Annotated in this window: 41 protein-coding genes and 1 pseudogene (2 of these 42 running past the window's edge); 26 read left to right on the forward strand and 16 right to left on the reverse strand. The window is 71.4% G+C overall.

What is annotated here, in order from left to right; genetic code table 11:
• From ACZ6QQ_RS10270 to ACZ6QQ_RS10300, 7 genes are all read left to right on the forward strand, one after another.
• Positions 1 to 379, forward strand: partial view of a 4Fe-4S dicluster domain-containing protein gene (locus ACZ6QQ_RS10270; protein ID WP_465875640.1) — the 3' end only. Its footprint begins 611 nt before the window's first position; only the last 379 of its 990 coding nucleotides appear in the window; its start codon lies off the left edge, out of view; it ends in the stop codon at positions 377 to 379.
• A gap of 31 nt (positions 380 to 410) precedes the next feature.
• Positions 411 to 1,466: an NrfD/PsrC family molybdoenzyme membrane anchor subunit gene (gene nrfD / locus ACZ6QQ_RS10275; protein ID WP_465875641.1), complete on the forward strand. Its 1,056-nt coding sequence runs from the start codon at positions 411 to 413 to the stop codon at positions 1,464 to 1,466.
• Positions 1,463 to 1,645, forward strand: coding sequence for a hypothetical protein (locus ACZ6QQ_RS10280; RefSeq protein ID WP_465875642.1), 183 nt, complete (start codon positions 1,463 to 1,465; stop codon positions 1,643 to 1,645). The genes nrfD and ACZ6QQ_RS10280 overlap by 4 nt, the downstream gene beginning before the upstream one ends.
• 182 nt (positions 1,646 to 1,827) lie before the next feature.
• Positions 1,828 to 3,039, forward strand: coding sequence for an acyltransferase family protein (locus tag ACZ6QQ_RS10285; protein WP_465875644.1), 1,212 nt, complete (start codon positions 1,828 to 1,830; stop codon positions 3,037 to 3,039).
• A gap of 149 nt (positions 3,040 to 3,188) precedes the next feature.
• A complete protein-coding gene (locus ACZ6QQ_RS10290; protein ID WP_465875645.1) occupies positions 3,189 to 4,628 on the forward strand; it encodes a M28 family peptidase in 1,440 nt (479 codons plus the stop codon).
• A 193-nt stretch (positions 4,629 to 4,821) separates the two neighbouring features.
• The gene (locus ACZ6QQ_RS10295; RefSeq protein WP_465875646.1) at positions 4,822 to 5,130 is read left to right on the forward strand and encodes a type IV toxin-antitoxin system AbiEi family antitoxin domain-containing protein; all 309 of its coding nucleotides are present in this window, start codon (positions 4,822 to 4,824) and stop codon (positions 5,128 to 5,130) included.
• A gap of 52 nt (positions 5,131 to 5,182) precedes the next feature.
• Entirely contained in the window at positions 5,183 to 5,776 is a 594-nt protein-coding gene (locus ACZ6QQ_RS10300; protein WP_465875647.1) for an endonuclease domain-containing protein, read from the forward strand.
• 2 nt (positions 5,777 to 5,778) lie between these two features.
• Here ACZ6QQ_RS10300 and ACZ6QQ_RS10305 read toward each other — a convergent pair whose 3' ends face one another.
• Both ACZ6QQ_RS10305 and ACZ6QQ_RS10310 read right to left on the reverse strand, forming a co-directional pair.
• The gene (locus ACZ6QQ_RS10305) at positions 5,779 to 6,099 is read right to left on the reverse strand and encodes a hypothetical protein (RefSeq protein WP_465875648.1); all 321 of its coding nucleotides are present in this window, start codon (positions 6,097 to 6,099) and stop codon (positions 5,779 to 5,781) included.
• A gap of 199 nt (positions 6,100 to 6,298) precedes the next feature.
• A complete protein-coding gene (locus ACZ6QQ_RS10310) occupies positions 6,299 to 7,240 on the reverse strand; it encodes an NmrA/HSCARG family protein (protein ID WP_465875649.1) in 942 nt (313 codons plus the stop codon).
• A gap of 296 nt (positions 7,241 to 7,536) precedes the next feature.
• Here ACZ6QQ_RS10310 and ACZ6QQ_RS10315 point away from each other — a divergent pair, with 296 nt between their 5' ends.
• From ACZ6QQ_RS10315 to ACZ6QQ_RS10325, 3 genes are all read left to right on the forward strand, one after another.
• Positions 7,537 to 11,280 (forward strand): reprolysin-like metallopeptidase, encoded by a 3,744-nt coding sequence (locus tag ACZ6QQ_RS10315; RefSeq protein WP_465875650.1) that lies wholly within the window; start codon positions 7,537 to 7,539, stop codon positions 11,278 to 11,280.
• 260 nt (positions 11,281 to 11,540) lie between these two features.
• Complete coding sequence (locus ACZ6QQ_RS10320) at positions 11,541 to 12,323, forward strand: hypothetical protein (RefSeq protein ID WP_465875651.1); 783 nt, start codon at positions 11,541 to 11,543, stop codon at positions 12,321 to 12,323.
• An 8-nt stretch (positions 12,324 to 12,331) separates the two neighbouring features.
• A complete protein-coding gene (locus ACZ6QQ_RS10325; protein ID WP_465875652.1) occupies positions 12,332 to 12,811 on the forward strand; it encodes a rhodanese-like domain-containing protein in 480 nt (159 codons plus the stop codon).
• Positions 12,812 to 12,831: 20 nt separating this feature from the next.
• Here the strand turns inward: ACZ6QQ_RS10325 and ACZ6QQ_RS10330 are convergent, their stop codons facing one another.
• Positions 12,832 to 13,893, reverse strand: a complete 1,062-nt coding sequence (locus tag ACZ6QQ_RS10330; protein ID WP_465875653.1) for a winged helix DNA-binding domain-containing protein — start codon at positions 13,891 to 13,893, stop codon at positions 12,832 to 12,834.
• 615 nt (positions 13,894 to 14,508) lie between these two features.
• Between ACZ6QQ_RS10330 and ACZ6QQ_RS10335 the strand changes: the two genes are divergently transcribed.
• The gene (locus ACZ6QQ_RS10335) at positions 14,509 to 14,892 is read left to right on the forward strand and encodes a hypothetical protein (protein WP_465875654.1); all 384 of its coding nucleotides are present in this window, start codon (positions 14,509 to 14,511) and stop codon (positions 14,890 to 14,892) included.
• Here the strand turns inward: ACZ6QQ_RS10335 and ACZ6QQ_RS10340 are convergent.
• Positions 14,819 to 15,211, reverse strand: a complete 393-nt coding sequence (locus ACZ6QQ_RS10340; RefSeq protein ID WP_465875655.1) for a hypothetical protein — start codon at positions 15,209 to 15,211, stop codon at positions 14,819 to 14,821. The genes ACZ6QQ_RS10335 and ACZ6QQ_RS10340 overlap by 74 nt on opposite strands.
• 268 nt (positions 15,212 to 15,479) lie before the next feature.
• Between ACZ6QQ_RS10340 and ACZ6QQ_RS10345 the strand changes: the two genes are divergently transcribed.
• On the forward strand, positions 15,480 to 17,438 hold the full coding sequence (locus ACZ6QQ_RS10345; protein WP_465875656.1) for an APC family permease: 1,959 nt from the start codon (positions 15,480 to 15,482) through the stop codon (positions 17,436 to 17,438).
• A 134-nt stretch (positions 17,439 to 17,572) separates the two neighbouring features.
• Positions 17,573 to 17,911 carry a YkvA family protein gene (locus ACZ6QQ_RS10350; protein WP_465875657.1) on the forward strand — a complete coding sequence of 113 codons (339 nt, stop codon included), beginning with the start codon at positions 17,573 to 17,575 and terminating at the stop codon, positions 17,909 to 17,911.
• Here ACZ6QQ_RS10350 and ACZ6QQ_RS10355 read toward each other — a convergent pair.
• The gene (locus ACZ6QQ_RS10355) at positions 17,908 to 18,081 is read right to left on the reverse strand and encodes a hypothetical protein (protein ID WP_465875658.1); all 174 of its coding nucleotides are present in this window, start codon (positions 18,079 to 18,081) and stop codon (positions 17,908 to 17,910) included. The genes ACZ6QQ_RS10350 and ACZ6QQ_RS10355 overlap by 4 nt on opposite strands.
• A gap of 336 nt (positions 18,082 to 18,417) precedes the next feature.
• On the opposite strand from ACZ6QQ_RS10355, the gene ACZ6QQ_RS10360 reads away from it, so the two are divergent.
• Positions 18,418 to 19,953 (forward strand): DEAD/DEAH box helicase, encoded by a 1,536-nt coding sequence (locus tag ACZ6QQ_RS10360; RefSeq protein WP_465875659.1) that lies wholly within the window; start codon positions 18,418 to 18,420, stop codon positions 19,951 to 19,953.
• 646 nt (positions 19,954 to 20,599) lie between these two features.
• Here ACZ6QQ_RS10360 and ACZ6QQ_RS10365 read toward each other — a convergent pair.
• The 4 genes from ACZ6QQ_RS10365 to ACZ6QQ_RS10380 all read right to left on the reverse strand — a co-directional run bounded on the left by ACZ6QQ_RS10365 (position 20,600) and on the right by ACZ6QQ_RS10380 (position 30,494).
• The gene (locus ACZ6QQ_RS10365) at positions 20,600 to 22,102 is read right to left on the reverse strand and encodes a glycoside hydrolase family 99 protein (protein WP_465875660.1); all 1,503 of its coding nucleotides are present in this window, start codon (positions 22,100 to 22,102) and stop codon (positions 20,600 to 20,602) included.
• An 88-nt stretch (positions 22,103 to 22,190) separates the two neighbouring features.
• Positions 22,191 to 25,034, reverse strand: coding sequence for a PQQ-dependent sugar dehydrogenase (locus ACZ6QQ_RS10370; RefSeq protein WP_465875661.1), 2,844 nt, complete (start codon positions 25,032 to 25,034; stop codon positions 22,191 to 22,193).
• Positions 25,035 to 25,080: 46 nt separating this feature from the next.
• Positions 25,081 to 27,210, reverse strand: a complete 2,130-nt coding sequence (locus ACZ6QQ_RS10375) for a ThuA domain-containing protein (protein WP_465875662.1) — start codon at positions 27,208 to 27,210, stop codon at positions 25,081 to 25,083.
• 155 nt (positions 27,211 to 27,365) lie between these two features.
• The gene (locus ACZ6QQ_RS10380; protein WP_465875663.1) at positions 27,366 to 30,494 is read right to left on the reverse strand and encodes a glycosyl hydrolase family 95 catalytic domain-containing protein; all 3,129 of its coding nucleotides are present in this window, start codon (positions 30,492 to 30,494) and stop codon (positions 27,366 to 27,368) included.
• 595 nt (positions 30,495 to 31,089) lie between these two features.
• On the opposite strand from ACZ6QQ_RS10380, the gene ACZ6QQ_RS10385 reads away from it, so the two are divergent.
• From ACZ6QQ_RS10385 to ACZ6QQ_RS10410, 6 genes and pseudogenes are all read left to right on the forward strand, one after another.
• Positions 31,090 to 31,905: a TetR/AcrR family transcriptional regulator gene (locus tag ACZ6QQ_RS10385; RefSeq protein WP_465875664.1), complete on the forward strand. Its 816-nt coding sequence runs from the start codon at positions 31,090 to 31,092 to the stop codon at positions 31,903 to 31,905.
• A 61-nt stretch (positions 31,906 to 31,966) separates the two neighbouring features.
• Positions 31,967 to 32,476: a GNAT family N-acetyltransferase gene (locus tag ACZ6QQ_RS10390; protein WP_465875665.1), complete on the forward strand. Its 510-nt coding sequence runs from the start codon at positions 31,967 to 31,969 to the stop codon at positions 32,474 to 32,476.
• A gap of 238 nt (positions 32,477 to 32,714) precedes the next feature.
• Positions 32,715 to 34,772, forward strand: a complete 2,058-nt coding sequence (locus tag ACZ6QQ_RS10395) for a DNA gyrase/topoisomerase IV subunit B (RefSeq protein ID WP_465875666.1) — start codon at positions 32,715 to 32,717, stop codon at positions 34,770 to 34,772.
• Between the two features lie 107 nt (positions 34,773 to 34,879).
• Positions 34,880 to 37,405, forward strand: coding sequence for a DNA gyrase/topoisomerase IV subunit A (locus ACZ6QQ_RS10400; protein WP_465875667.1), 2,526 nt, complete (start codon positions 34,880 to 34,882; stop codon positions 37,403 to 37,405).
• 689 nt (positions 37,406 to 38,094) lie between these two features.
• Positions 38,095 to 39,399 (forward strand): sugar transferase, encoded by a 1,305-nt coding sequence (locus ACZ6QQ_RS10405; protein ID WP_465875668.1) that lies wholly within the window; start codon positions 38,095 to 38,097, stop codon positions 39,397 to 39,399.
• 95 nt (positions 39,400 to 39,494) lie between these two features.
• Positions 39,495 to 39,575: pseudogene (locus ACZ6QQ_RS10410) on the forward strand (hypothetical protein); the annotation flags it as partial.
• Positions 39,576 to 39,822: 247 nt separating this feature from the next.
• On the opposite strand, the gene ACZ6QQ_RS10415 reads toward ACZ6QQ_RS10410, so the two are convergent.
• Positions 39,823 to 41,199, reverse strand: coding sequence for an asparaginase (locus tag ACZ6QQ_RS10415; RefSeq protein WP_465875669.1), 1,377 nt, complete (start codon positions 41,197 to 41,199; stop codon positions 39,823 to 39,825).
• A gap of 239 nt (positions 41,200 to 41,438) precedes the next feature.
• Between ACZ6QQ_RS10415 and ACZ6QQ_RS10420 the strand changes: the two genes are divergently transcribed.
• The 3 genes from ACZ6QQ_RS10420 to ACZ6QQ_RS10430 all read left to right on the forward strand — a co-directional run bounded on the left by ACZ6QQ_RS10420 (position 41,439) and on the right by ACZ6QQ_RS10430 (position 44,397).
• Positions 41,439 to 42,647 carry a hypothetical protein gene (locus ACZ6QQ_RS10420; protein ID WP_465875670.1) on the forward strand — a complete coding sequence of 403 codons (1,209 nt, stop codon included), beginning with the start codon at positions 41,439 to 41,441 and terminating at the stop codon, positions 42,645 to 42,647.
• A 135-nt stretch (positions 42,648 to 42,782) separates the two neighbouring features.
• On the forward strand, positions 42,783 to 43,847 hold the full coding sequence (locus ACZ6QQ_RS10425) for a cobalamin-independent methionine synthase II family protein (protein WP_465875671.1): 1,065 nt from the start codon (positions 42,783 to 42,785) through the stop codon (positions 43,845 to 43,847).
• 4 nt (positions 43,848 to 43,851) lie between these two features.
• The gene (locus ACZ6QQ_RS10430; RefSeq protein ID WP_465875672.1) at positions 43,852 to 44,397 is read left to right on the forward strand and encodes a carboxymuconolactone decarboxylase family protein; all 546 of its coding nucleotides are present in this window, start codon (positions 43,852 to 43,854) and stop codon (positions 44,395 to 44,397) included.
• Here ACZ6QQ_RS10430 and ACZ6QQ_RS10435 read toward each other — a convergent pair.
• The 6 genes from ACZ6QQ_RS10435 to ACZ6QQ_RS10460 form a co-directional block, all read right to left on the reverse strand.
• Positions 44,385 to 46,772 (reverse strand): NACHT domain-containing protein, encoded by a 2,388-nt coding sequence (locus ACZ6QQ_RS10435; RefSeq protein WP_465875674.1) that lies wholly within the window; start codon positions 46,770 to 46,772, stop codon positions 44,385 to 44,387. The two genes, ACZ6QQ_RS10430 and ACZ6QQ_RS10435, sit on opposite strands and share 13 nt — an antisense overlap.
• A gap of 69 nt (positions 46,773 to 46,841) precedes the next feature.
• A complete protein-coding gene (locus ACZ6QQ_RS10440) occupies positions 46,842 to 48,596 on the reverse strand; it encodes an ABC transporter ATP-binding protein (protein ID WP_465875870.1) in 1,755 nt (584 codons plus the stop codon).
• 107 nt (positions 48,597 to 48,703) lie between these two features.
• A complete protein-coding gene (locus ACZ6QQ_RS10445; RefSeq protein WP_465875675.1) occupies positions 48,704 to 49,177 on the reverse strand; it encodes a MarR family winged helix-turn-helix transcriptional regulator in 474 nt (157 codons plus the stop codon).
• 116 nt (positions 49,178 to 49,293) lie between these two features.
• Positions 49,294 to 50,703 carry a hypothetical protein gene (locus tag ACZ6QQ_RS10450; RefSeq protein ID WP_465875676.1) on the reverse strand — a complete coding sequence of 470 codons (1,410 nt, stop codon included), beginning with the start codon at positions 50,701 to 50,703 and terminating at the stop codon, positions 49,294 to 49,296.
• Complete coding sequence (locus ACZ6QQ_RS10455) at positions 50,700 to 54,041, reverse strand: CHAT domain-containing protein (protein ID WP_465875677.1); 3,342 nt, start codon at positions 54,039 to 54,041, stop codon at positions 50,700 to 50,702. The genes ACZ6QQ_RS10450 and ACZ6QQ_RS10455 overlap by 4 nt, the downstream gene beginning before the upstream one ends.
• Positions 54,038 to 54,982, reverse strand: coding sequence for a hypothetical protein (locus ACZ6QQ_RS10460; protein WP_465875678.1), 945 nt, complete (start codon positions 54,980 to 54,982; stop codon positions 54,038 to 54,040). Before ACZ6QQ_RS10460 ends, ACZ6QQ_RS10455 begins: the two co-directional genes overlap by 4 nt.
• Before the next feature lie 116 nt (positions 54,983 to 55,098).
• Here ACZ6QQ_RS10460 and ACZ6QQ_RS10465 point away from each other — a divergent pair, with 116 nt between their 5' ends.
• The 3 genes from ACZ6QQ_RS10465 to ACZ6QQ_RS10475 form a co-directional block, all read left to right on the forward strand.
• The gene (locus tag ACZ6QQ_RS10465; protein ID WP_465875871.1) at positions 55,099 to 55,659 is read left to right on the forward strand and encodes a Pycsar system effector family protein; all 561 of its coding nucleotides are present in this window, start codon (positions 55,099 to 55,101) and stop codon (positions 55,657 to 55,659) included.
• A gap of 122 nt (positions 55,660 to 55,781) precedes the next feature.
• A complete protein-coding gene (locus tag ACZ6QQ_RS10470) occupies positions 55,782 to 56,297 on the forward strand; it encodes a SigE family RNA polymerase sigma factor (RefSeq protein WP_465875679.1) in 516 nt (171 codons plus the stop codon).
• Positions 56,294 to 57,671, forward strand: partial view of a hypothetical protein gene (locus ACZ6QQ_RS10475; RefSeq protein ID WP_465875680.1) — the 5' portion only. Its footprint extends 35 nt past the window's final position; only the first 1,378 of its 1,413 coding nucleotides appear in the window; the start codon lies at positions 56,294 to 56,296; the stop codon falls past the right edge of the window. The genes ACZ6QQ_RS10470 and ACZ6QQ_RS10475 overlap by 4 nt, the downstream gene beginning before the upstream one ends.

Below are 57,671 nucleotides of genomic sequence, written 5' to 3' on the forward strand. Positions count from 1 at the left end.
CACCATGTGTTACGACCGGCTCTCCGTCGGCCAGGAGCCGGCGTGCGCGAAGAGCTGCCCGACCGACTCGATCCAGTTCGGCGAACTCGACGAACTGCGGGAACGGGCCGCCCGACGGGTCCAGGCCCTGCACGACGACGGGGTGAGCAGCGCCCGGCTCTACGGCGCCGACCCGGACGACGGGGTCGGTGGCGCGGGCGCGTTCTTCCTGCTGCTCGACGAACCCGAGGTGTACGGCCTGCCACCGGATCCGGTGGTGACCACGCGGGACCTGCCCGCCATGTGGCGGCGGGTCGGCCTGGCCGCGGCGGGCCTGCTCGTCGGCCTGGTCGCGGTGACCGTCTCCGGCGCGAACACGCCGACCGGAGCACGACGATGAACGCAACCGACGGGTCGACGGGAGCGCCGAGATGAACCGTACGGACGTGCCGGCGGGCGCCGCGACGATGACCGACGTACGCCTCGACCGGGCACCGGACCTGCCGGCCGAGCGGGACGCGGTGGTCGGCTCGGCGGGGCGGTCCGGCCGGCGCCAGCGCGGCGAGCGGCTGATGGTGCCGAAGGCCGACTTCCGCTCGTACTACGGGCGGCCGGTGCTCAACGCCCCGACCTGGCAGGCGCCCGACATCGCCGGTTACCTCTTCCTCGGCGGGCTGGCCGGTGCGTCCTCCACGCTGGCCGCAGCGGCCGAACTCACCGGCCGGCCGGCGCTCGCCCGGGGGCTCAAGGCCGGTGCGGCAGCCGCGATCGCCGGATCGCTCTACACGCTGGTGCACGACCTCGGCCGCCCGGAACGGTTCGTCAACATGCTCCGGGTGGTCAAGGTGACCTCGCCGATGAGCATCGGCTCGTGGCTGCTCGCCGGCTACGCGCCGATGGCGATGGCGGCAGCCGCGAGCGCGGTCAGCGGGCGGTTGCCCGTACCCGGTCGGGTGGCCACCGTCGGCGCGGCGCTGCTCGGGCCGGCTGTCGCCGCGTACACCGGGGCTTTGATCTCGAACACGGCGGTGCCGGCCTGGCACGAGGGTCACCGGGAGATGCCGCTGCTCTTCGTCGGCTCGGCCGCCGCGTCGGCCGGCGGACTCGGCCTGCTCGTCGGGCCCGGTGCCGAGTCGGCCCCGGCCCGGCGCGCGGCGCTGCTCGGCGCCGTTACCGAACTGACCATGACCCGGCGGCTGGAGCAGCGGCTCGGACCGCTGGCCGAACCGCTGCAACAGGACACCGGCGGGGCGCTGATCCGGGCCGGCAAGGTGCTCAGCGCCACGGCCGCGTTGACCCTGGTGCTGGCCGGTCGCAACCGCAGGGTCGGCATCGCGGCGGGCGCGGCCCTGCTCGCCGGCTCCCTCTGCACCCGGTTCGGCATCTTCCACGCCGGTCTCGCCTCGGCGAAGGATCCGAAATACACGGTCGGACCGCAGCGGGAGCGGCTGGCGGCACGCGCCCGGAAAACGAAGGAGCCGACATGAGTACGCTGGCCAAGCACCTTCCGCTGGCCGGGATCGTGGTCACCACCTGCGTCGCGGCCTACCTCGCCGCCCGCCGGGACCCGGCCGGACCGGGTACGTCCGGACGCGTCGCGGGCGCACTCCGTCCCGTCGGCGGCGTCGCTGCGATGGTCGCCGCCCGCCTCAACCGCGCCGCCTGAGCGGGCCGCCCGAGCCGGTCTCCACCGCTGATCGTCGGGTCGGGAGCCTGCACGATCCGGCAATGGTCCGCCGCACCCATGGCGCATCCGGCCGCCCGGATCGGACACTGTTCACGTCACGGCGTGCCGGCCCGGCCCGGGAAGCGGACGTCGATGGCCGGCGGGGCGGTGGCGGAGGCGCGATGACGGCGGCACGGATCGATCCGTCGACGGCTACCCGCCCGCGGCGCCGGCCGGAACTCGACGCGATCCGCGCCCTGGTCGTGGTCGGACTGGTCTTCTTCCACGCCGCGCTGGTCTTCGACAGCCGGGACGACTTCTACGTCAAGAACGCCGAGACCACCGACGTCACCATGATCTTCGCCAGTCTCGGCGTGGTCTGGGCGATGCCGATGCTCTTCCTCGTCGCCGGCCTCGGCTCGTGGCACTCGCTGCGCCGCCGGGGCCCGGCCGGCTTCGCCCTCGAACGGGTACGCCGGCTCGGGGTGCCGCTGCTCTTCGCCACCGCCACCCTCGTCCCGCTGCCACAGTGGTTGCGCCTGCGCGCCGATCCCGACTACCACGAGTCCTACCTGCGGTTCCTGCCCCGGTTCTTCGACGTACGTTTCGCTCCGCGCGACTTCCCCTTCGTACTCCGGGGGGAACACTTCGAGACCGGCCACCTCTGGTTCGTGGTGCTGCTGCTGGCGTTCTCGCTGCTGCTCGCGCCGGTGGCCCGATGGCTGCCCGCCGACCGGGCGCACCGGATCCGCGACCGGGCGGCCGGGGCGGTGCGGCACCGGGGCGTGGTGCTGCTGCCCGCCGTCACGGTCGGCCTGGTCAGCGCGGCACTCGGGCTGGAGGAGGGCTTCGCCGCCTGGCACCGCTGGGCGTACCTGCTGTTCTTCCTGTTCGGGTTCGTGCTCGCCGCCGACGAGCGGTTCCGGGTGGCGATGCGGCGCGACGCCGTACCGGCGGCCGTGGTCGGCCTGCTGCTGTTCGCCGTCGGGCTGCCCGGCTTCCTCGTCGCGGGGGAGAGCGGCGACCCGTTCACCGACCACACCCCGCTCGCGATCACCGCCCGCGCCCTCTACGGGGCCACCGGCTGGTGCTGGGTCGTCGCCATCCTCGGGCTGCTCGACCGCCGCCGCCCCGCACCGACCACCACAGTGGACGGGACGCGGAGCCGGGGCCGGCGGGCGTACGGCTACCTCGCCGCCGCCGTACTGCCGCTGTACGTCCTGCACCAGCCGATCGTCGTCGCGGTCGCGTACGGTGTGGTCCGCTGGCGGGCACCGATCGCGGTCGAGTACGCCGTCATCGTCGCCGCCTCGCTCGTGCTCACCGTGCTCGCGTACGAGCTGCTGGTCCGGCGTACCAGGGTGACCCGGTTCCTGTTTGGTATGCGGGGGTAGCCGCGGCGCAGATCCGCAGCGTCACGATCTTGAATGAGTGCGTTGCCGGAGGCTACATTCATCGAAGTGATCACCGTGCTCGATGTGATCGCGCCTGCCGTCCGTACCTACGTCGCCGGGCCCCATCCCGGCAGCACCGGAGGTCTCCCATGGACACCAGCGCCGACTCCTCCCCGTCGCCGGAACGCTCGTCGTCCGGCTCGGCCCTGTCCCGGCGCCGCGCCCTGGCCATCGGCCTCGGCGGTGCCGCCAGCCTCGCGATCGCCTCGCCCGCCTGGGCCGTGACCGACCAGCGGCCGGGTGCACACCGCCCACCCACCCTCGACCCGGCCGACCGCCTGGTCGCGGGGCGGGTCTCGGCCCGCCGGGGAATCGACCACCTGCGCGTCCTCTCCGAACGGATCGGCCCCCGCATCGGCGGCACCCCCTCGGAACGCGCCGCCGCCGACTATCTGGCCGACGTGCTGGACGACCTCGGGTACCGGACCACGCTCCAGCCGTTCCCGGTCGCGGACAAGTTCCTGGCCCAGCTCAGCTCCCGCCCGGGGCTGCCCGACGACCTGAACTGGCAGGTCGGCGCGTCACCGCACGCCGCCCTGAACACGCGGGTCAGCGGCCGGGTGGTCGACGTGGCGGCCGGCGCCCCGGCCAACTATCCCGAGGACGTCACCGGCAAGGTGGTACTCGTCGACTACGTCGCCGCACAGCGCGAGGCGCTCGTCGCGACCGCCGTGGCGCGGGGTGCGGCGGCCGTGGTCTTCCTCCCGGCCGACCTGGTGGAGCCGCGCCGGGCCTCGGCCTTCGCACCGACCCTGCCCGGATCGGCCGCCAACCCGGTGCCGATCCCGGTGGTCGGGGTCGCCCAGGCGCAGAAACACCGGCTCCGGGAGCGTCTCGCCGGCCGCCCGTTCACCCTGACCGTCGCCACCGCCGCACACCGGGGACTCACCTCGCACAACGTGCTCGCCGAGCGGGCACCGCGACGGCACGACGGCACCGGACCGGTGGTGATGGTGAGCGCCCACTACGACACGGTGATCGGCGCACCGGGTGCCAACGACGACGGCTCGGGGACCGTACTCTGCCTCGAACTGGCTCGGGTGCTGCGGTCGTTGCCGACCGACGCGACCCTCCGGTTCGGGCTCTGGGGTTCGGAGGAGCAGGGCCTGATCGGCTCCCGGTACTACGTGGCTCAGCTGCCCCAGGCCGAACGGGACCGGATCGTCGCGGTCTACCAGAACGACATGGTGGCGACGAGCTGGGATCCGGCAACCCGCTACTGGCTGCTCTCCTTCGACGGGCTGGCGAACCGGGCCACCACCGAGGTGGCCGCCGCCGCCACCCGGCTCGGCTACGAGCCGCGCATCTCCCCGGTCACCCTGCGCGGCTCCAGTGACCACCAGTCGTTCCAGGAGGTCGGCATCGCCAGCGCCAACTTCTCCTGGCGGGGTGAGGAGTCCCCGGCACTGCTCGAACCGCCGTACCACAGCCCCGAGGACACGATCGCCAAGAACGTCAGCGCCGCACGTCTCCAGGTCTCCATGGAACTGATCGGCTGCGCCACGTACGCCACCGCCCGCAACCCGTAGCCGCCGCTTTTCCCATGATCATTGGTTGCTCAGGCACGTGACACGCCGATCAAAGCGTGCCTGAGTGCCAACTGATCGTGAAGCCCATAGCAGTTTGCGGTGCGAGTTGGTGGGTTTCCACAGGTGGCGCCGTTGTCCACAGTTGGCTGGGTGGTGGTTGCCACGAGGTCGACCGGAGGCCAGCCTCCAGGACGTGGACGAGGCTCTTCGGCTCTTGGTCGAGCGTGGTGGCGGGCTGGTGACGTGGGGCCTGGCCCGCCAGGTGGTGTCGAGGCGGGCACTGGGCTGGGCGGTCCGGTCGGGCCGGCTGCGCCGGGTGCTACCCGAGGTCTACGCGGACGCGCGACTCGTCGCCGACGGTTCGGCGGGCGCCGACGCCAACCTGCTCGGCTGCCTCGATCCGGTACGGCGTCGCCGGGCGGCGCTGATGTACGCCGACGGGCGCGGCGCGTTGAGTCACGCCACCGCGCTCGACGTGTGTGTGGCGCCAGCAGCCCGTTGACGAGCCGCTGCATCTGAGCGTTCCGCGGCGGGACGCGACGCGGAGCAGGGCCATGCTGGTGGTTCACCGCCGGATCGGTTTCGAGGTCGGGCCGCCGCAGGTGGTGGTCCGCCAGGATCTGCCGGTGGTTCGGATCGAGCGGGCGCTGGTCGAGGCGTGGCCGACCCTGCCGCCGGTCGAGCGGCCCGAGTCGCTGATCCAGGCGGTCAACCGCAGACTGACCACACCTGAACGGGTCGGCCTGGCTCTGCGGGACCTGCCCAGGTTGTCGGGTCGGGCGGAGCTGCGGGTGTTGCTCGATCGGCTCGCCGACGGGTGCCGCAGCGCGTTGGAGATCTGGGGGTACGACCAGGTCTTCACCGGTCCGGGCATGCCACCCTTCCGACGGCAGGTACGCATCCGGGTGGCCGACCGCACGATGTACCTGGACGTGTACGCCGAACGGCAACGGGTCGCCTTCGAACTCGACGGAGCGGCCTCGCACGGCGACCCCCGTCAGCGGGAGATCGATCTGCGGCGGGACGCCCTGCTCGCCACGCTCGGCATCCTCGTCGTCCGGTTCACTCACCGCCGCCTGGTGCACGAGACGGCCGACGTACGGCGCGAGATCCTCGCCATCCTGGCCCGGCGCTCTCGGCGCCACTGAGGTCAGCCGTGCTGCCGGCCGGGGAGAGGTGCTCCGCGGAGGAACGCCTCGTACGGCTCACGGACGTCTTCGTCGACCTGTGGGCGGATGTTGCTGTAGCGGACGTCGGCCCGGTCGCGATGCGGCCCCGACAACCAGTACTCCTCGTCCGTCTCGACGTCGTAGAAATTGGCGTCGGTCATGCCCTGCCCACGGCGCAGGGTCTTCCCGTGCCAGTACGCCGTCTGCCAGCTCTTGGAGAAGCGCACCCGGCTGATCCACGCCGGGCCGCGATCGGTGCCGTGTCCGGTCTTCAACTGCACGAACATCACCCGCTCCGACATTCGGCCAGTGTGGCAGGCGCTCATCCGCACCGGCACCGATATTTCCCGGCCCCGACCGGACCGAACCAGACCCACTCGTGGCGCTGGGAAAAGGGTTCCGTCGGAATCGGGGGCAGACGACGGCGCGCCTTCCGGTGGTGGTGCCAGCGGAAGGCGCGCCAGTGTCGCGTTCGAACCGGTTACTCGGCGGTCAGCTCGTTCATCCGGCGGTCAGCTCGTCGCGGTGGGCGGTCAGGAACTGCTCCAGCGTCTGGACCGACGGGTTGACCGAGCGGGTGAACCCGAGGTCACGCCGGCCCAGGAAGGCCTCCGGGAACTCGGCGTAGTACTGGAACATGTTGCCGTACTCGACCGCGGCGGGGAAGCCGAGGGCGCGGTACGCGTCGTGCGACAGCGGCCGGTACACGACCTCCTCGCCGAGGACCCGGCTGTACGTCTCGGCGATCTCGGCACCGGTCAGGAACTCACCGGCGATGCCGACCGTACGGTTGACCAGGTCGCCCCCGCCCTTGAGGATCCCGAGTACGGACTTGCCGATGTCCTCGGCGGTGATCCCGGCGATGCGGCTGTCCAGCATCGGCAGTCCGAGCACGAGTCGGCCGCTCTCGTCCCGCTGCGGCCCGACGCCGGCCAGCAGGTTGTCCCAGTAGAACGTGGTACGCAGGTAGGTGGTCGGCACCCCGGCGGTGGCGAAGAAGTTGTCCGCCTCCGCCTTGGCGTCGAAGTGCGGCACCTTGAACCGGCCGTCGAGGGTGGGCATCCGGTCGTCGGTCAGCGGAACGGACTCGCGGGTGTCCTCCAGGGTCGACCAGACCACGTGCTTAAGGCCGGCGAACTTCGCCGCGTGGGCGAGGTTGCGCGCCTCGGTCAGCTCCTGTTCGGCCGACATGTGCGCCCAGAAGAAGGTGACGGCGAAGGCGCCGTACGCCCCGTCGAACGCCTTCTCCAGGCTCGGCCGGTCGTAGAGGTCGGCCTCGACCACCTCGGCACCGAGTTCGGCCAGCTCGCGGGCCTTTTCCGAGTCCACGTTCCGGGTGATCGACCGGACCGCGAACTCACCGTCGGCGAGGATCGCCCGTGCCGCCGCGCCGCCCTGTGCGCCGGTCGCGCCGACCACGGCGATTACCTTCTTCTCGGTCATTTCCGGGTCCCCATTCAATCGATGCTTGGCGATTTTCTGTTACAGCCGGCACAACGCGGGGACCGGTGCTCTTCGTCCCGTTCGGAGGGTGGCGTGCGTCATACCCCCCATGGGTATCGGGCGGTGGTGGCGGAGGTCGTACGGGAGCGCCGGAGACGTGCCGTACTTGGATCTATCCATGGCCGGTTCCGGCGCCTATCGTCTGATCATCCGCTCGGGTGATCACCGGGCGGAGCCGGGTGTGAAGACGGCGCCGATCTCCATCGGGCCGGCGCCCGAGTCCCAAGGAGACAGAGTTGACAATCCCCCTGTTGTCCGCGACCCGGGGCCGGGCCGCGCCCCGGCTCACCGCGTTGGTGGTGGCCACCCTGGCCGCCGCCCTGCTACCGGTGCTGACCAGCGCCACCCCCGCCAACGCCACCCCCGTCGGTGCCACCCCCGACGACGTCGCCGCGGCCCAACCCCGGACCCCGTGGGCGAAGCTCGGCGGAAACCTCGCCGCCGCCCGGTCCGCCAGATCGGTCGACATCTCGGCGAAGCGACTCGCCGGATTCACCCTCGACCGGGCGCTGCTGGAGTCCGAACTGGACCGGGCGCCAGAGGAGCGGGCCGCGAGGACCGCCCGGGTGGCGCCGCTGGTGGTCTCGTTGCCCACCCCGGAGGGTGCCCTCCAGCGGTTCGAACTGGTCGACTCGCCGGTGATGGAAGCCGGGCTCGCGGCCAAGCACCCCGAGATCAAGACGTACGCCGGTCGTGGCCTGGACGACCCGACCGCGACCGTACGGGCGGATCTCACGCCGTTGGGCTTCCACGCCTCGGTCCGCTCCGAGCGGGGTGTCTGGTTCGTCGACCCGTACTACCACCTTGACCAGAGCGTGTACGCCAGCTACTACGGCCACGACCTGGTCAACCCGGACGAGGCAGCGGCCGAGTTGGAGGACGTCGAGTCGGCGGCGGTGACCGAGGAGGTCGAGCCGGCCGTGGCCGGGCCGACGGTGACCCTGCGGACCTACCGGCTCGCGCTGGTGACCGACCCGTCGTACGCGACCTTCTTCGGCGCGGAGAACGTCACCGCGGCGAAGGTGACCCTGGTCAACCGGGTCACCCAGGTCTACGAGGACGAGACCGCGATCCGGCTGGTGCTGGTCAACGAGACCGACCGGACGAACCTCAACACCGCCGCGCTGGCCACCGAGCCCAACGGCCCGTGCGGTGCGGCCGCCTGCTTCACTCCGGCCCAGATCGCCTCCTGCGGCAGCGGGACGCTGAGCCGTAACCAGATCGTGCTCGGTCAGCTGATCGGCGCCGGCAACTACGACGTCGGCCACATCGGCCTCGGGGTCAACGGTGGCGGCGTGGCCGGTCTCGGTGTGGTCGGCGGCGCCACCAAGGCGCGCGGCTGCACCGGGCTGCCGACCCCGGTCGGTGACTTCTACGCCGTCGACTACGTCGCGCACGAGATCGGTCACCAGTTCGCCGGCAACCACACCTTCAACGGCACCCAGTACAACTGCTCCGGCGGCAACCGCAGCGCCGCGAACTCGTACGAGCCGGGCAGCGGGTCGTCGATCATGGCGTACGCCGGCATCTGCCAGCAGGACAACCTCCAGCCGCACAGCGACCCGTACTGGTCGCAGCGGAGCTACACCGAGATCACCACGTTCGTCGGCTCCACTCGTCCGGCGATCAACGAGGTGCAGACCGCCGCCCTGCGCGGCTTCGACACCGACGGCGAATCGTTCACGATCGGCTACGCGGGCCGAGAGTCGGCGCCGATCGTCCGGGGTGCCAACTACACCACCGCAGGCATCAAGGCCGCGATCGAGGCGATCCCGGACTGGCCGGCCGGTGCGACGGTCACCGTGGCGGCGTTCGGCGGCACCGGCAACCTGGACGACACCGGATTCCAGGTCACCTTCACCGCCGGCCCGCTCACCGCCGTCAACGTCGAGGCGCTCACCATCACCGCGGCCACCGGCGCGTCCGGCTCGGTCGGGGAGACGGTCAAGGGCGGTGCGGTGGACAACGGCGGCTGGCTGGTCGAGCAGACCACCAACCGGGCGCCCGTGGTCACCGTGCCGACCTCGTACACCATTCCGGCCCGTACGCCGTTCGCCCTCACCGGTAGCGCGACCGACGCGGACGGCGACACCGTCACGTACCTGTGGGAGCAGAACGACCGGGGCGGCATCAGCGGTGGCAGCACCACCGGGACCGCGCTGGTCAGCAACACCAGGACCAACGGCCCGCTGTTCCGCCAGTTCGGCACCGCCGCCGTGGTCAGCCCGACCGACACCCTGGAGTACTACTCGCCGGGGCTGAACGCGGTGAACACGAACCCGACCCGGGTCTTCCCGGACCTGGCGCAGATCGCGGCGAACAACACCAACGCCCGCACCGGCGCCTGCCCGGCGGCACCGCCCGCGCCACCGACCGGCGGGGCGACCAACGTGCCGGCCGGCATCGTCGACTGCTTCTCGGAGTTCCTGCCGACCGCCGACTGGGTCGGCTTCGACAACAGCCGCACCATGCACTTCAGGCTCACCGCGCGCGACGGGCACCCGGGAGCCGGCGGGGTCGGCAGCGCCGACACCGCCCTGGTCGTCGCCCCGACCGCCGGACCGTTCCTGGTCACCTCGCCGGCCGGCGGGGGCACCGTCGTCGGCGGTACGACGCAGACGGTCAGCTGGGACGTGGCCGGCACCGACGCCGCGCCGATCGGCGTGACCGAGGTGAAGATCTCGCTCTCCACCGACGACGGGGCGACCTTCCCGTACGTGCTGGCCGAGCGGGTGGCCAACGACGGCAGCGAGACGGTGGCCGTACCGAACGTCGCCACCACGACCGCGCGGATCAGGGTCGAGGCGGTCGGCAACGTCTTCTTCGACCTGAACGACGACAGGTTCACCATCACGGCCCGACCGCAGGTGTCCGACGACGCACCGGCCGGCGGCGCGACCGTGCAGTACAGCGACGATCTGTCGGCGCAGGTGCAGGTCCGGGCCACCGACCCGGACAGCGACGGCGGGGCGTTGTCGGCGACCGCCGCCGGACTGCCCGGCGGGCTGAGCCTGACGGCCGGCGTCACGTCCGCTCCCGACGCCCGGCCCGGTACCCGGCAGTGGGCGGTGACCGGGAGCACCACCGCCGCGCCGGGCGACTACCCGGTCACCGTCACGGTGACCGACGAGACCGGCGGCATCGGCAGCACCACCTTCACCATCCGGGTGGTCCGGGAGAACGCCGAGGTCACGTACACCGGCGACAGCCTGGCGTACGGGCGGGGCGGTGGCGGGACCACCGCGTCGCTGCGGGCGACCATCCGCGACGGTGCGGTGGCGGGTGACCCGGCCGACTCCCGGCCGGGTGACATCCGTACCGCGACGGTGACGTTCGCGGCCGGTGGCCGGACGCTCTGCACCGGTGTGGTCGGACTGCTCGTTCCGGCCGACACCACCGTGGCCTCGGCGAGCTGCGAGGCGGTCCTGCCGGTCGGCAACCACCAGGTCACGGTCTCCCTCGGCGGCAACTACACCGGTACGGCGACCGCCCGGGTCGAGGTTGCCCGGCCGGCGACCCGTGCGGTGGTCGGGGCGGGCACGCTCACCCCGACCCGCTCGGCCGGCGCGTACCCGGTCGACCGGGGCTCGCGGGCCGACTTCGCGCTGCTCGTGGCCCAGGCCGGGACCGGTGCGGGAGCCAGCGGGCTGGCCACGGTCACGTTCCAGTCCGGTGGTCGGCGCTACGAGATCCGTAGCACCGACATCAGGTCGTTCGGTGCGCGTACCGGCTCCGGCGCGGACGTGCTGGAGTGGCGGAGCCGGGCCGGGCTGTTCGACGTCACCGACCCGCGGCGTGCCGTTGCCGTCGGCACCGGACTCACCCTCCGGCTGACCGCGACCGACCGGGGGCTGTTCGGTTCGAACGACGGTCTGGGCGTCACCCTCACCGACGGTGAGCGGCTGCTGCTCTCCACGGACTGGACCGGAGTACGGACCGGGGAGGTCAACGTCTCCGGCGGGACGATCCTGATCCTGTAACCGGGCCCCTCCCGTACGCGAGTGGAAGGGTGGCCGACCCCGGTCGGCCACCCTTCCGGGCGGCCCGGTCGGTCGGGGCGCGCTCAGGTGGATGGTAGGTAACGTCCTTGCAACGTTCCGCTGGCCTCCCGGCATCCGGCCGGGTTTCTCATGCTGGCTGGATACATTCCCGCGATGTTTGATCCATCCGTCTCGACATCCGTTGCCCGGCCGGAGCCGGGTGATCGCAGCCGATCGTCGCTGACCGGCGCCGGCCGATCGTGAGGCTGACCGTCCCCGCCGGCCGGCTGCTGCGGCTGCTACTGGTGATCGTGGTGGGGCTGCACGCGCTGAGCCTCACGGTCAACGTCCTGCACCGGGGTCTGGGGCAGGCACCGTTCGCCCACTTCGACTGGGTGTACGCCTTCCTCGACGTCGACCAGGAGCACAATCTGCCGACCTGGTTCTCCTCCACCCTGTTGCTGCTCAGCGCGCTGGTGCTGGCCGACATCGGGAGCAGCGCCGGCCGGGTCGGCGACCGGTTCGCCCGGCACTGGAAGGTGTTGGCGCTGGTCTTCGTCTTCCTGGCGGTGGACGAGGCGACCGGGATCCACGAGGCGGCCAACGTGCTGCGGGACGCGTTCGACCTCACCGGTGTGCTCTACCTGTCCTGGATCCTGGTCGCGGTGCCGATGGTGGTCGTCTTCGCGCTCGCGTACCTGCGGTTCCTCGGCCATCTGCCGAAGCCGGTGCGACTGCTCATCCTCGGCGGTGGTGCGCTCTACGTGGGCGGCGCGGTCGGCATGGAGGTGGTCGGCAGCGTGCTCTGGGACGACGGCCCCGGCTACGACTCGATGGCGTACGCGCTGAGTACGGCGGTGGAGGAGTTGCTGGAGATGCTGGGCAGCGTCAGCTTCGTGTACGGCGTCGCCAGCTACCTCCAGCGGTACCCACCGTCCGGCGACGACCTCCGGTCGCGGGCGACGGCAGTGCCGGGAACTGGCAGGATCTTGGCTGACAGTGGCATCCGTGCCACTGGTCGGGAGTTCTTCGGGCACCCATGATCATTTGCATGACCAGTTCGATTTCAGGGACGTCGAACGTCCTGCGTACCCCGCCCGGATCGTCGGCCGAGGCGGTCGCCCACTTCGCCGCCCGGCTCGCCTTCGAGACCGACGTCAGCGACGTCCACGCCGACCTGGAGGCACACGTGCCCGGGTTGGTGGTGGTCGACTCCCGCGACGACACCGCCTGGCGGCAGGGACACCTGCCCGGCGCCGTGCATCTGCCCCGCGCCGAGATCGCGCGGCGGGCGGCCGAGGTCGTGCCGGCCGGTGCCGCCGTGGTCACCTACTGCTGGGGGCCGGGCTGCAACGGCGCGACCCGGGCGGCGCTGGAGTTCGCCCGGCTCGGTCATCCGGTCAAGGAAATGCTCGGCGGTTACGAATACTGGGTCCGCGAGGGCTTCCCCGTGCAGACCGAGTCCGGGTTGGTACGCCGTCCGGCCGACGACCTGACCGCCCCGGTGCTCGGCGCCACCTGCGGGTGCTGACCATGCGGGGTCACGTGCCGTCACGGCAGGGTGTCGTGCACCCGTGGGATCGCCTCGGCCACGCCGGGCGGAAACCCGTCGAACGGTGTCGCGGTCACCGTCCGCTTCGCGCCCCGACCGGTACGCGCCCAGGTGCCCAGCACCCGGCCGCCGCCGACTACCGTGGGGCGGAACATCCCGTTGTTGCCCGGCACGATGTGGTTGGCGAACTCGGCTGCCAGCACCGCACCGCGATCCTGGTAGCCGAGGATGAACTCGTCGAAACCCGGCAGTAGGAACACCCCTGCGGCCCGGCCCCGGTCGGCGGCGAGCCGCTCCGGTGTGCCCGGATCCATCAGGTACTCCACCCCGTCGACCTCGATCCGGGCCAGTGCCGGTCGGGCGAGCGCGAGCCCGGCCCGCACGTCGGCCGCGACCAGGTTCGTCCACCTGGTGAAGTCCTTGACCGTGGCCGGGCCGTGGCCGCGGAAGTAACGCAGCGCCAGCTCGCCGAGCGCCTCCTCGCGCTCCGGTCGGCGCGGCCGTGGAATCCACTCGTCCATCAGCACGATCAGTTGCTCGCTGTCCCGCACCGGTCCGAAGCAGAGGGTCCCGGTCTGTGCCAGATACCAGATCAGGTGGTAGCCGCGTTGGGCGTCGGTCGATAGGCCGGCGGCGTCCCAGATCCCGAGCAGTTCGTCGCGTCCCAGGCGCCGGCCGCCGGTCAGCGCGCCCACGGCCAGTTCCCGTGCCTGTTCGAGGGTGGCCGCGTCCAGGCCGAGCCGGGCCTGGCGCCCGAGCGCGCCGGCCACCAGCCGGGGCGTGGTGAGCCCCAGGATCCAGGGCAGGTCCTCGGCCGCGACGAGGTGCAGGGTGCCGCGCATCGGCCAGGACCTGACGATCTCACCACGGTCGAGCGCGGCCTCGACCGCCTGCCGGGTGCCGCCGACCGTACGCAGGGCGACCGAGGTGAGGGCGCCGGGGAAGTCCTGCGCCTGGACGGCGGTCAGCCAGCGCACCGCCTCGGCCGCGCTCGACAGCCCCGGACCGGCGAGGTGCTGCGCCGCCAGCCGGAGCGGGCCGATCTCGGACAGCGCCGTCATGACCGCGTGGGACCGGCGGCGGGCCAGGGGGTCGGTGACGGAGGGTCGGGCCGGTTCATTCCCCGAGGATGCCAGACCGGTCCGACATTCCCGCCCGGTGTACCGCGCAGACGGCGAGGCGGTGCCGGCACGCGGCTCGTGCGGTGACCGGCCGAGGGGTGCCGTACGGCTCGGCGGATCAGCCAATCGGCCACAGGAATGCGCTTTCTTGCGGATGTTCGAAGCCCGCCCCGATCAACGGATACCTGTCGGATCGAGCTGTCCCGATCGGTGGCGGCCGCCCGCGAACACTGTCGACAATGGAGCGGAGATGCGTCATGGCGGTACGCGAGGACGCGGCCCAACCGGCACCGCCGACCCCGGACCGATCCGCCACCACGACCGCTGCGGAGGCGCCCGCCCCGTCGGTTCCGGGGGCGAGCACGGAGTGGACGCGGCCCGCCTTCGTGGGTGCCGGCGAGCCGGCCGCGCCACTGACCTGGGGGCAGCGTGCGCTCTGGATGGCCATCGAGCGGCACGGACCGGACTACGTGATGATCAGCATGCGCCCCCTACTACGACCCCATCCACCTGCGGGAGGCGTTCCGGGCGGCCGGCCACCCGTACGCCGTGGGGGTGAACCCGCACCTCTACCTGAACGACATCCGGCTCTCCACCGACGTCGACCTGTTCGGCCGGGACACCGACGAAACCCGGGTACGGGCAGCGCTGGCCGACTCGTCGTTCGCCCTGACACACGGGCTGGACACCTTCACCTGGCGTACCCGGATCGAGATCGTCGATCGACCCGGCGCCGTGGGCCTGGCCCTCACCGCGGACACCGCCCACCTGCCCACGGAGCAGAACGAGCGTTTCCTGCGCGACCTCGAACGGCTCCTGGTCGAGGCGGCGTTCGGGGACGGTGCCGTGGCCGCGCCCGTCGGGCTCAGCCGCCGCCGGGGTGCTCCGGGCGCATGCCGGTCTCCTCTTCGAGCGGATTGTCGGCCAGCGAACCCGTAGAACTCTCGTCCGGAAACGAATGGCGTCCCGGCGTGTCGGGGGTCAGGCCGGGTCCGGCCTCGTGGAACGGGGTCGGCTCGACCGTACCGAGGCCGTCGCCACCGGCCGCCGCGGGCTCTCCGGCCCGACGTTCGCCCCGCCGCCCCTCGACGACCGCCGTCGGTTCGCTGCCCTCGTCGAGCGGCGAGTCCTCCTCGACGCCCCAGGGTGCGTCCTGGTCGAGGCCGCGGGTCGTACCCCAGGGGCCGACCGACTCCGGCCCGCCCTCGCCAGCGTTCACCGCCTCGCCGTTCGTCGTGGACTGCTTCTTCGCGGCCATGGACTCACCTCGCTGACGGCCCCGTGGTGGGCACCCGTGAGTGCCCACTCCCGGACCGCTCATGCGGACGACCCCGCGCCAGCCTCGACTTTTGCCGTCCCCAAGGACGGGTAGCGGCCCGGCGCCCACCGCCGGGTGCCGCGAAAACCGGTACGGGCCCGGCGGCGTCCCATGGCACCGGATGGGCGGTTTCTCCACGGCAGCGGGCCGGGCCGGGTGACGATGGCTCGCGGCGGGATTGGTCGGCCGCCCGAGCGGGGGATACGACGTGGCGGGTCAGACGATGGGGGAGCCGGGAGCGGTACAGCCCGGCGGGCGGCTGCGCCGCTGGCTCCTGCACGGTCTGCCACCGGGTCGGGCCAGCGGTCCGTACACCAGCGAGAGCGTCGAGCACCAGCGGCCGTGGTGGCGGGTGATGTGCCTGACCGGCCTGGACTACTTCTCCACCCTCGGGTACCAGCCGGGCATCGCCGCCCTGGCCGCCGGGGTGATCTCGCCGATCGCCACCCTGGTGCTGGTGGCGCTGACCCTGTTCGGCGCGTTGCCGGTGTACCGGCGGGTCGCCCGGGAGAGCCCGCACGGCCAGGGGTCGATCGCCATGCTGGAACGGCTCCTGCCGCGCTGGAACGGCAAGCTGCTGGTACTGGCCCTGCTCGGGTTCGCCGCCACCGACTTCATCATCACGATCACGCTCTCCGCGGCCGACGCCAGCGCGCACATCATGGAGAACCCGTACCTGCCGGAGTCGCTGGGCGGGCTACAGGTCGAGGTGACCCTGGTGCTGGTCGCGCTGCTCGGGGCGGTCTTCCTGAAGGGCTTCAAGGAGGCCATCGGCATCGCCGTGGTGCTGGTCGTCGTCTACCTGCTGTTGAACCTGGTCGTGATCACGGTGTCGTTCGGGCACCTGGTGAGCCATCCCGGGCTGGTCTCCGACTGGCGCCGGCTGCTGTTCGACGAGCACCCCGACGTGCTCGGCATCGTGGTCGTCGCCCTGCTGGTCTTCCCCCGGCTGGCTCTCGGTCTGTCCGGGTTCGAGACCGGCGTGGCCGTCATGCCGCTGATCAGGGGACACGAGAGCGACAACCCCCGTCGGCCCCGGGCCCGGATCCGGGGAGCCCACCGGCTGCTCACCAGCGCCGCGATCATCATGAGCGTCTTCCTCATCACCAGCAGCTTCGTCACCACCGTGCTCATCCCGCACCATGAGTTCGAGGCCGGTGGGGAGGCGAACGGGCGGGCGCTGGCCTTCCTCGCCCACCGGTACGTCGGCAACGGCTTCGGCACCGTCTACGACATCAGCACCGTGCTGATCCTCTGGTTCGCGGGCGCGTCGGCCATGGCCGGTCTGCTCAACCTCGTACCCCGTTACCTGCCGCGCTACGGCATGGCGCCGGACTGGGCCCGCGCCGTACGCCCGTTGGTGCTGGTCTTCACCCTGATCGCGTTCCTGATCACGGTGGTGTTCAAGGCCGACGTCACCGCCCAGGGCGGCGCGTACGCCACCGGCGTGCTGGTGCTGATCACCTCGGCCGCGCTCGCCGTCACCCTCTCCTCGCGTCGACGGCGCCGGCGCGGGGCGACCGCCGCCTTCGCGCTGATCACGCTGGTGCTGGGTTACACCACCGTCGCCAACGTGATCGAACGCCCCGACGGTGTCCGGATCGCCTCGCTGTTCATCGCCGCGATCATCGCCACCTCCATCCTGTCCCGGGTGTTCCGGGCCACCGAACTGCGGGTCAGCGGCGTGCACCTGGATCCGGAGGCGCAGCGGTTCCTCGCCGCCGTGGTGGAGCGCGGGGAGATCCACCTCATCGCGAACGAGCCGAACGAACGCGACGAGATCGAGTACCGGGAGAAGGAGGCCGAGCAGCGCCACGACAACCACATCCCGGCCGGCGAGCCGGTCCTCTTCCTTGAGGTGACGGTCCGTGACCCGTCCGAGTTCGAATCGGAACTGATCGTCACCGGTGAGGAACGGTTCGGCTACCGGATCCTCCGGCTCGAAGGCGCCAGCATCGCCAACGCCATCGCCGGCCTTCTGCTGCACGTCCGGGACACGACCGGGAAGCTGCCGCACATCTACTTCGCCTGGACCGAGGGCAACCCGCTGCGGTACCTGCTGCGTTACCTCTTCTTCGGCGACGGTGAGGTGGCCCCGCTCACCCGTGAGGTGCTCCGCCAGGCGGAACCGGACCGACGTCGCCGTCCCCTGGTCCACGTTGGATGACCCGTCGGTGGGCAACCTCCTGCGGCCGTCGGCGTGGCGTAATGATCGAGGGATCGGGGCAGGAAGCATCCTGTCCGGAGCCGATCGCCCGCCGGGGCGGCCCGGTTGACGGTCATCGGAACTCGGGAGGACGCGTGGACTCGTCGGTTGTTGTCGCGCTGGTGGTCGTCGCCGCCGCCGTGACGCTCGTGGTCGCGATCGTGCTCGTGGTCAGGCTGCTCAGGATGAGGTCGCTGATCCGGAGCAGCCGGATGCCGGTGTCCGGCAGGTTCGCCTTCTGGGCGGCGGTGGTCTACGGCATCTCGCCGGTGGACGTTCTGCCCGATCCGGTCTACCTGGACGACATCGGGATCCTGCTCGGCGCGATCACCTACCTCGGGCACCTGGCCAGGAAGCACGGGATCATCGGTGGCCGGTCGGCCGAGGCGCGGATCGACCAGCCGGCGGCCAGGCAGGTCGGGACGAAACCCTAGGCGTGGTCGTCGCCGGGCGGGTTGGGCTCGGCCGCGACCTCGAACGGGGTACGCAGGCGGGTCATCGCGGCCAGGCTCACGTCGACGGCCGGCCGCTGGTCGGTCGAGGGGTCGCCCTCCGGCAGGTCGCCGAACGGGCTCGGGTCGTGAACGGTCACATCGGTCAACATCTGCTCCAATGCTTGCGCGCCGGTGCGCGGGTCACCCGCAGGCAGGTGCGAGTCGGGTGCGGAGGTGGACGAGCGGGGGTGGATCCGGTCAGCGGCCGGGGACCGCGACGCATCGCGGTCGATGGCCGGAGACCGCAACGCATCGTGCCGTCAGCGTACCCGTAGCCTGCGACACGACTTTGGCGTACGGTCGGCGGCCGTCGCCCGGCGGCGGGTAGACTGGTCTACGCAGCGCCCCGGTCCCGACCGCTACCTGCGCTGATCTCGACCACCACGCGCCGCGACCGATCGGTCAGCGCCGTGCAGGGCGATTCCTTCCACGTTCGGAGACATTCCATGGCGGCACGCCGCCCCAGCAAGACACCCGATTCCTCGCCCCGTTCCTTCGCCGAACTCGGCGTGCCGGGCACCCTCGTGACCGCGCTGGACCGGGCGGGCATCACCAGCCCGTTCCCGATCCAGACCGCGACCCTGCCGGACGCGCTGGCCGGGCGGGACGTGCTCGGTCGGGGCAGGACCGGGTCCGGCAAGACGTACGCGTTCGCCATCCCGCTGCTCGCCCGGCTCCTCGCCGCCCGCCCGTCGCGGCGACCGGGCCGACCCCGGTCGCTGATCCTGGCGCCGACGCGGGAGTTGGCCACCCAGATCGAGGCGACGATCGCCCCGCTGGCCGCCGCCCTGTCGCTGCGCACCCTGACCGTTTTCGGCGGGGTCGGCGCGCGGCCGCAGGTGACCGCCCTGCGCGCCGGGGTCGACATCCTGATCGCCTGTCCCGGTCGGCTCGCCGACCACGTGTCGACCGGTGAGGCCGTGCTCGACGCGGTCGAGATCACCGTGCTCGACGAGGCCGACCACATGGCCGACCTCGGCTTCCTGCCGGTGGTGAAGCGGCTGCTCGACCGTACGCCGGCCGCCTCCCAGCGGCTGCTCTTCTCGGCGACCCTGGACGCCGGGATCGACGTGCTGGTCCGGCGGTACCTGAGCAACCCGGTCACGCACAGCGTCGACTCGGCCCAGTCTCCGGTCGCCGCGATGACCCACCACGTGCTCCGGGTACGCCACGACGACCGGCTGCCGGTGCTGATCGACCTGGCCGCCGCTCCCGGCCGTACCCTCGTGTTCACCCGTACCAAGCGGGGGGCGAAGAAGCTGACCAGCCAGTTGGTCGCCTCGGGCGTGTCGGCGGTGGAGTTGCACGGCAACCTGGCGCAGAACGTGCGTACCCGCAATCTGGCGGCGTTCTCCACCGGCGACGCCCGTACGCTGGTCGCCACCGACATCGCCGCGCGCGGCATCCACGTCGACGACGTGGCGCTGGTGATCCACGCCGATCCGCCGGCCGAGCACAAGGCGTACCTGCACCGGTCCGGGCGGACCGCGCGGGCCGGAGCCAGCGGCACCGTGGTCACGCTGATGACCGAGGACCAGGTTGCCGACGTGCGGGACCTCACCCGGCAGGCCGGGATCAACCCGACGATCACCCCGTTGCGACCCGGTGACGCCCTGCTGGCCGAACTCGCTCCGGGCGAGCGGCTGTTCACCGCCCCGCCGGTGCCGCGTCCGGCGTCGTCGGCGGGGTCGACCGGTGTCGGTTCCGCCGGGTCCGGTTCGGCCCGCGGTGCTTCCACCCGCGGCGGTTCGGCGAGTGGTGGTTCGGCGGGCGGCGGTGCCGGACGCGGTGGTTCGGCGCGTCGCGGTACGAAACGGGACGCATCGCCACATAACGGCGCAGAGAAGCGTCAGGCGTCCCGAGATGCTGCTGATCATGGTGGTTCGGGGCGTCCGGCCCGGGTGGCGGCCGCTCCGGCGGGCGCGGGTGGCGCGGCCGCGTTCTCGGCCGGCAGCCGGGTGGGTAGCCGCGGCCGGCGCTGATCGCGCGCGTCAACGCACGACCGGCGCCGGCCGGGGTAGCAGGGGAAGAGGGCATGACCAGCGGTGAGGGCCGCTGGCCGTGGTCGGCACGGGGGATAGTGCCGACCAGGGTCGGATGGCGCGTTGTGGTGCTCGCCCACCCCGCGCCGGCCGGCTGCCGGGCCTCAGGCCCGCGGCGGCCCGTCGTAGTCCGGTGCGACGTAGACCGGGAGGCGTTCGCCACCTCCACGGGCGTACCGGCGGGTGTAGGTGACGTGCCCGCGTGGCTGCGGTAGCCGGGAGGCTGCCGTGGCCGGGTCAGCGGAGTCGCCATCAACCGCCGTTACCGGAACTTTCAGGTACATCGGCAGCGAGCGCGCCGCAGCCACAGATCGAGCGGGAGTCACCTCGTGGCGTTGGTCGTGCCACGGACCGCCAAGGAATAGGACCTTCATCCGCTTATCGTCCCCTGTCCGGGGCTCCAGCGCCTCATCCGTCGGTCCTTGAATCCGTGGGACGCCCGAAAATCGTCCGATCAGGCGGAAAATACCCCGCCACCGCCGGACGATGGGGCCTCCATCATCGCGGCGGTGGCGGATATTCGAGTGGCCGATCGGGCTCCGCTCGGTAGCCCGTTTCGGCAGGTCAACGGTGAGTGGTCAATTGACTACCCGCCGACAATATCGAACCGTTCCCAGGCGCCGATCGCCGCTCGATTCGCGATCAGTGGCGCGGCGCCGCCGTTTTCCGCGGCGACGTACATGCTGTTGCCGAGAGAGCGCAGGCTGGCGCTGCCGTCGGTGTTGCGGACGAGTTGGAACCGTTCCCAGGTGCCGATGGTGGTTTTGTTGGCGACCAGGGGTGCGGTGCCGTTGGCGGCGGTGACGATGAGTCCGTTGGCCTTCGACCGCAGGGCGATGGTGCCGTCGCCCGCGTCGAGCCGGTCGAACTGCTCCCAGGGGCCGACCGCCGCCCGGTTGGCGACCAGCGGCGCCGCCCCGCCGTTGTCGGCGGACACGTACTGGTTGTTGACCCGGGCCCGCAGGTTCACCACCGGGCTCGTCGGGGCACCCGGATTGAACCGCTCGGCCCAGTAGCGGGTCCGGTCCAGGTACGCGTTCTGCGCCGCCACCCCGGTCAGCCCGTACGCGCCCGAATAGGTCAGGTAGCCGTGACCGGCCGGCGGGGTGGAACTCGCCGGTTCGATCGTCGACCCCTCGTGCCACTCGTTGAACGACGTGATCGACACCCAGTCCGGCGGCGTCGGCGTACCCAGGGCGTTGGTCCACTGGCGGTCGTACGCGGCGCCGTTGTCCCGGTTCAGCGTGGGCGTGGTGTTGCCCGGCACCGCCCGGTCGTCCAGGTAACCCGGTGCCACCGAGGGGGCCCAGACCAGCCCGTTCGCCCGGCAGTACGCGGCGGCGTTCGCCCAGCCCGGTGCGGTCGCCCCGGCGATACCGTCATAGGTGTACATGCCACCGAAGTTGGCCACCTTCGACGTGTCGGTGGTCTGGGCCAGCACGATGTTGTTCGCCCGCACCTGGGCCAACGCGGACCAGTCGGTGATCCGCAGGCTCTCGAAGACGTAGAACGCCGCCCGGTTGCCGTGCGCCGCGTCCCGGTAGAAGGCCGGGCTGGAGCCGTACCGGGAGTTGATGTAGTTGATGTCGGCGACCGTGCTGGCCGCGGTCCGGCCGCTGTACGGCTCCAGGTGCCAGGCCACCTTGATGCCGTACTGGGCGGCGGCGGTCAGCGTACGGGCGGCCAGGTTGTCCTCGTACGAGCCCTGCCCCCACCAGCTGTAGACGATCACGCCCACCCCGGCCTGGCTGATCCAGGCCATGTGCTGGTTGATCGTGGCGACGTCGCCGGAGTCGTACGCGCCCCGGGTCGGGTAGAAGTTCGCGCCGATGTCCTGCGGCGGCGTGTGGTTGCCCTGCTGCCAGTGCCGGTAGGCGCCGTTGACGGCCGGGTTGCCGTACCAGGAGTAGTAGAAGATGTGGACGTTGGACGCGGGCGCGGCCAGCGCCTGGACGGGTGCCCGCGCGGGCACGGTGGCCTGCGCGGGCGGTGCCGCCTGCGCGGTCGGGCCGGGCACGCCGGCGGCACCGGCTGCGGCGAGCAGCAGGGACGCCAGGGCGAAACGCGCCCAGCGGGAGATCCGGTACATGTGTGTGTCCTCCGTAGTGGCGGAGCCGGAGCCGGATGACCGGCGCGGGCGGTGGAACGCCCGCACCGGTCGTCTCCGGATGCGGCGGTCAGCCGCCGATCAGGTCGAAGCGTTCCCAGGAGCCGATCGTCGGACGGTTGGCGATCAGCGGCTGGGCACCGCCGCCCTCGGCGGCGACGTACTGGTTGTTGCCGAGGCTGCGCAGGCTGACGCTGCCGTCGGTGTTGCGCACCAGGGTGAAGGTCTCCCAGGTACCGATGGTGGTCTTGTTCGCGATCAGCGGCGCGGTGCCGTTGGCGGCGGTGACGATCAGACCGTTGGCCTTCGCCCGCAGGGCGATGTTGCCGTTGCCCGCGTCGAGCCGGTCGAACTGCTCCCACGGGCCGATCGTCGGCCGGTTGGCGATCAGCGGGTTCGCCCCGCTGTTCTCGGCGGAGACGTACTGGCTGTTCACCCGGGCCCGCAGGCTGATCACGGCCGGTGTGGCGACGGTGCCGGTGGTGAAGGTGAACGCGTCGACGTCGAACAGGTTGCCCTGCCCGGTGACGCCCTTGAACACCAGGTACAGAGAGGTGGTGCCGGTCGGCACGTTGGACAGGTTGGCGGTCACGTTGGTGAACGTGTCCCAGCTGCCGGTGTTCGCGACGGCGACACTGCCGAGCAGGGTGCCGGTGGCCGAGCCGGTACGCACCTCGATGGTGCCGCCGACCCCGCCGGAGGAGACCCGCGCGGTGAACTGGGTCGCGTTGCCCAGCAGGTACGGCTGGTACGAGATCCAGTCGCCGTTGTCGACGAAGCCGGCCGTGCGGCCACCCTCGGCGGCGGCGTGGTCGGCCGTCTGGATGCCGGACTGGGCACCGAAGTGCTCGCCCTGCCGGTGCTTCGGCTGCAGCGTCCTGGTGCTGCGCGAGGTCAGGCCGCCGTTGTCGGTGTAGGTCGCGTCGAAGACCCCGAAGATGTTCGCCGCCGAGTCGTGCTCGCCGTCGACCGGGATGGTGATCGTCCCGGAGCAGCCGGTCTTGGAGGTGATCTGGTGGGCGTGGCTGTCATGGCCGAGCGAGTACGTCACCGTCACCCGGGCACAGTTGATCGTGCCGTCCTCCACGTCGGCGGCGCTGACGGTGAACGGGACGGTGTCACCGAAGTTGAACAGCTGGCCGTCGGCCGGCAGTTGCAGGTTCACCGTCGGCGCGGTGTTGCCGACGGTGACCACCAGGCTCGCCGTGCCGGACAGCCCGGTCGGGTCGGTGACCCGCAACGTCGGCGAGTAGGTGCCGTTCGCGGTGTAGGTCTTGGTCGGGTTGGCGGCGGTCGAGGTGGTGCCGTCGCCGAAGGTCCAGAGGTAGGACAGCGCCCCGCCCTCCGGGTCCGAGCTGCCCGCCGAGGAGAATCGGACGGTCAGCGGGTTCGCCCCGGAGGTGGGGGTGGCCGAGGCCACCGCGACCGGGCTGCGGTTGCCGCCACCGATGTACTCGACCCGGATCAGCGCCTGGTTGTTCGACCCGGTGCCGTAGTCGAGCACGTACAGCGCCCCGTCCGGACCGAAGGCCATGTCCATCACCTGGGTACCGGTCCACGGGAAGGCGGAGATCTCACCGGCGGTGCCGTTGCTGTTGACCGTGACCGCCTTGATCCAGCGGCGGCCGTACTCGCCGGCGAAGTACTGGCCGTCGAGCGACTGCGGGAACTTGACCGGGGAGTTCAGCGCGGCGTTGTAGCGGTAGACCGGGCCGCCCATCGGGGACTCCGAACCGCCGCCGAACTCCGGCGGGGAGCCGGCGTCGCCGCCGTACCGGATCCAGCTCGGCTTGGCCGGCGGCAGCGTGGTCTGACCGGTGTTGCGGAACGAGTTGTTGGTCGGTCCGGCGGCGCAGTTGTACTTCGCCTGCGACGGGCCGGACGGGAAGGTGTACTCGTTGTACGTCTCCGCCGTGGTGTTCGTACCGGTGCAGTACGGCCAGCCGTAGTTGCCCGGCGCGGTGATCCGGTTGAACTCCACCTGGCCGCTCGGTCCCCGGTTGGCGTCGGAGACACCCGCGTCCGGGCCGTAGTCACCGAGGTAGACGATGCCGGTGGGCTTGTCGACACTCATCCGGAACGGGTTGCGGAACCCCATCGCGTAGATCTCCGGCCGGGTGTTGGCCGTGCCCGGCGCGAACAGGTTGCCGGCCGGGATGGTGTACGTCCCGTCCGCCTGCGGCTTGATCCGCAGCACCTTGCCGCGCAGGTCGTTGGTGTTGCCCGAGGAGCGCTGGGCGTCGAACTGCGGGTTGCGGGTGGTCCGCTCGTCGATCGGGGTGTACGAGTTCGACTCGAACGGGTTGGTGTCGTCGCCGGTGCTCAGGTACAGGTTGCCGGCGGCGTCGAAGTCGATGTCACCGCCGACGTGGCAGCACTGCCCCCGGTCGTTGTTGACCTGGAGCATGATCCGCTCGCTGCCCATGTTGAGCGTGTCGTCGGAGTTCAGGGTGAACCGGGACAGCCGCAGGTGCCCCTTCCACGCCTCGAAGTCCGCCGCCGTACCGGTGGTGGGGGCGTCACCGGACGGCGTGCTGAGGGTGGGGGAGTAGTAGAGGTAGATGAAGCGGTTGCTGGCGAAGTTGGGGTCCGCCGCGACGCCCTGCAACCCCTCCTCGTCGTGCGTGTAGACCGGGATGTTGCCGGCGACCTTCGTGTTGCCGGCCGCGTCGGTCACCCGGACGGTGCCGTTGCGGGCGGTGTGCACCACCGAACGGTTCGGTAGCACGGCCAGCGACATGGCCTCGCCGATCTCGGCGGAGCCGGTGGCCAGGACCACCTGCTGGTAGTCGGCGGGCGGGATCACCACGGCCTGGGCCGGGCTCGGGGCGCCGGCCACGGCGAGCGCGGTGCTCGTCGCGGCGACGGTGGCCGCGACGACCAGGCGCGACCAGCGATGGGGAGTGGGGGACATCGGGTTCCTTTCCGGGGGTGGTGCCGGGGGTGGAGAAAGCGAGGGGTCAGGCGCCGTAGACCTCGAACTCCCAGAGCGAGTAGCCGTAGGGGGTCAGGGCGCGCTGGGTGCCGTACACCCGGACGTGGCGGCCGGTGCCGGTGAGGGTGACGTCGTCGATGCCGCCGTCGGAGGCGGTGGTCGAGTGCACCGTGGTCCAGGTGTTGCCGTCGGGCGAGGTCTGGATCTGGTACGCCTGCCCGTACGCGGCCTCCCAGTTCAGCCGTACCCGGCTGATCGAGCGGCTGGCGCCGAGGTCGACGGAGATCCACTGTGGGTCGGCGTAGGCGCTGCCCCAGCGGGTGGCCGGGTTGCCGTCGACGGCGTTGCCGGCCACGTGCCCGCTGCCGGTCTCGACGCTGGAGGTGGCGGTGGGCCGACCCGCCGACAGCAGGGTGGGCGTGCCGGTGACCGGGGTGCCGTACACGTTGAGGTCCCACAGCGAGTAGCCCCAGGCGGTGGCGCGCTGGGTGCCGTACACCCGGACGTAGCGGCCGGTGCCGGTGAGGGTGACGTCGTCGACCCCGCCGTCGGCGGTGGTGGTCGAGTACGCCGTGGTCCAGGTGCTGTTGTTCGGCGAGGTCTGGATCTGGTACGCCCGGCCGTAGGCCGTCTCCCAGTTCAGCCGCACCCGGTTCAGGTTGTACGTCGCACCGAGGTCCACCGAGATCCACTGCGGGTCGGCGGAGAGGCTGCCCCAGCGGGTGGCCGGGTTGTTGTCCACCGCGTTCGCCGCCACGTGCGGGCTGCCGGCCTCGACGCTGGAGGCGCTGGTCGGCTTCCCCTGGGCCAGGTCGGCGGTGGGCTGCGGCGGGTTGCCGCCCTCTGCCTTGATCCGGATGTTGCGGTAGTTGATGTCCAACCCGGCGCCGTCGTTCTGTACGCCGATGTAGCCGTTGGCGATGTTCCGGGTGCTGGTGTAGTCGTTGATCTTCACGCCGTTGAGCCAGATCTCCACCCGCTGCCCGTGCACCCCGATCTCGTACGTGTTCCACGAACCGGGCGGGTTCAGCGCGGCGGCCCGCGCGGCGGTGTCGGGTGCCTTGAAGCTGTAGACGCTGCCGGTGGTGCGCGACGGGTCGGCGTCGGTGGCGTCGATCTGGATCTCGTGGCCGGTGTCGACCGGCAGCCACGGGTCGCCCTGCGGGTCGGGGAAGCCGATGAAGACGCCGCCGTTGTCGTCGCCGGGCATCATCCAGTCGAGCTTCAGCGAGTAGTTCGCGAACGTCCGGACCGGGTACCAGAGCAGACCCATCCCGCCGACCGAGCTGAGCGTGCCGTCGGCCAGGGTGAAGCCGCCCGGACCCGCCTGGCGCCACTGGTTCAGGCTGGCCTGGCTACCGTCGAACAGCGCGGTGTAGCCGACCTCGGGGCGGCAGTCGGCCGGCTTCGCCCCGGCCGCGATCTGGATCCCGCCGAGCAGCATCCGGGTGAAGTTCGCCTCGGTGTACGTCTGCTCGGTGTGCCCGAGCCCGGTGTACCAGGACCGCCCGCCGCCGTAGTTCTGGCACCAGGTGATCGGGTGGTCACCGCCCATCGACCCACCGCTGTACGACGACTCGTCCAGGTTGGACAGCACCTTGACGTTCGCCCGGGGGTTGGCGCGGTAGTTGTACCACTCGTCGGTGCGGGTCCAGTTCTGCGGCAGGTGCGCGGTCGAGACGTTTGACCGGTCCTCGGTGCGGATCGTCGCCTGCTGGGTGGCCGGGTGCGAGGCGAAGTAGCCGCCGACGAGTCCGCCGTACCAGGCCCAGTCGTACTCGGTGTCGGCGGCGGCGTGCACCCCGACGTACCCGCCACCGGCGGCGATGTACGACTGGAACGCGGTCTGCTGGGTGGCGTCGAGCACGTCGCCGGTGGTGGAGAGCCAGACCACCGCCTGGTACTGGGCCAGGTTGGCGGTGGTGAACTGACCGGCGTCCTCGGTCGCGGTGACCGTGAAGCCGTTCGCCGCCCCGAGCGCCTGGATCGCGGCGATGCCGTTGGGAATGGACGAGTGCCGGAAGCCGGCGGTCTTCGAGAAGACCAGCACCTTGGTCAGGGGTGCCGCCGACGCCGCCGGCGGGGTCACCCCGACCAGGGCGGCCGTCGCCACCAGGGCGACGCTGAGGACCGTGGAGAGCGCGCGGATGCGCATGGGGGGCTGCTCCTTCGCACAGGAGTGGAGGGGGTTCCGGGGAGTGCTGGCGCCCATGGGCGTGGGCGGGACCGGTCGTCGACCCGGCAGGGGTCGTCAACCTGGCATCGCCCGCTGGGCGATCCTTGCGGCTGCCGACCCCCGCCGGGGTTTCGCTAGCTGGTGACCAGGGTGAACTTCTCCCAGGGGCCGATCGTGGGGCGGTTGGCGATGAGGGCGCCCGCACCACCGTTCTCGGCCGACACGTAACTGTTGTTGACCGTGGCCCGGAAGCTCACCGTGCCGTCCGAGTTGTTCACCTGCGTGAACGTCTCCCACGAACCGGCCGACGGGCGGTTGGCGATCAGCGCCGCCGCACCGGCGTTCTCGGCGCAGACGAACTGGTTGTTCAGCCGGGACCGCAGCGCCACGTTGCCCGAGCCGAGGGCGACCACGTCGAACTGCTGCGCGGTGCCGACGGTGGTGGAGTTGGCGATCAGCGGCGCGCTGCCGGCGGTGACGTACTGGTTGTTGGCCCCGGCCCGCAGCGCCGTACCGCCGGGCGTCGGGGTGGTGCCGCCGGTGAGGATGCGCAGCGCGTCGACCATGCCGACCGAGGTGGCCTTGTTGACGATCCGGATCGTGTGCGAGCCGTTCGTCAACCCGGTCTTGCTGTAGACCACCGCCTGCGCCTGCCGGGCCCCGCTGACGTACAGGTTCACGTTGGCCTGGAACACGTTGTCGATGTAGACGTCGACGTTGCCCATGTCACCGTTGCGTTCGGACAGGTACTCCACGCCGGTGCCGGTGAAGGTGTACGAGGCGGTCGCGCCGACGGTGTTGGTGTGGTGGGTGTCGTCGTTGTAGTCGCCGTACCCGCGTGCAGTGGTCAGGTGCCAGTTGGCGTCGTAGGTGAGCAGGGTGTTGTTGACCAGGCCGCCACCACCGGTGCCGCCGCCGAGCCCGAGCGTCGAGGCCGTGTTGAGCAGGCTCTTGGCGCCCTGGTTGGCGGTTCCGGTCAGGGTGGTCGAGGTGTAGTTGGCCAGCGGCTTGGCGGTCCGCTCGACCACGTACACCGCGTTCGCCGCGGTGGCGAAGGTGATCTCGCCGGCCGAGCTGGTGGTCAGGATGGCGTTGTCCGACGTACGCCGGACCCGGACCTCCTGGGTGCCCCACGGGTTCACCACCCGCGCCTGCTTGCCGTACAGGCTCCTGATCCCGACGTACTTGGTCTCGTTCGCCTCGCGCTCCGAGCTGACCAGGAAGCCGTCCTTGGCCAACAGGGTGAACTTGCCGACGAAGCCGGACGGGACCGCCGGGAACACCCGGATCTTGTCGTTGTAGCTCTGCATCAGCGACTCGTTCATCGCCGCCAGGTGGATGCCGAGGTACTCGAACACCCCGTTGGTGTTGTTGGTCATGCCGTTGGGGTAGTTCTGGTACTTCTGCAACATCGTCCGCATGCCCTGGAACGCCTGGTCGGCCAGGCCGAGCCTCGCTGCGTGCACGTGGTCGTTGGACCAGACGTTGCCGTACGGGTGCGGCCGGACGTTGAACGTGTTGATCGCGGTCTGCTGGTCCGGGTAGCCGATCCCGGTCTGGTCGTAGGGCCAGACCAGCTCCAGGGCCACGTTCTCGTTGTTGCGGGTCTGCGAGATCGGCGGGTCGTGCGGCAGGTAGGCGCCGTTCTGGATCTGGTACGGGGCCAGGTTGTTGACGATGTTCTGCCAGTTCGCCCGCAGCCCGCTGTCCAGCCCGAGCTGGTTGCTGACCGAGATGGTGAGCGGGAAGAGCAGCCGTACGGCGGCCAGGTCGGTGATCGCGTTGCGCACGTCCCAGTACGTCTCGTGCGAGTTCGAGTTCGCCATGTAGTACCGGCCGTTGCCGTCGACCGAGAGCCGGTCCTCGTAGAACTTCACCGCCTCGCGCATGTACGGGTACGCCGTGTTGCGCAGGTACGTCTCGTCGTTGGTGTACCGGTACTGGAGGTACATGTTGTACGCGGCCTCGGTGCCGGTGGAGTACAGGTCGTTGACGTAGTCGCTGTTGATCGTCCCGCGCGCGTTGCCGTCCCAGCCCATCGTCTCCGGCACCCAGAGCCCGTCACTGCCGTACCGGGTGGTCGTGTACGACTTCAGCGCGGCGAGGTTGCGGCTGTAGAGCCGGTTGAAGCCACCCATCAGCTCGGTGTGGTTCGAGGCGTAGAACGAGTTGTAGACGTCGCGCTGGTTCCAGTACCAGTAGCCGTTGCTCCACTTGCTCTGGTCCTGGGTGGCCCGGAACACGCCGTTGATGAAGTGCAGCGGGTAGTTGCCGTAACCACCGGCGGCGATCATGTACGTCGCCAGGTAGTAGACGTTCTCCAGGTAGTCGGCGTCACCGGCCGAGTTGGAGTACTGGACGAACGACTTCTCCCAGAACGCGTGCCACCAGTTGCGGTAGTTGTTCAGCGTGGTCGCGTACCCGGTGCTCTTCACGGACGCGAGCTGGTTGCGGGCCTGGGTGACCGAGTTGAGGCCGGGGGAGTTGATCCGGCTGGCGGCGGTGAACCAGACCGTGTAGCTGGAGGTCGGGGTGATGTTCAGCCGCACCTGCCGGCCGTTGACGACCTGCGAGGTGTAGCTGGCGCCCTCGACCGTGGCGGCGAGCGTGTACCCGAAGTTGTTCGGGTCGCTCTGCCCCCGGCTGATCCCGACCCCGGACGCGTCCGCGAACGTCGAGTACGTCCGCCAGGTGTTCAGGTCCGGCACGTCGGCGATGTTCTGCACCGTGTTCGGGTCCCACAGGCTCAGGTCCAGCCCGACACTGGTGACGCCCGGCCGGGTGTCCTCGACGTGGATGCCCATCACCTCGGAGTTGGGCGAGCCCATCACGGTGACCGTACGGTTGCTGTCGTACCTGGTGGTGAGCGTGCCGTCGTAGAGCGAGAGCCGCTGCTGGAACGTCGTGTACCCGGTGTCCATCTGCGGGTTGCTGAACAGGTTGACCAGTCCGGCCGCGTACGTCGACTGCTGCGACAGGTCCACCCCGGACACCTGCATCGTCAGGCCGTTCTGGTTCCAGGCCATCGCGCCGGTGCGCCCGTTGCCGACGGTCAGGCCGTGCAGCGGGTTGGTGTTCGGGCGGTTGTAGACGATGTCGTGCTTGGACAGGTAGTTGGCATAGTTGACGTTCAACGCCCCGGTGGTGGAGTTGAACGCGGCATCGGTGGGTGACGCCGTCGCCGGTGCGCTCTGTCCGCTGACCGCCAGGCCGACCAGGAGCAGGGTGGCTGCGGCGACGCGGGTCGGCGTGCTCATCTTCATCGACACGATCCCCTCTAGATCGCTCGTTGCGATGTGCTCGTGCCACGGACGCGGTGCGTCCGTGCGACTCCCCATCCGCCGAAGTGGGGAGCTACCACGAGACTGTTGTGCATGGGTTCGGAGGGTTTCCCGGCAGGATGATCCGACCGTGATGTCCAACCGACCCACATCTGTCACATGCAGTTAACATCGGATGTCTTTGCGAGTCAATCCTTGCCTGTCGATGTTCTGTCGGCCCAGCTCAGCGGTGGTGGACGCGCCCGATGGTGGGCTCATCGCAGGAGCCGGCCAGGCACCGGGAGCCATCCTGGCGCTCCGGGGCCGGTGCCCGAGCGGTGGTCGGAGCGTGACGGGCCATCGGCATTCATCCGATGACGGCTCCCTTCCTGGCGGGCGCGGGCCGGGTTTGCCCGGTTCGGGCCGGTGGCGGACCGGTTACGGGCGCCAGCGGACCGGGGTGGTTCGGCCACCGCGAGTCGGGCGAGGTGGATCCGGTGCCGGCCGCGCGCGGTGCGGCCGGATATGACATCCCTGATAGCCTTACGCCATAAATGAATAGCTTGGTGAGATTTATTTATGCGCTAAGGAGTTGCAGGTGGTGGTCTTTGCCGGCCAGGGCGATCCCCGCCGCTCGATGGCTCTGCTGTGGCGTACGCCGGGAACTCCCGAGGTCCGCACCGGTCCGGGGCCCAAGCCGGCGCTGAGCGTGGACCGGATCGTGGACGCCGCGATCGAGGTCGCCGACCGGGACGGAATGGCCGGGCTCTCGATGCGCGCGGTGGGAGAGCGGTTCGGGCGTACGGCAATGGCCCTCTACACGTACGTGCCGAACAAGAGTGAACTGCTCGACCTGATGTACGACCGGGCACACGCCGAACTGCCCACCGGATACGCGTCCGAGCCGGACTGGCGGGCCACCGTCACCACCTGGGCGGGCGACCTCTGGGAGTTCTACCTGCGCCACCCCTGGGTGCTCCAGGTGTCCCAGGCCCGACCGGTGCTCGGGCCGAACGAGTACGTCGTACTGGAGACGCTGCTGCGGCTCCTCCACCGGACCGGGCTGGACGCGACGGCGCTACGCCGGATCGTCGGCACCCTGTTCCACTTCGTCCGGGGCACCGCCCAGACCGTCGCGGAGGCCCGCTACGCGAAGGTGGCGACCGGCATGTCCGACGAGGACTGGTGGTTCGCCCGCTCGGTCCTGCTGGCGGAGGTGGCACCCGACTTCGCCGAGCGCTTCCCGAGCGTGACCCGGATGGAGCGCGAGCAGGTGTTCCGGCCGACCGAGGAGACCGTGCCCTACCTGGAGCGGGAGGCGCGGGAGACGTTCGACTTCGGGCTGGCCGTGGTGCTCGACGGCATCGAGGCGACGGTCCGCGCGGAGAGCGGACCCGGTCGGCCCGGCTCGTGAATCGCGGTGATCGCGGGGAAATGCGATGGCAGCGCCGCGGCGACTCCCGGACCATGGCCTTGTGCCACCGACACCGACACCGACACCGACACCGACCACCATCTCGATCGTCCGGACCGGGCCCGACGCCGACGAGGCGCGCCGAATCCTCCGCGCGTACTTCCACGACATCGTCGGCCGTTACCACAGGCGGGAGGCGACCGCCGCCGAGGTCGACTCGGCGCTCGCCGAGGAGCCGAGCGACGATCTCGTGCCGCCGGGCGGCCTGTTCTGGGTGGCGACCGACGGCGCGGCGGCGGTTGGCTGTGCCGGTCTGCGTCTCCTGCCGGCCGGGGTCGGCGAGCTGACCCGGGTGTTCGTCGCGCCGAGCGCGCGACGGCGGGGGATCGGATCGCTCTTGCTGACCGAGGTGGAGGCGGCGGCGCGGGACCGAGGGCTGTCCCGGCTCCGGCTCGACACGCGCCACGACCTGGTCGAGGCACGCCGGCTCTACGGCAGGCACGGGTACGCCGAGGTCGAGCCGTTCAACGACAGTCCGTACGCGGCCCACTGGTTCGCGAAGCCGCTCTGACGCTCCCGGAGGAACTTTGCGGTGACAAGATTGGCGCCGGGTGGTCGGGACGGTGGCGTTCCTGTCGTACCCGGAGGGCATGATCGCGTGATGTCCGTCCCCGCCGCGCCGTGCCGACCCGGACAGTCCCGTCAGAGCGGACAGGGGAGTGGGTAGGCTCGCGGTCAGCGCCGGCCCGCCGACCGACGATCATGCCGATCCACGGCGTGTACACCGCACCTCTGGGGAGTTCAGCTCGTTGACTGCACAGCCTGAGATTCTGTACGGGGCAGATGACCTGACCCATCTGGAAGGCCTCGACGCCGTCCGGAAGCGACCCGGCATGTATATCGGGTCCACCGACAGCCGTGGCGTGGGTCACCTGTTCAACGAGATCCTGGACAACTCCACCGACGAGGGTGTCGCCGGTCACGCCACGCACATCGAGGTCACGCTGCATGCCGACGGCTCCGTCCAGGTGGACGACGACGGTCGCGGCATCCCGACCGACCTGCACGCGCGCTCCGGACTGTCCGGCGTCGAACTGGTGCTCACCCGGCTGCACGCGGGCGGGAAGTTCGGCGGCTCCGGCTACAAGACCTCCGGTGGCCTGCACGGCGTGGGCGCCTCGGCGGTCAACGCGCTCTCCCACCGGTTCGACGTCACCGTGCAGCGGGGTGGGCAGATCCACCAGATGTCGTTCCAGCACGGCGTACCGGGAATATTCGACGGACCCGGGCCCGGTGGGACCTTCACCCGGCAACCGGGCCTGCGGGCGCTGGGCCGGATGAAACGCGGCGCCTCGACCGGCACCTCGATCCGCTACTGGCACGACGCCCGCTACTTCGAGACCGGGGCGGCGCTCGACGTCGACGCCGTCCGGGCCAAGCTGCGCAACACCGCGTTCCTCGTGCCCGGCGTCACCTACGTGCTGCGCGACAACACCGTCGAGTCGCCCACCACCGAGACGTTCCACTTCCCCAACGGCCTGACCGACATGGTGGACTTCCTGACCCCGGCCGGTGACAAGCCGGTGTCCGGCACCCTCCTGATCACGGGTGAGGGCACCTACCGGGAGAACGCCGCCGACGAGCACGGCGTCATGCAGAGCAACGTCGAGCGCCGGGCCGAGGTCGAGGTCGCGCTCAAGTGGGGGACCGGCTACGAGCGGACGGTGGAGACCTTCACCAACACGATCCGCAACGTGCACGGGGGCACCCACCGCAAGGGCTTCGAACGCGGTGCCGTACGGGCGTTGACGACCGCGATCCGCAACACCCGTGGCCTGCTCAAGCCGAAGGAGGACCCGCCGATCCTCGACGACGTGCTGGAGGGCATGACCGTCGTGGTGCACGTGCGGATCCCCGAGCCGCAGTTCACCTCGCAGACCAAGGACGAGCTTTCCACCGCCCCGGTCACGAAGGTGGTCCAGACGGTGGTGGAGCAGCAGGTCAAGGCCTGGCTGGAGGACCGGCGGACCAAGGCCGAGGCGCGTACCGTCCTGCAGAAGATCGTGGACGCCGCACGGGTCCGGTTGACCCAGAAGCAGCAGAAGGACGCCGCCCGGCGCAAGACCGCGCTAGAGGGCGCCTCGATGCCGCCGAAGCTGGTCGACTGCCGCTCCACCGGGGTCGAGCGCAGCGAGCTGTTCATCGTCGAGGGCGACAGCGCGCTCGGCACCGCCCGGTTGGCCCGGTCGTCGGAATACCAGGCCCTGCTGCCCATCCGGGGCAAGATCCTGAACGTGCAGAAGGCCAGCCTGCAACAGGTGCTGGACAACGCGGAGTGTTCGGCGATCGTCCAGGTGCTCGGTGCCGGCTCGGGTCGCACCTTCGACCTCGACGCCATGCGGTACGGCCGCATCATGATCATGGCGGACGCGGACGTGGACGGCTCGCACATCCGTACCCTGCTGATCACCCTGTTCGCGAAGTACATGCGGCCGGTGATCGAGGCGGGCCGGCTCTTCGCCGCGGTGCCGCCGCTGCACAAGGTGAGCACCAAGGGCCGCAACCCGGAGACCCACTACACGTACACCCAGGCGGAGATGACCAGCAGGGTGGCCCGGCTGGAGAAGGCGGGCAAGCAGGTCGTCACGCCGATTCCCCGGTTCAAGGGGCTCGGCGAGATGGACGCCGACGAGCTGTGGGACACCACGATGAACCCGGCGACCCGCGCGGTGCGGCGGATCAAACTCGACGACGCCCAGGCCGCCGAGGATGTCCTGGAGCTGCTGATGGGGGAGAAGGTCGAACCCCGCAAGAACTGGCTCATCGACTCCGCCAGCCGGGTCGACCAGGAGACGATCGACACCTGACGGCCCGGAGCCGGCCGCGTCCGCGCCGCCGGCTCCGTCGCGCCCGAGTTGACGTGTAACGGGAGCGGTCGCCGAACCGGCCGACGGATGGAAGAGAGCACGAAGTCATGGCACGCCGTACCGGCAAACCCTCGAAGGTCGACCTGTCCGCCTTCGACCAGGCGGGGGCGCGGGTTCTCGACAACCCGCTCGCCACCGAGGTGGAGGACTCCTACCTGGAGTACGCCTTCTCGGTGATCCACTCCCGGGCCCTGCCGGACGCGCGCGACGGGCTCAAGCCGGTGCACCGCCGGATCCTCTACTCCATGAGCGAGCAGGGCTACCGGCCCGACCGGGGCCACGTGAAGTCGGCCCGGGTCGTCGGTGACGTGATGGGTAAGTACCACCCGCACGGCGACACCGCCATCTACGACGCGATGGTCCGGCTGGCGCAGAACTTCTCCCTCAACGTTCCGTTGATCGACGGCCACGGGAACTTCGGCTCCCCGGACGACGGCCCGGCCGCCGCCCGGTACACCGAGGCGCGGATGTCGCGTGAGGCGATGTTGCTGGTCGGTGAGCTCGGCGAGGGTACGGTCGACTTCCGGCCGAACTACGACGGCTCGCTCTCCGAGCCCGCCGTCCTGCCGGCGGCCTTCCCGAACCTGCTGGTCAACGGCACCTCGGGGATCGCGGTCGGAATGGCCACGAACATGATCCCGCACAACCTCGGCGAGGTGGTCGCGGCGGCCCGGTGGCTGATCAGGCACCCGGACGCGTCGCTGGACAAGCTGATGGAGTTCGTCCCCGGTCCGGACCTGCCGACCGGTGGCCTGCTGCTCGGTCTGGACGAGGTGCGCAAGGCGTACGAGACCGGTCGCGGCGTGGTTCGGATGCGGGGCCGGGTGACGATCGGCCCGCTGGAGGGCAGCCGGGGCCGGCAGGCCATCACCGTCACCGAACTGCCCTACGGCGTCGGTGCGGAGAAGGTGATCGAGGCGATCACCGACGAGGTACGCGGAAAGCCGATCACCTCCGGCCCGCGCAAGGGCCAGCGCCAGCCGGCCCGGTTGCAGGGCATCGCCGACGTGAAGGACCTGACCGACCGGGAGAACGGCACCCGCCTGGTCATCGAGTGCAAGGTCGGGGTCAACCCGCAGGCACTGCTCGCCGACCTCTACCGGCTGACCCCGCTGGAGCAGTCGTTCGGTGTCAACAACCTCGTCCTGGTCGACGGGCAGCCGCAGACCCTCGGCCTGAAGGCGCTGCTGGAGGTGTTCCTCGCCCACCGCTACCAGGTGGTGACCCGCCGTACCTCGTTCCGTCGGCGCAAGCGGCAGGACCGGCTGCACCTGGTCGACGGGCTGCTGGTCGCGCTGCTCGACATCGACGAGGTGGTCCGGCTGATCCGGGGCAGCGACAACGCCCTGGCCGCCAGGGACGCCCTGATGGGGCGGTTCCAGCTCTCCGAGATCCAGGCCGGCTACATCCTCGACACGCCGCTGCGGCGGTTGACCAGGTTCGACCGGATCGAGCTGGAGGCCGAGCGGGACCAGTTGCGCAGCGAGATCGCCGCACTGTCGGCGATCCTCGACGACGAGAGCGTGCTGCGCCGGGTGGTCTCCGACGAGTTGGCCGCGGTGGTGAAGGACTTCGCCACCGAGCGGCGGACGACCCTGGTCGACGGGGACCTCAAGGAGGTGCTGGCCGCCTCGGCGCCGGCCGGTCCGCTGGAGGTCGCCGACGATCCCTGTCAGGTGATCCTCTCCGCGACCGGTCTGGTCGCCCGGACCGCCGCCGAGTCCGAGGAGACCTCCGAGGGCCGGCGCCGCAACGGCCGGACCAAGCACGACGCCGTCCGTACGGTGGTCCGGGCCACCGCCCGTGGTCAGGTGCTGCTGATCACCAGCGCGGGTCGGGCGTTCAAGACCGACGTCCTGCCGTTGCCGGTGCTGCCGGAGCAGGCCGGGACGGTGTCGGTCAGCGGCGGCATGTCCGCGTCCGAGCTGGTGTCGTTGAGTTCGGGCGAGACGGTGGTGGGGCTCGCGCCGCTGGGTGAGCACGCGACCGGGTCACCGGGCCTCGCCCTGGGCACCCGGCAGGGCGTGGTCAAGGTGTGTGCGCCGGAGTGGCCGGTCCGGGCGGACGAGTTCGAGGTGATCGGGCTGCGCGAGGGCGACGAGGTGGTCGGTGCGACCTGGCTCGCCGACGGCACGGAGGCGCTCGTCTTCGTCACCTCCGACGCCTCGCTGCTGCGGTTCCCGGCACAGCTGGTCCGGCCGCAGGGCCTCAAGGGTGGCGGCATGGCCGGGGTCAACCTGGCCGCCGACGCGCAGGTCCTGTTCTTCGGCGCGGTCCGGGCCAACGACCCGGAACACGGCGATCCGATGGTGGTGACCAGCACCGGCAGTGGTGTGAAGGTGACTCCGTTCGCGCTCTACCCGGCCAAGGGACGGGCCACCGGCGGAGTGCGGGCACAGCGGTTCCTCAAGGGCGAGACCCGGCTGGTGGTGGCCTGGGTGGGCCCGCGACCGGTCGGTGCGAGCAAGCGGGGAGAACCGCTCGCCCTGCCCGCCCCGGACGAGCGCCGCGACGGATCCGGCACCGCCATCTTCGGCCCGGACATCATCGGTCACCTGATCGAACGGGGCTGACGGTACGGGCGAATCCCGCCCGTCCGACCGGTGGCGTGACCACCGGTCGGCCCGGGATGAACGGCGGGTGATGTCACACCGCCGATCGGGTGGCGCGATGTGTACGGCAGATGAACGGGCTTCCACCATGGACGCCCGTTCCCGTTGTCCCGCAGTGGCGTGCGTCACCCGTCGGTCACGCGTACCCGACGATTTCGGGATCCGACTGACCCTCGGATGCGGTGCGGGTCACTGGTTGTGACCAAATAGGACTCTGTTGTCGTAGCAGCTGCGGCTCGGGTCGCCCGGCGCCGCAACCCTTACCGGGCAATGGGTTGGTGCGGGGACACTTCCTTTCGCGGATGACAAACTCTGCCAGATCCACCGCTGGCGGAACGGCTGTGGCAGCCGTATCCTGCTCCCGGCGCGTTTCCTGTTGCGCCAAACGGGGAGGTCATAACATGTCGAGCTGGCCGACGGTGCGCCAGGATTCGGTCGGGCAGCCCGCCGACGAGGGAAATGGCCAGTCGGTCCCGCTGTCGGGCCATGCAACGGTGGTTGACGAACCGGAGGTCGATACGGCGATCCCCAAACCCCGTACAGCGCGTGGGCGGGCCACCGCGCCGGGTCACTCACCGTACGCGACCACTGCGGTTCTGCCGTACGTCAGTTCCCGCGCCTCGGGGCGTACCCGTGGATTGCGGGCCTGGATGCTCACCGCGCCGGTCGACCTCGTCGCGCTTCTGGCGCCGCTGCTGCTGACCGACCGCTACCAGCGCGGCACCCTGTTCACCGCCGCACTGACCATCACCATCTTCGCGACCGGTGGCCTCTACCGGGCCCGCCGGCACGTGAGCATCCTCGACGAGCTGCCGAGCATCTGTGGCCGGCTGCTCGCCTCGGCCGGCATCGTGGCGGTGATCGCGGCCTCGCGGCACGACGAGCTCCAGTACCTGGTCGGCTTCATGCACGGGGTGGCGCTCTCCGCCGGGCTGGTCATCGTCGGGCGGGCGTTCACCCGGAAGATCGCACTGGTCGCCCGGAAACGGCGGTGGGCGGAACACAACGCGATCATCCTCGGCGGCGGCCCGATCGCCCTCGAGATCGCCCGGTTGCTGCGCCGTTACCCTCAGTACGGCCTGCGTTTCGCCGGCTGCGTCGACGCCGAGATGCACCAGGAGCCCGGTGCGGCACCGCTGATCGGCACCTTCGCCGACCTGGAAAAGCTCATCTCGGTCGTCGAGTGCGACGTGCTCATCATCGCCGACCCCAGCTCCGACGAGGCGAGCCTGATGGAGATCCTGCAGCAGCCGGCCTCGGCGAGCTGCGACCTCTGGGCGGTGCCCCGACTCTGGGGCTCCCGGTCCTACGCCGGTCTGCCGGACCACATCGGCGCGATCCCGGTGGTGCAGATCCGGCACACCACGCTCTCCGGCCCCAGGTGGGCGGTGAAGCGGGCCTCCGACATCATCTTCGCGACCATCGCCCTGATCGCGCTGAGCCCGATCCTGCTGCTCTGCGCGATCGCCACCTTCCTCGACGGGGGACGGGGGATCTTCTTCTACCAGGAGCGGATCGGGCGGTACGGCCGGCCGTTCAACGTCATCAAGTTCCGCTCCATGCGCCCGGTCAACGAGCGGGAGTCGCAGACGAACTGGTCCATCGCCAACGACCAGCGGGTCAGCCCGATCGGTCGGTTCATGCGGCGTACGTCGTTGGACGAGTTGCCGCAGCTCTGGAACATTCTGCGCGGCGACATGACGGTGGTCGGACCCCGCCCCGAGCGCCCGTTCTTCGTCGAGAAGTTCTCCGCCGAGCACCCGGACTACGCGATGCGGCACCGGGTGCCGGTCGGGTTGACCGGGCTCGCCCAGGTCAGTGGCCTGCGCGGGGACACGCCGATCTCCGACCGGGCCCGGTTCGACAACTACTACATCGAGAACTGGTCGCTCTGGCTGGACATCAAGGTCGTGCTGCGGACGGTGGCCGAGGTGTTTCGTGGGGGTGGGCGGTAAGGGCCGCCCCAACCCCTGGTCATCTGAATGAGTGCGGCTTCGTCGGGCTGACCATCCCGCACGCGGCCCGACTCCTGGTCGGCGCGCAGCACCGGATCCTGCTGCCGACCTGCGTTGTCGCCGGCGCGGTCTTCCTGATCTGGGCCGACACCGCCCGGACCGTGTTCGACCCGCAGGAGCTGCCGGTCGGGGTGCTGACCGCGCTGATCGGAGTGCCGGTGTTCGCCCGCGCCCTGCTCCAGGAGCCGGACCTGCTGCTGCACGACGGGCGGGTGCCGCCGCCGGCACCCCGGTCGAGGTGCTCACACCGGAGCGCCTGCTCCCGGTCTACCGCACACCCGCCGAGGTCGGTGTCGAGCCCGACGGCCGGCCGAGGGTACGTTTCCGCCACCCCCGGCCGCCGGCCGCCGGTCCCTAGTCCGACTACCTGCCGTTCGGCGCGGTGTCCCACTCCGGGTTGCCGAGCGTGGTCACCCAGCCGCGTACCCGCTCGACGTTGCCGGGGGCGAAGGCGAGGCCGAGCAGGAGCAGCAGCCGCGCCTTCTGCGGCAGCAGGTCGTCTCCGGCGATGATCGGGGCGGTGGTGCTGCCGCCGTAGACGGAGCCGGAGCCGGTGCGGGTCGTACTCACGAAGACCACGCCCTGCGCGGCGGCGGCGGTCCGGGCGCTGCTCTGCGCGGACGACAGCCCACCGGCGCCGGTGCCGGCGGTGACGATGCCCTTGACCCCCGCGGCGGCGAAGCCGCTGATCGCCTCACCACCGGCCTGCTGGTAGCTGTAGACGACCTCGACCCGGGGCAGCGCGGTCGGCTGGATCCGGGACAGGTCGAACGGGGTCAGCCAGTCCCGGGTACGGTCGCAGTCGTCGACCCGCGCCGGGGCCCGCCCGACCTTGATGTTCGGCCCGTCGACCCAGCCCAGTACGCCGAACTCCCGGCTCTGGAAGGTGTCCATCCGGCTGGAGTTGGTCTTGGTGACGTCGCGGGCGGCATGGAACTCGTCCCCGAGCAGCAGCACCGTTCCGTAGCAGTACGTGGTCTGGCTCGCGGCCAGCACGATCGAGTTATACAGGTTCGCCGGCCCGTCCGCGCCGATCACCTGTGGCCCGTCCGGGGTGACCGCCGCCCACGGCCGCATCGCGCCGGTGATCACCACCGGCTTGCGGCTCTGCACGGTCAGGTCGAGCCAGTACGCGAACTCCTCCATCGTGTCGGTGCCGCTGGTGACGACCACCGCGTCGGCCGACTTGAGCGCGTTCTGCACGGCGAGGGTGAGCGCGTGGAACTCGGCCATGGTGTAACCGCCGGAGCCCTTGTTGCCGAACTGCACCGTGCTGACGTCGGCGACCTGTCCGATCTCCGGTTGGAGCTGGCCGACCATGCTGGCGATCGCGATCTGCCCGGACCGGTAGTCGGTGAAGCTGCTGCGTGAGGTGGCGACGCCGGAGATGGTGCCACCGGTGCCGATCACGGTCACCTTCGGTTTGCGGGTCTTCGCCGTGGTGAGCGCCTCGGTGTAGGCGACGCTGCGGATCCCGGTCGGCGCCTGCACCCCGGTCACCGCGCCGGCCGGCGGTGCCCCCGTGTCGGCGGGGTCGACCTGTGCGGTCAGGCCGAGCACGAGCGTGGCGCCGAGGGTCGCGCTGACCAGGGGCGTGAGTACGGCGCCGAGACGCCACGGCGCGGGTCGCGGTCGGGCCGGCGCTTCGAGCTGCGCCGACTCGATCGACAGCTTCGGTTCGGTGTACGACGTCGGTTCGGCGGACGACGTCGGTTCGGACGGGATGGTCGGGTCGGACATGGTGGCCTCCGCGGTGCCTGCGGTGGTAGGGGAAACCGCATCCTCCGAGGCCGAGTTTTCGATCTTGTTAAGCATCGATTTCACCTAGCCGGCCGCGTTTCACCTCGCCGGTCCTGCTTCACCTGGCCGGTTCTGCTTCATCTCGCCGGCCCCGGTGACCGCCGGCTGGCGATCCGGACTACTTCCTGCCGACAGCGGGCGGTTCGCCCCTTACCGGGTGGGCCTTCTAGCCTGGGCGGGTGCGGATCAAAACTGGATCGTTCCTGCTCGCCCTCGGTGTCACCGCTGTCCTGCTGCCCGGCTGCGGGCGTGCGGCCGACACCGGCCCGACGCCGCCCGGCCCGACAGCGGACGGGAGCGCGGTTGCCGCCGACCCGGCGACCGGTACGAGCGACGGCCTGGGCGCCGCGCCGACGGGCCGGCCGTCGACCTCACCCGCCGGGGCCCCGGCGCCACCGGCGCGGGCGGGCAACCCCGACGGTGGCGCCACCATCCCGGCCGAGGGCCGTGCCGTGGACACCAGCCGACCGACCCGCACGGTCGGCACCGGTACGCCCGCGAGCTGCACAGGGAAGGGGGTCGTGTCGGCGGTCGCGGCGGGCGGGATCATCACCTTCGACTGTGGCCCGGATCCGGTGACCATCACCCTGACCGAGACCGCGAAGGTGCGCAACGCGAACGGGCCGAGGGTGGTGCTGGACGGCGGCGGCAGGGTCACCCTCAGCGGCGGCGGCAAGCACCGGATCCTCTACCTGAACACCTGTGACCAGGCGCAGGGCTGGACCACGTCACACTGCGACAACCAGGATCATCCGCAGCTCACCGTGCAGAACCTGACGTTTGCCGACGGGAACTCCACCGGGGAGAAGGTCGAGGGCGGCGGCGGGGGAGCGATCTTCGTCCGGGGCGGGCAGTTCAAGGTGGTCAACTCGCGCTTCGTCCGCAACCGGTGCGACCGTACCGGGCCGGACCTGGGCGGTGCGGCCATCCGGGTGCTCAGCCAGTTCCAGGGCAGACCGGTGTACGTGGTGGACAGCACCTTCGGTGGCGCCGCCGGCCAGGGCGGCTCCTGTTCCAACGGCGGCGCGTTGAGCAGCATCGGTGTCTCCTGGGTGGTGCTCAACAGCGTGTTCAGCCACAACGAGGCGATCGGCCGGGGCGCCAACCCGGCTCGTGGCGGCACACCCGGCGGTGGCAGCGGCGGAGCGATCTACTGCGACGGCAACCGGTTCACCGTACGGATCGCCGGCAGCATCGTGGAGAACAACCAGGCGCAGGAAGGGGGCGGTGCGGTCTTCTTCGTCAGCAACGACCGCAGCGGCACCATGCGGATCGAGGGTTCGACGCTGCGACGCAACCCGAGCGACGGTTTCGAGACCCAGGGATTGCCCGGAATCTTCTTCCTCGGCGCCAGCCGGCCGACGATCATCGGATCGAAATTGAGCTGATCCCATTGATCATGTCACGCAGTCGCGTGCCACGGACAAACACCCGTTTCCCATTTCAAGAGAACAGCGCAAGAATTCGGAAGACAGCACGAAATCCATTGTGGAAGCTGGAGTCGCATCTCTAAGTTCTGGTGCATGAGTCTCCCGACCGAACCGATCGGCAGCATCCCCCGCCCACCGGAACTGCTCGCCGGCATCGCCGAGCATGACGCCGGAAAGCTTGGGCGCGACGCGCTGGACACCCTCTACGACGACGCGGTGCGCGACACGATCGCCCGGTTCGAGGCGCTCGGCTCACCCGTCGTCACCGACGGCGAGCAGCGCAAACCGAGCTTCGCCACCTATCCCGTACACGGATCGGCGGCACTGTCCCCCGACGGGGTGGTGATCCCGTTCGCCGACGGCCACACCCGTACGCTGCCGAGCCTGACCGCCGGCCCGTTCCGGTACGCCACCCGGGCCGAAGGCTACCTGCGCGCCGCCCAGCGGCACGCGACCGTACCGGTCAAGCAGGCCGTCATCGCCCCGTCCGCGCTGAGCCTGCTCTACCCGGCCGCCGGCATCCCCGGCTACGACCGGGAAGCCTTCCTCGACGACCTGGTCGACGAGGCGGAGGCGGACATCCGGGGAGCCCTCGACGGCGGCGCCCACAGCGTCCAGCTCGACTTCACCGAGGGGCGGCTGTCGGTCAAACTCGACCCATCCAAGGGCATCCTCGACTCGTTCGTGGCACTGAACAACCGGGTGCTGGACCGGTTCACCCCCGAGCAGCGGGAACGGATCGGCGTACACACCTGCCCCGGTGGCGACCGGGACTCGACCCACAGCGCCGACGTCGACTACGCCGAGCTGCTGCCGAGCCTGTTCGCGCTGCACGCGGGCGCCTTCTACGTGCAGCTCGCCAGTGAGTCCGAGCCGGACCGGGTGCTCGCGGCGATCGCCGCCCACGCCCGCCCGGACCAGCGGATCTTCGTCGGGGTGATCGATCCCATCGACCCGGTGGTCGAGACGCCACAGCAGGTCCGCGACCGGGTGCTGCGGGCCGCCGAGTACATCCCGCCGGACCGGCTCGGCACCTGCGACGACTGCGGGTTCGCCCCGTTCGGCGACGACCTGTCGACCTCACGAGAGACGGCCTGGGCCAAGGTGCGCGCCCGGGTGGAAGGCACCGAACTGGCCGCACGAGAACTGGGAGTGTGAAAACGTGGCACACATCGATCTGGGCGTCGACGAGAGCGAGTTTCCGGGTATCCGGGGCCCGATGCGGTTCCGTCCGGAGACGGCCAGCCCGCTCAACGAGCTGGCCGAGGTGCTGCTGCGGCAGGTCCCGCACCCGCTGACCCCGGGTGAGCGTGAACTGATCGCGGCGTACGTCTCCGGGCTCAACGACTGCGAGTTCTGCTGTACGTCGCACTCGGCGTTCGCCGCCCGGCAGCTCGACGAGGGCATGGAGCTGGTCGACCAGGTGCGGGCCGACCTCGACACCGCGCCGGTGTCGGCGAAGCTGCGCGCGTTGCTGCGGATCGCGGGCGCGGTCCAGAACAGTGGCCGTAAGGTCACCCCCGACCTGGTCGAGGCCGCCCGCACCGAGGGCGCCACCGACCTGGAGATCCACGACACGGTACTGATCGCGGCCGCCTTCTGCATGTTCAACCGGTACGTCGACGGGCTCGGCACCCTGGTACCCGCCGACTCGGCCTACTACCCGGCGTCGGCGGAACGGATCGTCACGGTCGGCTACGGCACCTGAGTCGTACCGTCGGCATCGAAGGCCCGGGCGAGCCGGTCCTGGAGCCGGGCGTGCCGGAACTGGTAAACCGAGCCCACCACCCGGAGGATCTCCCGCTGGTGGGCGTTTTCCAGGAACCGCATCCCGCGTACCGGGCCGTCTCCCCGGGCCCACAGTTGCAGGAAGAGCGCTCCGGTGCGCCAGGTGCTGGACACCGTGATCGTGGCCGCGACGGCAGTCGCCAGCCCGAGCGTCAGACCGGTGACGATCCCGACTCCGGCGGCGACCGGCAGCGGGTCGTGCCGGATGGTGGCCATGGCGTCGGTGAACCCGGCCGCGAAGCCGACCACGAGACCGAAGATGCCGCCGACGGAGAGGCCGCGCCGCCGGTCCTGCCGCCAGGCGGTGATCGGGTCGATCGGGGCGGCGACGTCGAGTGAGGCCGCCGAGAAGCCGTCGATCAGGCCGAACGCGAGGACGAAGGCCAGCCCGGTGACCAGCCCGGTGCCGAGTCCGGTCGGCAGGCCGTAGGCGAGACCGACCGGTACGCCGGTCCCCAGTCCGATCGGCACCCCGGTCGCGAGTCCGGCCGGCAGCCCGTGGGTGAGCCCGGCCCGGATGGTGCGCCCGAGCCCGGACTGCGGGGCGAGGGCGGAGCCGGTCGGCCGGAGCCCGACCCCGGAGGCGACGCCGGTGGCGATCCCTGCGGCGAGGGCGGCGCCGACAGCGACCGGGATCGCGGTGGTGGGCCCGAACGTCGGACCGACCGTCAGCATGGTGGCGACGCCGGCCGCGAGTCCGGACACCAGTCCCATGCCGAGGCTGAACCGGGAGCCGGCGGATCCGGAGAACCCGCCCACCGGGGACTCCCGGCGCTCGACGGCCAGCCCGATCGCCAACCCCAGCAGCAGGCCGATCACGGTCGCCGGCAGCGGGTCCATGGTGGAGCGTTCGCCGAACTCCTCGGTGAACCGGGCGACGACGGTGGCGGTCGCCCCGGCGGCGAGGCCGACGAACAGCAGCGTGGCGATGATCCGTGCCGGTGCCGACGCCCACTCGTGCATCCGCCACCAGGCGAGGTCACGGGTGCTGCGGCGGCTCATCTGGGCGGCGGCGTGGCCGAGCCAGCGTCGGGCCCGGACCAGGTCGTACGGGCCGGCCTCCTGACCGGGGCGGACCCGGTACGCGGCGGGCAGGACCCGGTCGAGCAGGAAGTCCTCGATCTCGGTCGGATCGTCGAAGCGGTCCGGTGCCAGCAGTTCGTCGACGTCGGCGGGGTCGGCGAAGGTGTCCCGGAGCAGGGTGACGGTCAGCGGCGAGGAGAGAGCACGGGCGAGCGGGCTGTCCGGTTGCTCGCGGAGCCGCCGCACCAGGCGTTGCCAGGCCGGGGGTGGGGCCGTCACCCGCCACCGGGCCAGATAGTCGGCCGCGACGCCTGCCGGCAGCGGGCGGAGTTCGAGCGCGGCGGCGCCGTGCAGGTGCCCGGTGCGTACGGCGTCGGTGAACTCCTCGCTCCGGGTGAGCAGCACCAGCCGGAAGTCCGCCTGTTCGTCGATCGACTCCAGTGCGCTCGCCCGTGACTGCGCCGCCATCTCGTCGAAGCCGTCGAGAAAGAGGGCGACCAGGCCCTCGTCGACCAGCCGGGCGGCGACGTCGGGCCCGTACTCCGGTGCGTTCAGGAAGGCGAATTCGCTGGTCAGCCGGCCGACCAGCCAGTGCCGTAGCGACTGCCGTCGCGGCTGCCAGCTCTGCGGGGTGAGCAGTACCGGGACCGGCACCCGTCGGCGTACCTCGGTGTCGAGCCGGCGCCGGTGGTGCAACGCCTCGACCAGGGTCAGGATCGCCGCCGCGGTCTTGCCGGCGCCGGGGTCGCCGAGGATCACCAGCCGGCCGGAACTCAGCCCGGCGTAGACCCGGAAGAGCTGCGCCACCCCGCCCGCCTCGACCATGTCGGCGGTCACCGCCTCGGTGCCCGGTAGCGGTTCGAACCGCCCCAGGGTCAGCCCGTCGGAGTCGCCGATCGCGTCCTCGACCCGCCCGGTGACCGGTCGGGGCGACCAGGTCCAGCGGACCGGGATCGGCGCCGGCCGGTGCAGGCGCCGGTCGGCCGCCGCCTTCTCCCACTGCTCCTGCACCGCCTTGGCGAGGGCGTCGGCGGCCAGCGCGAGCGACTCGGCGCCGTCGCGCCCCTGAAGTCGCCGGTGCCGCCAGAGCACGGCCACCAGGCCACTCAGCAGAGGGGTGACGATCGCCATCACGACCGAGACGACGATCCCGGTCGCCTCCTTGTTGCCGGCGGTGAGGGTGAAGGCGAGTGCCGCCCCGCCGGTCAGCAGCAGCCCGAGCGAGGCCAGACCGACCACGGGCCACAGTCGTAGGCGGTCGGCCGGCGGCATGCCCCGAAGTGTGACAGCCGGTGGTGCGGGCCTACCACCGGAAAACGGCCGACGGCGCTCACCGGGCGGTCAGGTACCACCCGTTCGCCGACCCCCGTCGGTCGGCCCGGTGCCGTCGTCGGGTGCGAGCGCACCGGCGAGGGTGGCGTACCGGCCGCCGAGGGCGAGCAGTTCGTCGTGCCGGCCGCGTTCGACCACCCGTCCACGATCGAGTACGACGATCTGGTCCGCGTGCCGCACGGTGGAGAGCCGGTGTGCGATGGCGATGGTGGTCCGTCCGCGCGAGTGTTCCTCCAGGGCGGCCTGCACCGCCCGCTCGGTCTCGTTGTCCAGGGCGCTGGTCGCCTCGTCGAGCACCAGGATCGGCGGGTTCCGCAGCAGCATCCGGGCGATGGCCAGGCGTTGCCGCTCGCCGCCGGAGAATCGGTGACCACGGGCGCCGACGACGGTGTCGTACCCGTCGGGCAGGCCGCTGACCATGTCGTGGATGCGGGCGGCGCGGGCGGCGGCCTCGATCTCGGCGTCGGTGGCGTCGGGCGCGGCGAACCGCAGGTTGGCCCGGATGGTGTCGTGGAACAGGTACGTCTCCTGCGCGACCAGTCCGACCGCGTCGGAGACCGTGGCCAGGCGCAGGTCCCGCAGGTCGACCCCGTCGATCGTGACCGAGCCCGCGTCCACGTCGTAGAGCCGGGCGAGCAGGTACGCCAGCGTCGTCTTGCCGGAGCCGCTCTCGCCGACCAGGGCCACGGTGGTGCCGGCCGGCACGTGCAGGTCGATCTCCCGCAGGGTCCACGGCGCGTCGGGCGTGTACCGGAACGAGACCCGGTCCAGGCGTACCTCGCCGTGGATCGGGTCGAGCCGTCGGGCGTGCGGCCGTTCCTCGATCTCGACCGGCAGGTCGAGCACCTCGAAGATCCGGCTGAACAGCGCCATCGAGGTCGAGGTCGCCACGCCGAGGCCCTGTAGTGCGGTGGCGGGCCCGACCAGCCGGTTGAGCATGCTGGTGAAGGCGACGGCGGTGCCGATCGAGATCAGGGCCGCGCCGTGCGCGAACGCCAGCCCGGCGACCCAGTAGACGATGGCGGGAACCATGGTGAGGCTGGCCCGACGGGTGGAGAGCAGCCACTTGCCGCTCATCGCGGCGTCGGTCTCGCTGCGCGACAGGGCCCGGGACTCGGCGTCGAACCGGGCCGCGAGGGCCTCCCGGCGCCCCATGGTGGTGGTCAGCAGCACCCCGGCGACCGACAGTGACTCCTCGACCAGGTTGGTCATGCTGGCCAGCTGGCGTTGCCGGCCCCGGGCGATCTGCCGCCGCTGCCGGCCGAGTCGCATCGAGAAGACCAGGAACAGGGGTACGACCACCAGGCAGATGAGCGCCAGCCGCCAGTTCATCACCAGCGCGGCGACCGCCACCGCCGCCGCACTGGTCGCGTTCTGCACCGCCGAGCTGGCGGTGTTGGACACGACGTTGTCGACCCCGCCGATGTCGTTGGCGATCCGGGACTGGAGTTCACCGGCGCGGGTGCGGGTGAAGAACCGCAGCGACATTCGTTGGAGGTGACGGTAGACCGAGGTGCGCAGGTCGTGCATGACCCGCTGGCCGACCAGGTTGGACAGCCAGGTGGTGGCCACGCCGAGCGCGGCCCCGGCGAGGGCGGCGGCGATCATCCCACCGGCCAGCCAGGAGACGAGTACGGCGCTTCGTTCGGGCAGCGCCCGGTCGATGATGCCGCGCAGCAGGAACGGGGCGACCACGTTGGTGGCCCCCTGCACGACCGCCACCAGCAGCAGCGCGGCGACCCACCGTCGGTGCGGCCGGAACAGCCGGACGACCCGGCGTACCGGTGGGGGGTCCGGTGGGTCCTCGACCGGCCCGGTCGGTTGTCGGGGCTTGCTCCGGGCGCGAGGGGCGGTGGGCGGGGCGACCTCGGTCACGGTTCCACCGGTGCCGGGCCGGGGTCGGTGTCGGCCAGCCGTTCGAGCAGGGTCGCGGCGATAACGAGCAGGTCCCGCTCGGCGGTGGTCAGTTCGCGTTCGAGGGCGTCGGCGAGCCAGGTGTCGCGGGGTCGCATCTCCTCGGCCAGGGCGGCCCGACCGGCGGGGGTGATGGTCAGCAGGGACTGCCGGCGGTCGTCCGGGTCCGGCATCCGGCGCACCAGGTCGTTTTCCTCCAGGCTCGCCAGGGTCCTGGTCAGCGACTGGGGTTTGGCCCGCAGCCGGTTGGCCAGCTCGCCCGGGGTGACCGGCCCATGCTGGTGGACCCGGCCGAGCACCGCGCTCTGGGTGAGGCTGAGCAAGCCGGCCCGTTCGGCCCGCATCCGTGCCCCGAGCGCTCCGATGCCGCGCCGGATCTGCTGAGCGGCAGCCAGGGAAGGCTCGCTCGGTGCCTCAACTTTGTTACGCACCAGCTGACGATACTTCGGAACTCCTCCCAGGCCAAACCCGTCAAGTGGCTCGGATTACTAAGTTGGTGCGTAGTATCGACGGGGTGGCTTAAAACGAGGTGGGCCAGCCCGGCCGCTCAGCAGGGCTCCCTGGAGCCGTCCGTCACCGTGATCCAGGCGTCGGCCCGGAAGTTCTTGGCCGGGTTCTCCACCGTCACCGGGCGGAACCGGTTGGCGCGCAGGTCACGGGGCTCGTGCCGGACGATCTGGTCGTAGACGACGGCGGAGACGGCCACCGCCAGGTCCGCGCCGGTCGCCTCGCGCAGCGCCGTACGGAGTTCGGCGCTGTCGCGGAGCCGGCTGACGTGGATGACGGCGTCACCGGCGTACCCGTTGTGCGCGGGGTAGACGAGCCCGGTGTGGATCGCCAGCCGCAACCGCAGCCGGGCCCCCTCACACAGGTCGCGGTTCAGTTGGCGCAGCGCCAGGCCCAACTCATGGACGAAGTCGGCGACCGCCCGTGGTTCGTCGAGCCCGAGCGGCAGCAGCGCCAACTCGCCGTCACCCTGTTCCTGTCGTTGCCACAGGCGTCGGTCGAGGCCGGCGTACTGGGCGGCGGTGTCGAGGACCTCGACGAACCGGCGTTGCAGCGCGAGCTGACCGGGCACGTCCCGCGCGCTGTACGACTCCGCGTCGGCGGCCAGGCACAGCCGGGTCGAACCCGTGCCGATCCCGGCCACCGGCCCACCCGGGCCCACCCCGGCGGCACCGGCCCGGTTCGGCTCGGCCCCGCCCAATCGACTGGGCTCGATGGCACCGGCCCGGTTCGGCTCGGTGTCGGCGGGTCGGTTCGGCTCGTCGGTCGGGGCGAGCAGGATGATCGGGGTCGAGAAGTGTTCGGGATGCCGGGTGCGGGGCCGACTGAGCTGCATCGAGCCGAGGTAGGGCCGGCGCAGCGTGGCCAGCGCGGAGAGCTCTCCGGACACCGTCCTGGCGGTGGGTGGCATCCGCAGGACGGCCGCCACCACGTAGCCGCCGTCCGACAGCGGCCCGCCGTGCGCGTCCCGTAGCGACCAGCCCATGGAGTCGCTGCCGTACCCGTTGACCTCGACCGCGACGGTGTCGCCGAGCACCGGCTCGCCCGGTGCGGGGGGCAGGTGCAGCGGGATCGGTGCCGCGCCGAGCACGGCCGGCAGGCCACCGGGGCCGATCGGCCGGGGCGGCTCCAGATCCAGCCCGAGCGCGTCCGGCGCGGCCCGGCGGAGCCGGACGGTGAGGTCGACGAACTCCTGCCGCCGCGCCCGCGCCTCCAGCGCGAACGGCAGGACCAGCCGGACGTAGCGCCACTGCCGGGCGTCGCGCAGGTCCCGGAACGCGGGCGGGAACCGGTCGAGACCGATCTCGTACGCCAGCGGCCGGCCGAAGGTGATCGCGCCCTGCCGGATCGGGCGGACCGTGTCCCCGCCGAGCATCTGCTCGAAGTCGCACAGGTCCAGCCGGGCCAGCGGACCCGGGATCGTCACCAGGTCTGCCGACTCGGTGCTCACGCGCTCGCTCCGAACAGGACGAATCCGAGCCACAGCTCGGGGTCGTCCGGGTGGTCCTCGATCAGTTCGAGGTGTGCCCGGCGGAACGCGGCCGGAACCGGATGCCCGTCGCCGAGCCACTTCCGGTGGAAGCCGTACATGATCTCCATACTTGTTTCCTCCCCTACCGCACACAGGCTGGTCAGCAGTTTGGTCGGTCCGGACAGCAGAAAGGCCCGGGTCATGCCGATGATGCCGTCGGCGGCCACCGGCCCGCGTCCGCCCCGACAGCAGGAGAGCACGACCAGGTCGGCGTCGAGGCGAAGGTCTCGCAGGTCGCGCAGTCGGACGATCCCGTCGTGGTCGGCCGTACGGGCCAGCGCCACGAACGGCATCCGCGCCGCCAACCCCGCCAGCCGGTCCGGCTCCGCCGGCAACTCGACCAACTCGGCGTCGGCGTGGGTGGCCAGGTAGAGCACGTCGGCGACGGTTCCCGGCGCGCGCAGGGCGGTCAGATCGGCGCGGTTGCCGTACCGGACGTCGGCCCGGCCGGCGTACTGGGCGCTGATCGTGTCGAACCGCCGCTCGGTCGCCGTCAGCGACGCGAGGGGCTCGGCGCCGTCCGGTGTGGCTGTCGGCGCCGGTGGCATCGGCTGCGGGTTGACCAGCGCGAGTAGGTGGGGTTCGCGGACCGGCCGGCGGTCGAGCCGGTCCCGCAGCCCGCCGAGCAGGGCGAGGCTGGGCAGCAGTTCGATCGTGTGCCGGGCGGCCAGCGGCGCCCCGTCCGCCGCGGTGAGGGCCGGGAACGGCACCCGCAGCATGATCCCGTGCGGCACCACCGTGACCGGCTCGTCCGGGTCGGCGGGGAGCAGGTCGACCGCGACCGGTTCCCACAGCAGTCCGCCGAGGCGGGCGAGGAGGTCCAGGATCTCCCGTCGACCGGGATCGTCGAGATCGGTCCGCTCGGCCAGGTGGAGCAACCGGTCGACGTCCGCGTCGAGGGCCGCCGGATCGATCACGCGTACGGCGGTCACCGGCTCGCCGTCCCCGCGTACGGTCCAGACGGTCAGCCGGGACCCGTTCAGGAAGTACTCGACCACGGTGCGCCGGTGTGCGCGGAGGATGCCGCGCAGGGCCGGTCCGTCGACGGCCGGTGCCGTGGCGGGACGGGTGCCACCGGTGGGGTCCTCGCCGGTGCGGTACAGCAGGTCGGCGAAGGCGCGGGCCCGGCTCTGTTCGCTGGCGACCAGGGCGTGCGGGCCCGCGCCGAGGTCGGTGAGCAGGTCGACCAGCCGGGCGAAGAACGGTTGGGCCCGTTCCGCCGCGAAGATCTTGTCCCAGTCCCGGTCGAGCAGTGCCCGCCACCGCTCGACGTACCCGGTCAGCGGGCCGACCGCCGCGGGGGTCGCCCGCCGGACATCCTCGGTGCTGTCGGCGATCCGTGCGCTGTGCAGTGCGCTCCGCCGGTTCTCGGCGATGTCGGCCGTGGTCCGCAGCAGCGACACCGCCGGTGCGGAGCCGACCGGTCGGTCGGCGCCGGTCGGCTCCACCGTCCCGGCCAGCCGGCGCAGCCGTCGAGTTGTCGTGTCCAGCGCCCCGACGCAGGCGCGTACGGCCGAGGCGACGGCACCCGTGTCGGTCAGTGCCGCCGTGGCCGCGGCGGTGCCCAGCCGGCGCAGGCTCGCCGCACAACCGGCGGCGACGTTCGCGGCGTCGGCGAGTGTCCCGGACGGCGCCGGGCCGCTCTGGTCGCGAAGCAGGTCGCCCTGGGCGTCGAGCAGGTCGGCGGTGTCGCTGGCGAGCCGGAGCAGCAGGGTGAGGCCGGGCGGCGTGGTGGCGTACCGCTGCTGGATCTCGACGGCGGTGCCGAGCGCCTCGACCAGGGCGGGGTGGTCGCGCAGCGCGAACGCGCCGACGACCTGGTGGTTGACCAGCAGGGCGAGGTCACCCAACGCGTGGTCGGCCGTCGGGGTGCCGGCGGAGTCGGCGAGGATCGCCCGGTAGCGCGCGACGGCCGCCGCCGCGAGCGGTGCCGCCTGGGCCGCCCGCCGACCGGTGTAGAGGTCGAGGGCCAGCCGCCGCAGGGCGGCGGGGTGCGCCGAGGCCGGGACCGGTGGTCGGAGCACCACTGCCTGCCAGCCCTGCGGCGCCGGCAGCAGACCCACGGCCAGCCCGTCGGCCGGCAACAGGCGCAGCAGCGCCGGCCCGTGCGGGGTACGCCAACCGGTCCGGTCCCGGTCGGTACGGTCCGGCACCGGCTCGACGGCGACCGGCGCGGCGGGGTCGTCAGGCGGGAGTGGCGCGGCCGGGTTGTCGGGTGGGGGCGGCGCGGCCGGGTCGTCGGGTGGGGGCGGCGCGTCCGGGTCGTCGACGGGGAACCACTGTCCGGTGGGTGTCGGTCGGGCCAGCCAGCGGCGGTGCCACTCGACCTCGCGTCCGCGTACCGGGCCGGCGAACGTGATCTGCCGTTGGTCGTTGCGGTCGGTGACGATCCGGAGGTCACCGGAGAGCACCAGCCGGTCGGCGTCGAACCGGAGGAGAAGGTGCGCCGTGGTGATCTCGTGGCGCTGGTCGGCGTCGTACCAGGTCGGCAACTCGTCATCGGCGGCGCTCCGCCGGACCCGCAGGGTGCCGGCCGGTCCGAACACCTCGGGGTCCAGGTCGTCCAGCGACCACCGGAGCTGTTCCCCGCTGGCCGGAGCGGCGCCGGTCAGGGTGAAACCGAACCGGCCCAGACTGTCCGGTGGGGTGAACACGGCCTCGGCCGGCACCGGCGCACCGGCACCGGCCAGCCCGACCAGTTCCAGCTCGAAGACCGGCACCAGCAGGTCGAACGGGGTACGCGGCGGCCGTGCCACGGCGGGCCGGCCGGCTACGTTGGGCCACGGCTCGGCGCCGACGCGCGCGGATTCGCGTCCCGCCCCGGCTCCGGGCGCATCCGGTCCGGGCCGGCGCAGGCGCTGGGTGAGGCGGGTCGCCGTCGGCCCGTCCAGGGTGGACCGGACCAGGATCGCGGTCAGCTCCGGCCGGTCTTCCGCCCGATCTTCCGGCCGGTCGAGGGTGCCCGCGCCGGTGAGCAGGCCGTCGATGCTGGTCCCGGCGTCGGCTGCGGACAGCTCGACGATCCCGCCGTCGTGCGTCCACCAACGACCGGTCAGGTCCAGGCCGGCGATCCCGACCCGCGCGGTACCGTCGGGCCGCAGCTCGTACCGGGCGTCGACGCCGACCGGCTCCCGATCCGGTTCCCAGTGCGCCCGCAGCCGGTTCGCCGACCATGACAGGCGCAGGGTACGCGGGTCCACCGCGCCCGCCACCTCGAACAGCAGCGGCTCCACCGGGTACGCCACCACCGCCGTCACCCGCCGAGGTCCGGTGGTTGCCAGGCACGCTCGAACGCCTCGTACGGATCGTCCGGTCCGTCCGCGACCAGGGTTCCCCGTACCTCCGTCCGGTAGTCGACCACCCGGTCGTCGCGCAGCCCGCTGGCTCGTACCTCACCGGTGACGTGGGCGCCGGTGAAGTGCAGCGCCAGCATCGCCCGGCGGGCCGACACCGGCAGTGGCGGCGGCACCCAGGACAGTTGGAGGCCGGACGGCACCGGGGTCGGCGCGGTCCAGCTGACCGTCGAGGCGCCCTGGGGCGCGGAGAGCTCGGCCCGCAGCCGCCCACCGGTCAGGTCCAGCGTGTACCGCTCGACGTCCCCGCTGCCGCCGTCCGACGTGGCGGCGAGCCAGCTGATGTCACCGATCACGCCGATGTCCCCGCCGAACAGGGTGACCTCGAGCAGGTCCGACCCGGTCGGCGGCAGCAGGGTCAGTTCGGCGGGGATCGCGTGGAACGACACCCCGTCGGTCACCCCGGTCAGCTCCACCCGGTACACGGCGGGCAGGGCGATTCCGCCGACCCGCCCGAACCCGGAGTCCGTACCGGCCTGCTCGTCGCGCAGCGGTTGGCGCAGGGTCACCCGCTCGTCGTGCACCTGGGCCCCGATGGTGTATTCCGTGGTCAGCAGGAGCACACCGTCCACGGGGGCGATCCGGCCGGCCATCGACGCCCGGGCCGAGCCGTCGGGACTGTCGCGGGCGGCGACGAACCGCACGCCCGCACCGTCGGGCCGGTGCAACCCCGGCAGCGGGAAGAGATCGTCACGGGCCAGCCCCGGCCGGGGCACGACGAGCAGGCGGCCGTCCGGGTGCAGCCACCATCCGGTACCCCGCAACATCCGGTGCAGGCCCGGTCTGGCGCGCGCCGTGCCCCGGTGGTCCATCCGCGCGGGGCCGTCCGGCACCAGTCGTCTCATTCGCCTACCTCCGCCGATCGGGTCACCTCGCCCCGTCAGGAAAGCAGACCCGCGCCGTCCCGATCCGCTCAGCTGAGGGAATCCCGACACCTCGTCGGTGCGATATTCGGTGGGTGATGGGACGACGGGCGAGACAACAGGTGCGTCGTCGGGCCGCTGCGGGTACGCCGACGGGTCCGGGGGAGAACTTTGCCTGGCAGGTGCACGCGGCACAGGAGTCGTGGACCGCGCAGCTCGACGTGAAGGCGTCGATCCTGCTCGCCTTCGAGGGCGGCACGATCGTCGTCTCGGTGCCGACCCAGGGCTGGCTCTCGGCGGCGGCCACCGACGGCTGGCCGCGTTACCTGGGCCTCGCCGGGGTGGTCACGCTGGTGGTGGCGATGGTGCTGACCGCGATCACGATCGCGCCCCGGCTCGGCTCGCCCCGCCGGCACCGGATCGAGTACCGCGACAACCTCATCTACTTCGGACACCTGCGGTTGTGGTCGCCGCCGGCCCTGGGTCGCCGGCTGGACCGGCTCAGCGTCGCCGACCACAACCAGATGCTCTCCCGGCAGTTGGTGGCGATGAGTCGGCTCAACTGGCGCAAGCACCGGTTCCTCCAGGTGTCGATCGTCGCGTTGCTGCTCGCCCTGACCGCGCTGAGCTGTCAGGTCCTGCTCGCCTGGCGCGGCTGAGCCGACCGGTCCGGTCGGGTGCCGGTCGGCGGGCCGGCGAACTTTTCGGCGTGGACACTCAACCTCCAGCCGGTCGGGAACCTCTGAACCGTTGACGACAACGTGCAGGGGGGACCGGACAGGTGAGTGACGACGGGTTCCGGGAGTTCGTCGAGGTTCGTTACGGCGACCTTCTGCGTACCGCCTACCTACTGACCGGATCTCGCGACGCCGCTCAGGATCTGCTCCAGAACGCACTGGTCATCACCATGCGGCGCTGGCGGCAGGTGGACGAACCGATGGCGTACGTCAGGCGGATCATGGTGAATGAGCGGACGAGCCTGTGGCGGCGGCTCGGCTCGCGTGAACTGTTGACCGGGGTGGTGCCGCAGCGCGCGCAGCCCGACGGGACCGATCGCCATGCCGACCGGGACCAGTTGCTGACCGGACTGCGCCGGCTGCCGCCGAGGATGCGGGCGGTCCTGGTGCTGCGGTACTGGGAGGGCCTGTCCGAAGCGGAAACGGCGCAGCTGCTCGGCTGTTCCGCCGGGGCGGTGAAGAGTCAGGCATCCCGGGGGCTGGCCCGTCTGCGGGACGTGCTCCGAGATTCCGGCGAGCCGATGCCGGCGCCGAAGGTGACCGTGGGAGGGACCGCATGAGCGTGGACGAGTTGCAGGCCGGGTTCCGGCGGCTCACCGACCCGGTGTTGCCCGGTGCCGACCCGTACGGCGACGTGCTGCGCCGGGCGCGGAGCCGGCGGCGGGCCCGGTTCGCCGCAGCCGGTGCGGCGCTGTTGGCCCTGGTGTTGTCCGGACCGGCGATCGTCGGGGTCGGCGGCTGGCAGGGCGGGCCTCCGTCCGAGGGATATCCGGTCGAATCCGACTGGACCTGGCGACTGATCGACTCGCCGACGCGGGGAAACCTCGCCGGGGACACCGAGCTGGTGGCCGACCTGACGCGGGCGCTGCGACACGAGTCGGCACTGCCCGAGGTGAAGGTGCTCTTCGCCCACGACTTCGCGCGGTCGCGCGTCGTCCTGACCGCCCACTATTCCGACTCCGCCGCGGCGCTGTCCGTCTTCCGTGAGGTGCGCGGCGCGTCGGCCGGTCAGCTCGCCGAGAGCGACGGACTCCGTAACGCGCGGCTGGATCCGTTCGTGACCGCTCGCGGGGTGCTCGGCGACGAGGAGGATCGGGTGTCGTTCTGGCAGGTGGGGCTGGCGCCGGATGGCTGCCAGGTGGCCATGTCGGGGTATGCCCCGATCGATGCGGGCGGCACGGTCGGCCGTCTGTGGGAGCTTGCCGCGGGCGGGGACTTCATGGTGCGTGAGGACCAGCCGGCCAGCGTGTGGCGCATCACCTGCGGCGGAGTTGTTCGTCAGCAGGGGCCGCTGGATCCCGGCTTCCGCGAGATTGGTGATCAGGTGGCGCCGGCCGATCCGGATCCGGCGGCGGGCTGGGCGGGCCCGGTCGACCGGTCGACCGGGCAGGCGGCGCTGGCCTCGTACAAGGAGCTGGTGGGCGAGGCCGGGTTGTCGGCCGCCGTCCCGGTCGTTCGCTGGGCGGGCGCCGTCACCGAGTCGGGAGTCGCGGTGCCGGCGGTGCTGCTCGGGCCGGAGACCGGTCCCGGTGCGGTGGTGCTCCGGGTCGGCGCCGAGCCGAGGGCCATGGTCGCGCTGGCCGACACCGACGGTGCCCGGCCGGATGACACCGGGACCGGGGCGGCGAGCCGCACCGGATGGTCCCTGGTCGCACCGGGAACGGCGGACGACTCCGGGGTGATCGCAATCCGGCTGCCGGAGCGTTCCGGCGGGCACGCGGTGCTCTCGGATCGGATGTTGGTGGTCGTGCCGAGGTCGGCCGCCACCGTCGAGGCGGTCGACGCCGGGGGCGCGGTGATCGGATCCGGCCGGGTGGAGGGTGGCGCCGCCTTCCTCGGGCTCACCGGCCACGACGGGGCCACACTGCGCGTGCTGGGCGCGACGGGTGAGCAGGTGGCGACGACGCGGGTGCCGGAGCGGGCCGAGGGAGAGC

It is taken from the genome of Micromonospora sp. NPDC049529, from assembly GCF_055586685.1.

What these genes read in the sequence shown, in the direction of transcription:
- nrfD (WP_465875641.1), top strand. Translation starts at nt 411, where the DNA reads ATGAACCGTACGGACGTGCCGGCGGGCGCCGCGACGATGACCGACGTA.
- ACZ6QQ_RS10280 (WP_465875642.1), top strand. Translation starts at nt 1,463, where the DNA reads ATGAGTACGCTGGCCAAGCACCTTCCGCTGGCCGGGATCGTGGTCACC.
- ACZ6QQ_RS10285 (WP_465875644.1), top strand. Translation starts at nt 1,828, where the DNA reads ATGACGGCGGCACGGATCGATCCGTCGACGGCTACCCGCCCGCGGCGC.
- ACZ6QQ_RS10290 (WP_465875645.1), top strand. Translation starts at nt 3,189, where the DNA reads ATGGACACCAGCGCCGACTCCTCCCCGTCGCCGGAACGCTCGTCGTCC.
- ACZ6QQ_RS10300 (WP_465875647.1), top strand. Translation starts at nt 5,183, where the DNA reads ATGCTGGTGGTTCACCGCCGGATCGGTTTCGAGGTCGGGCCGCCGCAG.
- ACZ6QQ_RS10305 (WP_465875648.1), bottom strand. Translation starts at nt 6,099, where the DNA reads ATGTCGGAGCGGGTGATGTTCGTGCAGTTGAAGACCGGACACGGCACC.
- ACZ6QQ_RS10310 (WP_465875649.1), bottom strand. Translation starts at nt 7,240, where the DNA reads ATGACCGAGAAGAAGGTAATCGCCGTGGTCGGCGCGACCGGCGCACAG.
- ACZ6QQ_RS10325 (WP_465875652.1), top strand. Translation starts at nt 12,332, where the DNA reads ATGACCAGTTCGATTTCAGGGACGTCGAACGTCCTGCGTACCCCGCCC.
- ACZ6QQ_RS10330 (WP_465875653.1), bottom strand. Translation starts at nt 13,893, where the DNA reads ATGACGGCGCTGTCCGAGATCGGCCCGCTCCGGCTGGCGGCGCAGCAC.
- ACZ6QQ_RS10340 (WP_465875655.1), bottom strand. Translation starts at nt 15,211, where the DNA reads ATGGCCGCGAAGAAGCAGTCCACGACGAACGGCGAGGCGGTGAACGCT.
- ACZ6QQ_RS10355 (WP_465875658.1), bottom strand. Translation starts at nt 18,081, where the DNA reads ATGTTGACCGATGTGACCGTTCACGACCCGAGCCCGTTCGGCGACCTG.
- ACZ6QQ_RS10360 (WP_465875659.1), top strand. Translation starts at nt 18,418, where the DNA reads ATGGCGGCACGCCGCCCCAGCAAGACACCCGATTCCTCGCCCCGTTCC.
- ACZ6QQ_RS10365 (WP_465875660.1), bottom strand. Translation starts at nt 22,102, where the DNA reads ATGTACCGGATCTCCCGCTGGGCGCGTTTCGCCCTGGCGTCCCTGCTG.
- ACZ6QQ_RS10370 (WP_465875661.1), bottom strand. Translation starts at nt 25,034, where the DNA reads ATGTCCCCCACTCCCCATCGCTGGTCGCGCCTGGTCGTCGCGGCCACC.
- ACZ6QQ_RS10375 (WP_465875662.1), bottom strand. Translation starts at nt 27,210, where the DNA reads ATGCGCATCCGCGCGCTCTCCACGGTCCTCAGCGTCGCCCTGGTGGCG.
- ACZ6QQ_RS10380 (WP_465875663.1), bottom strand. Translation starts at nt 30,494, where the DNA reads ATGAAGATGAGCACGCCGACCCGCGTCGCCGCAGCCACCCTGCTCCTG.
- ACZ6QQ_RS10400 (WP_465875667.1), top strand. Translation starts at nt 34,880, where the DNA reads ATGGCACGCCGTACCGGCAAACCCTCGAAGGTCGACCTGTCCGCCTTC.
- ACZ6QQ_RS10405 (WP_465875668.1), top strand. Translation starts at nt 38,095, where the DNA reads ATGCTCACCGCGCCGGTCGACCTCGTCGCGCTTCTGGCGCCGCTGCTG.
- ACZ6QQ_RS10415 (WP_465875669.1), bottom strand. Translation starts at nt 41,199, where the DNA reads ATGTCCGACCCGACCATCCCGTCCGAACCGACGTCGTCCGCCGAACCG.
- ACZ6QQ_RS10425 (WP_465875671.1), top strand. Translation starts at nt 42,783, where the DNA reads ATGAGTCTCCCGACCGAACCGATCGGCAGCATCCCCCGCCCACCGGAA.
- ACZ6QQ_RS10435 (WP_465875674.1), bottom strand. Translation starts at nt 46,772, where the DNA reads ATGCCGCCGGCCGACCGCCTACGACTGTGGCCCGTGGTCGGTCTGGCC.
- ACZ6QQ_RS10460 (WP_465875678.1), bottom strand. Translation starts at nt 54,982, where the DNA reads ATGAGACGACTGGTGCCGGACGGCCCCGCGCGGATGGACCACCGGGGC.
- ACZ6QQ_RS10465 (WP_465875871.1), top strand. Translation starts at nt 55,099, where the DNA reads ATGGGACGACGGGCGAGACAACAGGTGCGTCGTCGGGCCGCTGCGGGT.